The organism is Brevundimonas sp. NPDC092305, from assembly GCF_044755415.1.
Lineage (GTDB): Bacteria > Pseudomonadota > Alphaproteobacteria > Caulobacterales > Caulobacteraceae > Brevundimonas.
In genome coordinates this window covers 54,349-112,019 of sequence record NZ_JBIVQY010000001.1, presented here as the reverse complement: position 1 = coordinate 112,019, position 57,671 = coordinate 54,349, and the positions used below count along the sequence as shown (strand labels likewise).

Genomic DNA, 57,671 nt, shown 5'->3' with positions numbered 1-57,671 from the left:
GCGACGTTCGAGGAAGGGCGCGGCGTCCTTCACGATGCGGGCGTCCAGCGCATCGGGTACGGGATTGCGCGGCGCGTCGGCCGCCATGCGCTGGTCGCCTTCGCCGACGCGGACCAGCAGCGGGTTCAGATCGAGATCGTCGAGGTGGTCGCTCCCTCGCGAGACCTGATGCAGCAGATCGGTGCGGCCCACCGCCTCGTTCAGCGAGCGCAGGCCCATGGACGCCAGAACCTCGCGCGTCTCCTCGGCGATGAAGCTGAACAGGTTGACCACCTTGTCCGCCGTGCCGGTGAACATGGCGCGCAGGCGTTCGTCCTGCACGCAGACGCCGACGGGGCAGGTGTTGGAATGGCACTGGCGCACCATCAGGCAGCCGACGGCGATCAGGCTGGCGGTGCCGATGCCGAACTCCTCGGCGCCCAGCGCGGCGGCGACGACCACGTCGCGACCGGTCTTGATGCCGCCGTCGGTGCGCAACCGCACGTGACCGCGCAGGCCGTTAAGGCTCAGCACCTGATGCGCCTCGGACAGGCCCAGCTCCCAGGGCATGCCGGCGTGCTTGATCGAGCCCATGGCCGAGGCGCCGGTGCCGCCGTTGTGACCGGCGACCAGAATGGTGTCGGCCTTGGCCTTGGCGACGCCGGCCGCGACCGCGCCGATGCCGGACTGGGCCACCAGCTTGACCGTCACCCGCGCGTCCGGATTGATCTGCTTCAGGTCGTAGATGAGCTGGGCCAGATCCTCGATCGAATAGATGTCATGGTGCGGCGGGGGGCTGATCAGGCCCACGCCCGGCGTCGAGTGACGCATGCGGGCGATGAACTCGGTGACCTTGAAGCCGGGCAGCTGGCCGCCCTCGCCGGGCTTGGCGCCCTGGGCCACCTTGATCTCGATCTCGCGGCACTGGTTCAGATATTCGGCCGTGACGCCGAACCGGCCCGACGCGATCTGCTTGACCGCAGAATTCGGGTTGTCGCCGTTCGGACGCGGGTGATAGCGCTCGGGATCCTCGCCGCCCTCGCCAGAGACCGAACGCGCGCCGATGCGGTTCATGGCGATGTTCAGGGTCTCGTGCGCCTCGGGCGACAGCGCGCCCAGCGACATGCCGGGGGTGACGAACCGCTTGCGGATTTCGTTGACGCTCTCGACCTCCTCGATCGGGATCGGCGCGGCCTCGCGGAAGTCGAGCAGATCACGCAGCGCGATCGGCGGCAGCTCGCGGGCACGGCGGCTGTACGCCTTGAACCGCTTGTAGTCGCCGCGCGTGGTGGCGTCCTGCAGGCGGTGGATCATCTCGGCGTCCCAGGCGTGGGTCTCCTCGCCCGCACGGATCCGGTGCGCGCCGCCGATGCGCAACGCCGGCCGCGAGACGGCGAAGCCCCGCTCGGCCCGCCCCGCCGCCTGAATCTCCAGACCCGCCAGACCCACGCCGGAGATGCGTGACGTGACCCCGGGGAAGAACTCCGCGACCAGCGCGCGCGACAGGCCCAGCGCCTCGAATTCGCAGGCGCCGCGATAGGCCGAGATGACCGAGATGCCCTTCTTGGCCAGGATCTTCATCAACCCGGCCTCGACCGCCGCCTTGTGGTTCAGACAGGCGTCGCGAAGAGTCAGGCCCGGATAGCGGCCGCCGTCCAGCCGCTCGAGGAAGGTTTCCTGCGCCAGCCATGCGTTGACGGCCGTAGCGCCGACCCCGACCAGAACGGCGAAGGCATGGGCGTCTATGGCTTCGGCCGAGCGCACGACCAGCGACGAAAAGGTGCGCAGCCCCTCCTCCACCAGCCGGCCATGCACGGCGGCGGTGGCGAGGATCATCGGGATCAGCGGACGCCCCTCTCCCGCCCGCTCGTCGGTCAGGACGATCAGGCCAGCGCCGCCGCGCGCCGCCGCCACCGCCTCGTCCCGGATGCGGTCCAGCGCGGTCTGCAGGGCCTCGCCCCGGGTCGAGCCGACCTCGGGCGTCGGGAAGGTGCAGTCGATGACGGTGGTCGACCCGGCGCCGACGACGTCCAGCATCCGCTCGTACATGCCGGTGGTCAGGACCGGGCTGTCCAGCACGAAGACCCGCGTCTGGGTCTCGTCCTGCGCGAGGATGTTGCCGAGGTTCTTGAACCGTGTCCGCAGGCTCATCGAGCCGGCCTCGCGCAGGCTGTCGATCGGCGGATTGGTGACCTGTGCGAAGGCCTGACGGAAATAGTGGGCGAAGGGCCGCGACTGGGCCGACAGTACGGCAGGCGGCGCGTCGTCTCCCATGGAGCCGACGGCCTCCTTGCCCTCACCAGCCATGGGATCCAGCAGGGAGTCGATGTCTTCCTGTGTCCAGCCGACGGCGGCCTGGAAGCGGGTCAGGGGCTCGCCGGACAGCTTGCGCGGTTCGGCGCCGGGGCCGATCAGCGGCTCCAGCTCGACCATGTTGGACAGCCATTCGCGGTAGGGGTGCTCGCCCGCCAGCCGGTCGATGGTCTCGGCCTCGTCGAACAGCCGGCCGGCCTCGAGATCGATCGAGATCATCCGGCCGCCGTTGATGTGCAGGCGCCGCGCGATGCGGTCGTCGGGCACGCCGGTCATGCCGGCCTCGGAGCCGCAGATCAGCAGACCGTCGGTCGTTTCGGCGGCGCGCAGGGGACGCAGGCCGTTGCGGTCCTTGCCCGCCACAACCCAGCGGCCGTCGGTGGCGCAGATGGCGGCCGGACCATCCCATGGCTCCATCACCGCATTGCAGTAGGCGTAGAGGGCGCGATGGTCGTCAGAGATCACGCCCTCGATCGGCGCCTCGGGAATCAACAGCGCCTTCACCATCGGCGCGGGCCGGCCGGCGCGGACGAGCACCTCGAAGACATTGTCCAGCGCAGCGGAGTCCGAGCCCCCCGGCTGGATCACCGGCTTGACCACCCCGTCGTCCGACCCGAAGGCCTCGGCCGTCATGCGAATCTCGTGGCTGCGCATCCAGTTGGCGTTGCCGCGCAGGGTGTTGATCTCGCCGTTGTGAGCCAGCATCCGGAACGGCTGGGCCAGCCGCCATTCGGGGAAGGTGTTGGTCGAATAGCGCTGGTGGAACAGGGCGACGTTGGCCTCGACCCGCGGGTCGGCGAGGTCCGGATAGAAGTCGGCCAGCGCCTCGGCCAGCATCATCCCCTTATAGATCACCGACCGCGCGGACAGGGAGCAAACGTAGAAGTGGGCCAGCCCCGCCTTGGTCGCCCGCGCCTCGATCCGGCGGCGCAGCAGGTAGAGCGCCCGCTCCAGATCCTCGCCCTCCAGGCCCTCGGGCGCGGCCAGCATGATCTGCTCGATCTCGGGCCGCGTCGCCGAGGCGCGCTCGCCCAGCACCTCGACCCGGGTCGGCACCTGACGCCAGCCGTACAGCCAGAAGCCGGCGGCCAGCACCTCGCGCTCGACGATGGTTCGCGCGGCCTCCTGCGCGCCCAGATCGACGCGGGGCAGGAAGACCATGCCGACGGCAAGCGGGGTCGCGCGCGGCTCATGCCCCGCGTCGCGGACCTGCGCCTCGAAGAAGGCGCGCGGCAATCCGATCAGCAGTCCGGCGCCGTCGCCCGACTTCCCGTCGGCGTCGACCGCGCCCCGGTGCCAGATGGCGGACAGGGACTTGATGGCCAGATCGACCACCTCGCGGCGCGGCTTGCCGTCAATGGCGGCGACCAGACCGACGCCGCACGCGTCGCGTTCCGACGCCGGGTCGTAGGCGTTTCCCTCGATCAGCTTTCGCCGATCGGCCTCATACTTCAGGACATCGAAGGTCATGCCGCGACCTTCCGGCGCGAGGCCAGCCAGGCGTCGATCTCGGCCGCCGCATCCTGTCCATCCCGCACGGCCCAGACCACCAGCGAGGCGCCGCGCACGATGTCCCCGGCGGCGAAGACCCCCTCCAGCGTCGTCGCCTTGGTGTGGCCGGCGGTGCGGATCGTCCGCCAGTCGGTCAGGGCCAGATCGGGCTCGTCGAACAGGCCGGGCATGTCCTCGGGCTCGAAGCCCAGCGCCTCGATCACCAGATCGGCCGCCACATCGAACTCGCCGCCCGGAACCGCCTCGACCGACCAGCGGCCGTCGGCGCCTTGAGCGGCCAGCGCCATCCGCTGGGCGCGTACGCCCGCCGCCTGTCCGGCTTCCCCCAGCACAGCGCGAGGGGCGGCCAGCCATTCGAACACGACGCCCTCCTCCTCGGCGTTGGCGACTTCACGGGCGCTGCCCGGCATGTTCTCGCGGTCTCGCCGGTACAGGCAGGTGACCGAGGTCGCGCCCTGACGGACGGCGGTGCGGACGCAGTCCATCGCCGTATCGCCGCCGCCCACGACGACGACCCGCTTGCCCGCGGCGTTCAGCTGGCCCTCGTCATACGCGGGCACGGCGTCGCCAAACCCCTTGCGGTTGGAGGCGATCAGATAGTCCAGCGCCGCGACCACGCCGTCGGAGCCGCAGCCCGGCGCCGTCAGCCGGCGCGCCTGATAGACGCCCGTCGCCACCAGCACCGCATCGTGGGCGGCGCGCACCTCGGCGAACGGCAGATCGCCCCCGACATCAACGCCCAGCCGGAACTCGACCCCGCCCTCGGCCAGTCTGTCCGTCCGGCGCGCGACGACGTGCTTCTCCAGCTTGAAGCCGGGGATGCCGTAGGTCAGCAGGCCGCCGGGCCGGTCGTGACGGTCATAGATGGTCACCGCATGCCCCGCCGACCGCAGGCGATCCGCCGCCGCGATCCCGGCCGGTCCCGCGCCGACGATGCCGACGGACAACCCAGTCTCGACCCGCGGCCGGATCGGCGCGACCCAGCCGTTCTCGAACGCCATGTCCCCCAGCCAGCGCTCGACCGAACCGATGGTGACCGTCTCCCAGCCCGACTGTTCCAGCGTGCAGGAGCCTTCGCACAGCCGGTCCTGCGGACAGATGCGGCCGCAGATTTCGGGCAGGGTCGAGGTCGCCTCGGACTGACGCCAGGCCTCCTCGTGACGGCCCTCGGCGGCGAGGCGCAGCCAGTCGGGGATGTTGTTTTCGAGCGGACACCCCGACTGACAGAACGGCACCCCGCACTGGGCGCAGCGGCTGGACTGCTGATCGCCTGACGTGACCGTGAAGTCCGCATAGATCTCTCCGAAATCGCGCACGCGTTCGGCCGCCGGCGTCTTGGCCGGGCCGCTGCGTGCGGTGATGACGAAGGTTTGGTTCGCGGACGCCACTGAAGTTCCTTTCGGGGAGATCTATCGTCTAGGATCGCCAGCAGCGCTTGGCAACTTTTGTGCGCGAAATGCGCATAGTGCACGGCTAATCGAAAAAACAAACCGGCAGAGCAGTGCTTTTCAGCACGACTCTGCCGGTTCTGGGTTCGGCCGTCGTATCCTCAGAAGAGGAACTCCAGACCTCCGACGATACGATCGTCCGACAGGGGGCCGTCCACGTCGGTGTCGTGGTAGCGCACGTCGATCGCCACGTGATCGGTCAGGGCGTAGGCCACGCCGGCGTTCCAGGTCGTGTAGTCGTCATTGACGTCGAGCCACTGCTTGCCGACCGCGCCGGACACCGTCCACTTGTCGGCCGGTGTTAAGGCGACGTTCGCCTCCGCGTAGGTCGCCTCGTCGTCCACGCCGAAGAAGTCGTTTGAATAGTAGGCCACGACGCCGATGGTCGCCGGACCGACCGCGCGCGAGGCTGCGGCCTTGAACTCCACGTAGTTGTAGTCGACGCCCGTCGGCGGCCCGGCATACAGATAGCCCACCACGCCAAGGTCGATGGCGAAGCCCGCGGCCTCGGTGCGGAAGCCTCCGTAGACGTCGAACTCGGCATCAGTCTCATCACCGAAGTCGACGTTGGACGCCCAGGCGCCGGCGTAGAAGCTGCCGAACGTCCCGTCGACGCCGCCCTGCAGCGCCGGATCCTGGTTGGTCTGGCTGAAGCCGCGGAAAACGTAGTCGCTGACGACGCCTACATTGAAGGTCACATCGACGTCCGAATCCTGGGCGCTGGCGGCCCCGGCGGTAAACAGCGCGGCCATGGCGGCCGCCGCTGCGAAAGCGATCCTCATCTTCTTATCCCCTTGTTTTCGATGATGTTCACGCATGCATACTGAAGGGCCGGGACGGCGGAGAGAGGACACCGCCCCGGCGACCACCCGACGTCAGACGCTTTCCAGCGCCTCTCCGTGCAGGTGGGTGTCCAGACCTTCTTCCTCCTGCTCTGCGGTGACCCGCAGGCCGGTGGTGAACTTGCAGATCAGCAGGATCACGAAGGTGCCGATGGCGCTGTAGCCGATGGTCCAGAGCAGCCCGACCAGCTGGGTCCAGACGTTGGCGCCCTCCGACAGGCTGTTGATCGTGGTCGTGGCGAAGACGCCGGTCAGAAGCGCGCCGGCCAGACCACCCGCGCCGTGGATGCCGAAGGCGTCCAGGCTGTCGTCGTACTTGAGCAGCTTCTTGATCCAGACCGAGGCGGCGTAGCAGACCGGGCCGGCGATCAGACCGATGATCACGGCGCCTTTCGGATCGACGAAGCCGGCCGCCGGGGTGATGGCCACCAGACCGGCGACGACGCCCGACAGCATGCCGATCAGCGACACCTTCTTCTTCTCGATCACCTCGACCAGCTTCCACGACAGGGCGCCAGCGGCGGCGGCCAGAACGGTGTTGATCAGGGCGGCGCCGGCGAGCGCATTCGCGGCGCCCGCCGAACCGGCGTTGAACCCGATCCAGCCGACCAGCAGCAGCGAGGCGCCGATCATGGTCAGCACCGGATTGTGCGGGTTCATCGGCGAGAGGCCATAGCCGTTCCGCGCGCCAAGGAAGAGGGCGCAGACCAGACCCGCGACACCGGAGTTCACGTGCACGACGGCGCCGCCGGCGAAGTCCAGCACGCCGCTGGTGCCGAGGAAGCCTCCGCCCCAGACCCAGTGGGCGATCGGCGCATAGACGATCAGCGACCACAGGAAGGTGAACAGCAGCAGGCCGGAATACTTCAGCCGCTCGGCGAAGGCGCCGGTGACCAGCGCCGGGGTGATGATGGCGAAGGTCAGCTGGAAGCTGAGGAAGATGAACTCGGGAATGCCGGGCAGCAGTCTGTGCGCCGTCTCCAGCGTCACGCCGTTGAGGAAGACGGCGTCGAGGCTGCCGATCCAGGCGTTCGCGGCTTCACTGCCGTTGGTGCCGAAGGCGATGGTGTAGCCGGCGATGAACCAGGCGAGAGTGACCACCGAGAAGACGCCCACCGACTGGGTGATGGTGGCGATGACATTCTTGCGGCGCACCATGCCGCCGTAGAACAGGGCCAGTCCGGGCAGGGTCATCAGCATGACCAGCGCAGTCGACGTCCCCAGCCAGGCGGTCCCGGCGCCGTCCAGTTCCAGCGCCGCCTGATGCGGCAGCAGCGCCGGCGTGGACGCCGCGGCCGCGCCCGCAAGGCCGGTGGCGAGGAGGCTTATGGCGCCCCCGATACACATACGAAGTCGAGTCATTCCCGATCCCCCAAGGATGTCGTTACGCAAGTGCGAACTGTTTAACGCATTTGCGAAATGCGCAAGTGGGCGGAGGATGATTTGTGGACACGTCATGCTCAAAAGCGATATTTCACGACATGATGAGGCATGACACCGCAGGACATTACGCTCACAGCGCATGTTCATTGCATGTGCGTTCACGCTCGAGCAATTCGCGACCGCAGCAAGTTTCGGGGATTGACGGGGCGTGTCCCCTTCGTCACGGTAGGAGCACTCATCAAGACCGGCTGAGGGATTAGGCCCTTTGACGCCGGGGCAACCTTCCTTGGATCCACCCGATCCAAGGAGATGGTGCCAACTCCTGCGGGGCGTCTTCGGAAGCCGCGAGAGATGAGTGAAGCGATGGACCCCTCGGGTCCCTGCGACTTCACGGGTCTTTCACCGCACGACTTGGCCGCCCCGTCCGCGCTCTTCGATGATCGAGGAGCGGACCTGTGGCGTCCACGGAATGGCCCATCGACGAAGCGCCCGGCGAGGATGTGCGCGCGGCGATTCCGGCCGACTTCCGACTGGGCTCCGGCGAGCGTCTTGAAGCGACTGAGGTCGTCGGCCGCCTGCACGGCGCCGAACGCGGACCGCTGGTCGTCGTCGCCGGCGGCATCTCCAGCGGCCGCTTCGCCGCGCGCTGGTGGTCCTGGGCCGTCCGCGCCGGAGGCCCCGTCGATCTCAACCGCGTGCGGGTTCTGGCCTTCGACTTCCTGCCCGGACGGGACGAAGCCGGCGTGACCCTGACCACTCAGGATCAGGCCCGGCTGCTGGCTGTCCTGCTCGATGCGATCGGCGAGCCGACGATCGACGCCTTCGTCGGCGCCTCCTACGGCGGCTGCGTCGGCCTCGCCTTCGCCGAACTGTTTCCGGAGAGCATCGGTGAACTGGTCGCCGTCTCCGCCGCCCACCGCAGCCATCCGGCGGCCACCGCCTGGCGCGGCGTGCAACGCCGGCTGCTGGCCTTCGCCCGCGACTGCGGCCGCGAGGCCGAAGGGATTGCGCTGGCTCGCGAGCTGGCCATGACCACCTATCGCACCTCCGAAGAGTTCGCCCTGCGCTTCAACACGGCCGCCCCCGAAGCCGCCGGCGGGGCCTACCCGGTCTGTGACTATCTGATCGCGCGCGGCGGGGCCTATGCCGACGTCACCAGCGCCGACCGCTGGATCACCCTATCGGACTCGCTGGACCGCCACGCCGTCGCGCCCGAGGCCATCCGCTGCCCCCTGACCGTCATCGGCTTCACCTCCGACCGGCTGGTCCCGTTCGAGGACAGCCGCGAACTGGCCGACCGCGCGCCCAACCTGCGCCGTCTGATCGAGGCCCCCTCGATCTTCGGTCACGACGCCTTCCTGAAGGAGCGCGACCTTGTAGGCCGCGCCCTGCACGACGCCCTTTCTTCCCTGCCCGCCTTCAACGCCCGCGAGATCGCCGCATGAGCCGTTCGGAAACACCCCACCCCTGTACGACCGCCGCCCGTCACGGCGTGGACACCGATCCCGCCCACGGCGCGGTGATGCCGCCCCTGTACCTGTCGTCGAACTACAGCTTCGACGGCCTCGACGGTAAGCGGAAGTACGACTACTCGCGCTCAGGCAACCCAACTCGCGACGTGCTAGCCGAGACGCTGGCCCAGCTGGAGGGCGGTTGCGGCGCCGTGGTCACCGCCACCGGCATGGCCGCGGTCGATCTGGCCCTGTCATCGCTGGAGCCCGGCGACCTGCTGATCGCCCCGCACGACCTGTACGGCGGCACCCATCGCCTGCTGTGCGCCCGCGCGCGTCGCAATCACTTCGACGTCCAGTTCGTCGATCAGGGCGACGCCGCCGCGCTGGACGCCGCCTTCGCGCTGAACCCCAAACTGATCCTGATCGAGACGCCCTCGAACCCTCTGCTGCGCGTCGTCGACATCGCCGACATCTGCGCGCGCGCCCACGCCGTCGGCTGCAAGGCGGCGGTGGACAACACCTTCCTGTCGCCGGCCCTCCAGACCCCGATCGCGCTGGGAGCCGATCTTGTGATCCACTCGACCACCAAATACATCAACGGCCACTCCGACGTCGTCGGCGGCTGCGTGGTCGCGCGTGATCCCGCCGACCTCGAACAGCTGACCTGGTGGGCCAACTGCCTTGGCGTCACCGGCTCCCCATTCGACGCCTACCTGACCCTCCGCGGCGTCCGCACACTCTTCGCCCGCATCGAGCGCCAGCAGGCCACGGCGCAGACGATCGCCGAATGGCTCGAGGTGCATCCCGCCGTGAAGAGCGTCAACTATCCCGGCCTGAAGAGCCACCCGAACTATGCGTTGGCCGCGCGTCAGCAGAAGGGCTTCGGTGCCATGCTGAGCTTCGAGCTGGCCGACATCGACGCGGTGCGGGCGTTCGTCAGCGGGCTGGAGGTGTTCACGCTGGCGGAGTCGTTGGGCGGCGTCGAAAGCCTGGTGGCGCACCCGGCGCTGATGACGCACGCGGCCATGACGCCGGAGGCGCGCGCGACGGCTGGGATTTCGGACGGGCTGGTTCGGCTGTCGGTGGGGCTGGAGCACCCGGAGGATCTGGTACGGGATCTGGCTGGAGGACTGGCTAGTGCTATCACGCAAAGCACCCCGATTTATTCAGCCGCCTAGCTTCCGCTGGGCCCATCGTTTCTCAGTGGGTGGGCCCGCTGATGCCAACGCCACGCCGTAGAAATGATGTTTTCCAACGAGGAATGCTTGGTCACGAAGCCTAGGCGATCAATCGCTAACGTCGGGTCGGCAACCAGCCTTGCCGGGTCGCCAACGCGGCGTGCGCCGGTCGGAGTGCTGAGATCTCGTCCAGTCGCCCGTCGGATCTCTCGCAGAATCTCGCCAACTGAATAACCCTCGCCTGTTCCCAGGTTGAACTCGCCGCCCGCCTCCCCGCGAAGGAGCGCCTCGGCGGCGAGAACGTGCGCATGCGCGAGATCACAAACGTGGATGTAGTCTCGGATCGCGGTCCCGTCAGGAGTCGGGAAGTCGGCCCCGTAGATTTGGAAGTCGCCTACATAACCCTGCAGCGCCATCATCGCGCGCGGAATCAGATGGGTCTCGGCCTCCCTGAACTCGCCGATCTCAGAGTGAGGATCAGCGCCTGAAGCGTTGAAGTATCTGAGGCTTATCGCACGCAACAGGCCTGCGGCCGAGTGATCGCGCAGGATTTGCTCGCACATGAGCTTGGAGTGACCATAAACGTTCACTGGTCGAGTAGCCGCATCCTCGGAGATGGGAACCTGATCGGGTTCGCCGTAGACGGCAGCCGTGCTTGAAAAAACGATAGCCTCACACCCAGTTTCGACCATAGCGTCAAGCAAACTAATAAGCCCGCCAACGTTGTTACCGTAGTAGGCGGAGGGCTGCCTTCCTGAATCTCCAACCGACGATAGTGCGGCAAAGTGTATAACCGCTTGAACGTCGTGGTCACGAATAGCGGCCGCGACCTGCTCAGATTTGCGTGTATCTCCGACGACCAGAGGACCCCACTTAACGAACTCCGCTGAGCCGAGAGTCAGGTTATCGAACGCAACGGGTGTGAAGCCCGCCTGGGCGAGCGCCTTGCAGGTGTGGGAGCCGATATAGCCGGCACCGCCGGTAACGAGAACCGATCGATTCAAAACGGCTTCTCCAATGCAGGGCCAAGCCCGATCTACCTCTCCCCGGCCTGCCACTGCAAGTCGGCTGCTGTTGGTGGAGAAACCTCCGGAGACCTTCAGTCATGTCATCGACTGGCCATTGTTGAGGGGGACAAAACTTGAGAAATGAGACGTCATAGCCCTTGTAGTGAGCCGACGCGCGACGCGGGTCGCTGCTCGCCGCAGCCAACTCGCCGACGTATTATCAATGGGGCCACATCAGCGCTTTTCGCGATCCCCCTTCGCTTTTCAATAAGCGATCCCGCTGAGTTGTTCGTGAAAGAATCAGCGCCTGGGCCCATCCTCCCGAGATTCCGAACAAGAGGCGATCTGGCAAGCGCACGGATCGGGGCGGCGCATAACCTCGTGACGACCGCAGCTTACGCCGTCCCAAGGGACGGTGGCGGGGCGATCTGGCGGCGGGTTAGTTCAGCGCCAGAACATCTCGCAAGGATACAGACGTTAGACGGTTCTTGGTGGGAGATCGCTAGTCGTCCACTGACTCCGCAAATGTTCGGTGCAACCGGCGGATTAAACGATAGTCCAGCGTGCAAGCTCTGTTGCGAAGCTGCCATCGCGCTTAAGATTCCGGTGTTCGTTCCGAACCTATACCCTTTCTACAGCGTTCCTGACGGATTTTGCGAAGTCGCTCCCGCCGCGGGCGATGAGCTGGAGATTTTGTCCGATGGTGCTGAGTTGCGGGCTACCGCAGACCGGACCGTCGACATCCTAAGTTTCGCGGGCGATTTTATTTTTCCGACACCACCTAAAGTGGGGCGGAGGACGCGCCTCTCACTATCGGGCCTGGTTCTCGATGGGAGGGGCGTCCCCGAGCAGTGGAGCGAGACTGATTACGGCATCCTGCGCCGTGTCGGCGCTGTAAACTCTTCCGCCGAGCATTTCGAAATGCGGCACTGCAAGATCCGCAATTTCTACGGCCACGGCGTTCGAGCGATCGGGACGCAATCCTCTACCATTGAGCACTGCTCTGCCGAAAACGTGGGCGGGCACTGGTACGCCTACGACACTTATGACGCTTTTGGTGACGCGTTCTATCACGCCTACGCCCAAGACGGCGCGGAGATCCGTATCCAGCATTCACCAATGACCGGATACCCGGAAAAATATAGCCGCGCTGGATGCGTATTCGAGTTCTCGTCGGCTAGATATGAGGCGATTATCGAGGATAGCCCAATTGTAGGGTACGAGCGATCCGTGCATGTTGAGGAACAGGGTTCAAAGATAAGTTTGCGAATCCACCGGTCCCACATGAGCCGAACACGTGTAGGACTTTTTATTCTAGGCGATGAGATGAGTGATGCTCGGGTCGAGCTTGTAGACACTTATATTGACTACGCTGACGGCGACTATGGCGGACAAAGCCTTGTGTCGAATCAAAGCTCCGCTGCCTTGGCCATTGAACGGGTGGCGATGCGCGCCACAAAGCAGCCTTTCCTTGCACGCTTCGGTCCCAGAACGACGCTCCGGGACTGCATCATCGATTGGAATGGTCTGCCCGGAGCAATCGAGCTCTCATCCATTTCCGCAGTCCGCACGACCTTTCGAGGAATTAGAGCGAACGGAAGTGCGCATACTTCGCGCGTGGCGCTCCGGGCGATCGAGTGTCGTTTCGAAGGCGATCCAGGCGCGTTATTTCTAGATAGCGCTGACGGAGCAAATTGGGTCGCAGAAAATAGCTTTAGCTCTGGACCAGTCGTGAGGGCGAACATTGGCCCTGAGTGGCGGGGACAATACGGGACCCTGCCTATCCGCGCCCCGATAGATCCCCTTGCGCGCTCGGTCGCCGCAGAAAGTTAGGGTTGTCTGCCCACCGGAGGAGCTTTAGGAGCCGGGCGAGGCTGCAGCCTCAGTTGAGGCTTGATCGATGAAGATACTCGTCTGCGGCGGAAACCCAGCGATGCTGCCGCATTTCCGCGGTCCGGTTCTGACAGAACTTGCCGCCCAAGGCCATGAAATCGTTGCCGTAGGTGGTTGGGCTAACGATGCCGCTGAAGCTCAGTTAAACGAGATGGGCGTACGCTATCGTACCTGGCCAATCGTGCCGACGGGTCTAAACCCTTTGGCCGATGCGGTTGCAGTGCGACATCTGATTAAAATCTGCCGCGAAGAGCGGCCGGATGTCTTCTTCGGGTACGCCCTCAAGCCCGGAATGTACGGCGCCATCGCGGCTCGGGTCGCACATGTACCCCGGCGGGTCGTCTTGATCGAGGGTCTCGGCTACGCCTTCGGTCGAGGCAGGGAACTGAAGCGCCTGGTTGCGCGAGCTTTTGCTGAACTCGTCTTTAAGATTGGGCTGCGGGCCACGCACCATCTTGTGGTGCTAAACCGTGACGATGAACTGTTCTTCAGACGTCGAGCCCGGTCACTTCCAATAACACGTATGCCCGGGATAGGCGTCGACCTATCCAACTTTCGTCCCGCAAAGTGGCCCGCAGGCCCCATGACATTTGTCATGATTTCTCGACTGCTGCGGGATAAAGGCGTCGGAATATTTGTAGAGACTGCTCGCCGCGTTAGGAAAAGACATGACGGCGTACGTTTTCTGCTGGTTGGTCCTTGGGATCCTAGTCCCAACGGCTTTACTGAGAATGAGGTCAGCCAGTGGCGTAGGCAGGGCTGGGTGGACTATGTCGGAGCGCAGTCGGACGTCAGGCCTTTCCTTGCTCAGGCGCATGCATTGGTTCTCCCCTCCTCTTATCGCGAAGGTTTACCTGCAACTCTAATGGAAGCCGCCGCTAGCGGACGTGCAGTTATCACTACCGATGGCCCCGGTTGCAGGGACGGCGTTTTGCCGGGACAGACAGGATTGCTGCTCCAGCGGCCCACCGTTGAAAACTTGGAGGAAGCGATCGAGACATTGATCGACAATCCGCAGGCCGCTGAAAAGATGGCGCTCAATGCCCGATCTTTCGCCGAAGACAACTTTGATGTGGCCGATCATGCCCGCAATTTAGCCCATCTACTTACCGCGACGGGTGATGCTCCAGCCCAATCTGTCGGCTAAAGAATGTCTCCGGTTCATTCCGCCCCGAGGCAGTTAGACGCGCGTTAAAGCCGCTAGCTATTGCTGTCGAACGATCATTGCAATCTTGCGAAGTAGGCCGGGCTACGCCACTGAGTCGATCTGGAATCAGTCTATCTACCTCGACTTCTTACTAGAGCGCGCGGGTCGTGTAGGTAAGGGAGGTTGCCAAAGATGAGATGACAGCCGCCTTCGCCGGTCGCCTCGTCATTGGCGGCCGCCGCGTTTAGGCCGGTCTTGAGGCTGCGGGACGATGGTCGAAAATACTGCGCCAAGCCCGAAAGCCGTCAGGAGCGAGACCACGTATCCCAGCAGAGATGCGGCATGACCTGCGCACCGCGGACAAGGGCGGATCCTTTTAGCTGGATTGCCGCCAGAACGCGGGCGGGCTAATGACGCGACATGACAACAGAGCAGATCAACTCGCCGTCCTACTGGGAAAAGCGCTTCGCGACTGGGGACTGGCAAACCCATCGCGGCTCTTGGCAGACGACCGAGTTTGCTAAGGCTCAGGTCAAGCGGTTTGGCATCCCCGCCGATTTCGATGGCACTATCGTCGACTTCGGCTGCGCAACGGGAGACGCTTTCCCAGTGTACCGCGAGGCATATCCTAAGGCGAAGCTCGTCGGCGTAGACATATCCAACTCTGCTACCGATGAGGCTCGCCGCAAGTATGGGGAGTTCGCGACCTTCATTGCGGGTGGTGTGGAAGCTGTCCCGGCATCTGACGTGATTATCGCCTCAAACGTTCTCGAACACCTCGACGATGATCTGGCCATCGCGACTGAGCTGCGCCTGAAGTCCCAGAGACTTTTCATCGTCGTGCCGTATCGGGAAGCCCCACTCGACCTTGAGCATGTTCGCTCTTACGAGGCTGACCGTTTTGACAGCCTCGGCCCAAAGCGGCACGTCATCTACTATTGCGTTGGCTGGACGGAGTTTGGCCGCGGCCTCATCCGCAAGGCCGTTAAAAACGTTGGGCGGATTTTCAGGGCTCAACCAGTCTATCCGGTGAACCGGCAGATCATGTTCGAGTTCTAGGCGTCGATGGCCCCGAAGGGCTTCCACCTTCTCGGCGCACGGCCGGCACGCGAAGCCACCCCACGTTGCCGTGAACTGACCTACATCTACAATTGGGATTTCGGCTAGCCTCGCTGGGCCGTGGCCATTCCGACCTCACCACATGCACGCTAATCGGTGCGGACATGTTATTTGTCCGGGACTAACGCGTATTCTGCGACGATCGCTAGAAAAATCTAAGCTGACGCCGCAGTATTTAACCGAACTATGAAGGCGCTGACTTGCCGTGACCTCAGGTGGCTGAAATCTGTCTGCCATATCCGGGCTGCTTGATATCCTTTTGTTTGGCATGACCGCAGATCGAGCGTGGCCGCAAGACGCAGAAGCCCCTCTTTCGACCCATCAAAGATAAACCCGGTGCCATTTGCGGCGACAAAGTTCCCGGGCGGCCCGCCACTGTTCGTTATCAGAGGGAGCCCGAGTGCGAGGTGCTCAAACATCTTGTTAGGGGATGCGTAACGATGAGCAGGAGTCGTTAGAAGATAAGGGCCGTAGAGAACGTCGGCCGTTCGCATAAGCCGTACGGCTTCCGTGTAGCTGACGCGACCGTAGAACTTAAAGTTTTCGCGACCAGCGGCAGCGGCCTCAAACATCGACTCGAGCGGACCGTTACCCGCGACGCAGCATTCGATGCCGGGTTCAAGCTCGCTGAGTTCAGGGAGATACTCCAGCCCGCGATGGACGGCTTCAAGCGTTCCGACATAACACAGGCGAATGGGCTCTCCCTGGACTCTGCGCTTACGCGCCGGTCCTGCCAGCGCATCCGCGCTCGGGATGTTTGAAAGGATCATGTATTTCGGGTCTGGCTGAACGCCGTATTGTTCCAGTCGGCTTTCGTCGGGGAAGATTACGACATGAGCCTTGCGCAGAACAAACCGTTCAAGCGCGGAAAGAAATCCCCGCACGACCCCGACGCGCATCCCGGCGGCTAGTTGATCGTAGGCGTCATAAACGACTCGCTTGCCTAACAGACGTGCAAAGGGAACCGCTATCAAACCGCAGTCCAAATCTACGGAATGGACCACTGTCACCTCTTTCCGGCGCTCCCACAGTGTCCAAGCCATAAAGAGGTGCCAACGAAGAAGCGCGCCTAAGTTCGTCCAACGTCCGCCATATCGACCCAAACCCCGGTAAATGTGACTATTCGCATCAGCGGGCACATTCTCACCCCTAGACCAGAAAAGCTTGGTCACCTCATAGCCGTTTGCTATGTAATCAGAGATCATGCGCTCGGCACGTGAATCTCTCGATATTGGGATAGATCTTATTATTATTACTTTTTCGCCGCCGCTCATTTTAATTTCCCCGATTACTCAGGCTGCTTACCAGAGGCTGGAGCGACCCGGTTGGATATGCCGTGGCAAGATAGACAAGACCTGCCGCTAGCGCCGCGAAGATTTCTGAACGTGCGAAAACCCAGGCCGCAAAACCCGCTGTTAGGGAGAGCGCGACGCAAACAGCCGCCACGCTGGCTCTTTTGAAGTTCACTCTAAATAGCCTGCGACTCAGCACCCACGCAGCCGCGGCTGTCAGGCACAAAGCTTCCACGAATACCGCGAGGCCAAGCGCTTGCTCGGGCGGCACCAACCTTACAACGCAAGTCAAGCTGCCTACGACCACAGCACTCGTCCCTGCGACCAGAACGACAACATCACGCTTTCGCCCATCAGTCATTAGAATGCTCGCCAACGTATAGACCACGGCCAAGAGCCCAGCCTGTATGCAAGCAAGCTGACCCATAATCCCCAGCTGTGTACTTTTCGGACCCGGAAGAGCGAGGTCAACGGCTACCGGCGCAAATAGGCAACCAGCAATGATGAAGGGCGCGACGACGGCGCTGATGGCCGCGAAGTATCGACCTGAAGCGACCCGCCTCTCTTCTTCCTGTTCCCGCAATGAGTAAAGCACCGGAAGCCAAATTAGGGTAAGGGTAGTGGTTCCGAGAGCAAGCGGCCCCCAAAACAAGTCCGAGAGCATTGCCCACTGACCTGCGATCTCTGGGTCACCCCACTGCGCCAGTACGTTTCGCATGCCCGCATTGATTAAAATGTAGATCGAGAGCAGAAGCGTACCAGCAACCCCGAAACTAAGATAAGGTTGAACCCGGCCTAACGACAGCTTCCAAGGCAAAGCTGTTGTCCATAGACGCCGAGCTCCCGTTGTCAGAACTATGCTCGCTAGGAAGCCCATGATCTGCCCTGCGATTGCCCATTCGATAGTTCTTCCCAGCAAAAAGAACGCAGCGGGCAAAATAGCGACACCGACACCTCGAACGAGCGATGCAGCCGCGTAAGTCGTATGTGCCCGTACGGCGTTTGATGCTGACAAGCCGAGATCGCTGACGAGCAAGGAAAGTGCTAGACCAGCGGATAACATGGAAAGAAGCACGTTATTGCGAGTAAATGATGCGACTGCGCCACTGACGGTGAGAACGATGATCCCCGCGATCAGTATTAGAACAGCAAAGGTAGAGATGTCCGCAGCCTGTTCCGTGGCGCTCCGCACTGGAAATAACCTCGTGACGCCTGAGGTCATCCAAGCCCCCCCAATTGTCGCGGCCAACAACGCATTTGTGATGCAAACGGTGTAAATACTGAAGGAAGAAGGATCCAGCAGGCGCGCGAGGACCAAAAGACTTGCCAATGAAGCGAGCCTGCTTCCAAAAAGCGCGACAAAATATAGGAAGGCTGTCAAAGCCGGCTCTCAGATCCGGGCAAGACGATCAAGAATCTGCACGGAAGCTGTGCCGTCGCCAAAGGGATTTGCCGTCTTCGCCATGGCGTTGTACGTTTTAGGGTTGTCAAGCAAGGTCGCTGCCCACGACACGAGTGCGTCTGTCTCTCGACCGACCAATATTGCAGTGCCGGCCTCGATAGCCTCCGGCCGTTCGGTCGTATCCCGGGTCACCAGAACTGGTCTCCCCAAGGCCGGCGCCTCCTCTTGCACCCCGCCGCTGTCGCTGACGATAAAATAGCTGTCCATCATCGCCTGAATAAACTCGGTATAGGCGAGAGGTGAGATGAGTTGAATGTGCGGGATATCAGCGAGCTGCGCACGCACAATCGTTTGGACGTTCGGGTTCATGTGGACCGGATAGACGATCTCCACATCACCACGCCCCGCTAGAATTTTGAGCGCTTCGCACATATTGCCCAAGCCCTCCGAGAAATTCTCTCGACGATGCCCTGTAACGAGGATCAGCCGGGAGCCGGGCGTCGGTGCAGTGTACGGTCTTACGACGCTCAGTGCTCCGTCCGACAAGCCTGTCGACACATGGCGCAACGCATCAACGACGGTGTTTCCTGTTACAGTAACCGTTTCAGGGTCATGCCCTTCGCGGACGAGGTTGGCGGCCGACCGCTCTGTCGGCGCGAAGTGGTGACTCGCCAAGCCGGAAATCAGTCGACGATTCATCTCCTCGGGCCACGGCGACATCATATCGCCGGTGCGAAGGCCTGCCTCAACATGGGCCACTCTTACCTTCCGATAAAACGCAGCAAGGGCACCGCAGAAGGCAGTAGTAGTGTCACCCTGAACGAGAACCCACTGAGGGTCGGTTTCACCAATGATACTGTCGAGCCCACGCACCACGTCCGCAGTCAGATCTGGAAGTGATTGTCCGGGCGTCATGAGCGAGAGCTCCCGATCAACGCTTATGCCGAAAACATCAAGAACCTGCTTCAGCATTTCCCGATGCTGACCGGTCGAGCAAACAGTTGCTGAAAACCTTGGGTCGAGTCTCAAGGCCCGAATTACCGGGGCCATTTTTATGGCCTCAGGTCGAGTTCCGACGATTACCAAGACATTGATCATTTTAGCGAAGCCAAATCTGAAGATAGTTGTAGTAGGGCACCCAAGCATACGTATAGGCACCTACAGAGAACCATGCGAACTGTATGCCAGCACAATAGGCTAGGCAGGCAAAAAGAGCGGTCTTCGATGACGCCTCGCTCCCGCCGAGAAGATCTGGAATGCGCGAGATCGTGATAAGCTGAACCGGTATAAGATAGAGCCCCAAGCGGTCTATAGCGGTCGTTGATGGCGAAAGCAAAACGGCCGGAACCATAGCCAACGAAAACAGTGATAGGCTCAACCAAATCTCACGTTCTACGACAGGCATGCGCATTCTTGATGAAGCAGCAACGAATATGGCAGCCGGAACTGCCGTGAGACCTACCCGGATAAGCGCACCTGCTGAATCGTACTCAGAAGCGATATATAGATCGAATAGGGCAGAAAGCTCATCCCGCAACAGAAGGAAGTAACCTGCGGCGCCGACAGCGAGGCCGAGCGGGATAGCCCACCATTTCCGCCAGACTAGAGGCGCGAGGGCGATCGGAACGATCATAAGTGCGCTCTTGTGCATCGTAGCGGCAAGAACGGAAAACACGAGGAACGTCACGACTCCCTGACGCCGTAGCAAGAAATGCAGGCCGACCAGAACCAGACCGATAGCGGCGCTTTGTCTGGTGTATCCCATCGCCACAGCGATAATGAGGTATGGGATCGATGCGGTGAGCGTAAGCCAAGGCCGCGTCTGTCCGGATGCAAAGACGTAAAGCCCGGCGCAGAAAATAATCGCGCAGGCTAGGTTGACGAACCAGATGTGGAAATCAAGCCTGGACGATAGCCAGTTTAGCAATGTGTACGCCGGATCCCCGTATTCGACAGCGCCTCGGATATCCAGTCGAGATACATCAACGTAATAGACAAGATATGTGTACCAGTCAGTGCCGATCTGATATCGCAAGCCAACAAATAACGCTATGATTACCATAGCAAAGATCATGACAGGCAGAACCGGGACGCGAGTGCTGAGCACACGCGGTCGCTCGAATAAGCTGCCTATAATCCCAATCCCCAAGATGAGCCAATACGGGGTCATGCTCTAGTTCCAGTTCCCGTGATCTTAGCTGCTTTCGATATTGCTGAGCCGGACGAATTTACCTGAACGACGGTTAACTTTCAGACAGTTCGGGGTCAGTGTCTTGCTGTCCGGAGAAAACGCTTAGCGAGCACCGCCGCCGCCGATCAACGTCCAGATTGTTCGGACCAGAATTTGCATGTCCAGCGCAAAGGATATGTTCTTAACGTAGAAGAGGTCGTGGGTGAGCTTGATCCGAGTTTCCTCAATGTTGCTCGCATAGCCGGCACGCACTTGGGCCCAACCAGTAATTCCGGGACGGACGAGGCTTCGATACGCGTATGCTGGTACAGCTTCGGTGTACTCGCGGCTCAGCACGTCCCATTCGGGCCGTGGGCCAATGATGCTCATGTCGCCCTTCAGAACATTCAGAAGCTGGGGAAGCTCATCGATTCTGAACCGCCTCAAGATTTGCCCGATGCGCGTTATTCTGCTGTCACCCTTAAGTGTCGCTTGGCCGCTAGTCGTCGCCGCGACGCGCATAGTTCTCAACTTGTACATCCGAAAGCTATGCCCACCCAGCCCGACCCTCGTTTGATTGAAGAGCAACGGCCGCCCCATCGTCAGCCACACCGCAAGCGCTCCAATCGCCACCAGTATGACTGCGAAGGGCGCGGCGACCGTAACAAGTGCGAGATCGATAAGGCGCTTGCGAAGCCGGTAGCTATTCAGCCGTGACGCCGACAGGTGCTCTAGATCGAAGTGGTCGATCGAGACAATGCCTTGGCTTTCTTCGACGAACTCTGCGAGATGCCGGACTTGCCGGCCCCGCAGCATCGCTTGGGCGACGGGACCAGACCACTCTGGCGACAGGTCCAACATGTCCGACGAGAGGAGGATGTCGTAGTCGTTCAGGGATATGGACGGATCCTCAACGTGATCTACATTGGTCTTGAGTTCCAGTGCGAGGGGGTGCCATCGACCCAAGAGGGCAATGCGCGGCTTGGCACTCACATGGCGCGCAAGCATTACGAGCGAGCCCAAGACGGCGGACGTCGCCGCCGCCGTGAGCATCACCTTGTTCGAATACCACTGCCTTGTAACAAGGATCGTGAAAGCAAGCACTCCATGGACCAGCAAGACGTGAGCGAGAACAGCCGCGAGCTTCCGGTCAAGTCGCCCATTCAGCCCGAGCGACAAGAACATAATGAGGGCGCTGCAACCAGCGTTCAGCACCACGTGCGGAGCGCGCTCATCAGTTAGGACTTCGCTGAAGCGAGCCCCCTCGGCGGCCAACGCGTAAGCCAGTGGCAGGCCGACCACGGAGACAAGCAGGATGATAGCGGTCAAAAGCCAAGTTGACCCCTTGGCTTCACCACCACTCTGCTCGTCGGGTGCAACGCGGATTATCAAAATGCCCTCAAGATGCACCGAACGCGGCGGTAGCGTAACTGCGGAGTCGCCTCGACTTCCTACCCGCGGATGCGGGGCTCTAACGGCTGAATGGGGGGAGGGCAACAGATATGGAAGAGTTCCGACCGCGAAAGACCAGACTGCTCGCAGGGCTTTGATCGCCATCGACGGACCGGGTTTCTGTCGCTATGAGCTTCGAGCCCGTGCCACTTGAGTGACGGGGCCTCATCGATTGCCGCGACCGGAACTACCCCTGACCATGTACAAAATCTCGATCCTGGCTTTCGGCTTGCTTCTCGCCGGCTGTGCGAGCGCTCCGCACAGAGAGGGCCTGTCGACGCAGTTCGCTCCGCAAAGATTCAGCCAGCCCCTTCCTCTAGATCAATCTTCTTACCGGATCGGGCCAGCCGACCTTCTCAAGGTGACCGTCTTCCAAGTTGAGGATCTTTCCTTTGATGAGATCCGTGTGGATGCGTCGGGGACGCTGAACATGCCGCTGATCGGAAATGTCCAGGCCGCGGGCCTTACCCCAACCGAACTCTCCAGCGAATTGGAACAACGCCTCGGCGCCCGTTATCTGCGTAACCCGAGCGTAAGCGTCACCGTTGCTGAAGCGGCGAGCCAGAAGGTTACGATCGATGGTGCAGTCGCCAAGCCCGGCGTCTATGAAATGCGCGGTCGAACGACCTTGATGCAAGCCATAGCGATGGCAGAGGGGCCAACCCGCATCGCCGATCTGCGAAAGGTCGCGGTCTTCAGAAACGTCAGTGAAGGATCAATGGTCGCTCTGTTCGACGTTCAGGCGATCCGGGCTGGAGATGCGGAAGACCCGATACTGTCCGGGGACGACGTGGTGGTCGTAGATACGTCGCGTCTTGGAGCGCGCATGCAAGACATCCTTCAAGCGCTACCAGCGCTCGCTTCGTTTGTCTTCTACGCTTCAAGCTAAGATGGCGGGCGCGTCCAGCGCTCCATCGCAACTTACGGAGCGGCCAGACCTGTGGCCGCCGGAACCAAGATCGCCTGCGGGCTAGAGCATCGGAAGTACATAATGTTCGGAGATGGCGGAAGCTTTCGCAGGACTGATTTTAACTCTGCATCAACGCTCGCGAACGATTCAGGAGAGCCCGCGAAAGCGGCCTTCGACATCGCAGAGTATTGGCGGATCGCTGTAAAGCATCGCCTCCTCATCGCCGGCGCGTTTTTGGCCTCGCTGGTGGGGGGAGTGGCGCTGACGCTGCTTATGACACCGATCTTCACCGCGACGACGACCCTGCAGATTGATCGCGAAGCGGCCCGCGTCATCGACGGCGGGGATGTAAATCCAAGGGAGTCGATGGTTCAGGGGGAAGAATTTTTTCAGACGCAATATGGCCTGCTGCGCAGCCGGTCGCTTGCAGAGCGGGTAATCGATGACTTGGGCCTAGCTTCGTCTGACGCGTTCCTCGATCAGATGGGGGTTTCGCCACCCCGCCGAGGGGATCGCTCTGCCGCTGCTCAGGCCGCACAGCGCCGTGAGACCGTCATCCGAACGATGCAGAAAAACTTAGGCGTGGCTCCTGTACGTGGGTCGCGCTTAGTTCTCGTATCTTTCGACAGCCCTGACCCAGTTCTCTCGGCACGCATCGCGAACGCTGTGGCGGAGAACTTCATCCAATCGAACCTCGACCGCCGGTACGAGTCGTCTTCCTATGCGCGTGAGTTCCTTGAGGACCGGATTGAGCAGACTAAAGCACGCCTCGCCGACGCCGAGCGACAGTTGGTTGTCTACGCCACCAACGAGCAAATTATAAACGTCCGTGAAGCCGGAGCGCAGACCGACGGAACTCAATCGCTCGTCAGTACCAATCTATCTGCCCTCAACGCCTCACTAGCCGAAGCTCGCGCGGATCGCATCGGTAAGGAAGAGAAATGGCGTCAATCGAGCGGAGCGTCACTGTTCACACTGCCTGAAGTGCTGGACAATCCAGCTCTGCAACGGCTTGTAGAGGAGCGCGTTCGAGTAACTGCCGAGTATGAGCAAAAGAGCAGACTGTATCAGCCGGACTATCCGGAGATGGTGCAACTTAAGTCAAGATCGGACGAACTGACCAGACAGATTAACCTTCTCGCCGGGAGCGTGCGTTCATCTATACGAGGCGAGTATGATGTGGCTCTGAATCGCGAGCGATCGTTAGCTCGTCAAGTTGAAGGGCTGAAAGGCGATGTGCTCGATCTCAGAGGTCGTAGCGTTCAATACGGCATTCTCCAGCGCGAAGTAGACACCAGCCGATCGCTGTATGCGGCGCTTCTTCAGCGCTACAACGAAGTCGGCGTGACCGGCGGCGTCACTACGAACAACATTTCGATCGTCGATCCGGCTGACCCTCCCAGTCGTCCGTCGAAACCACGCTTGTTGGTTAACCTGATTTTGGCCGCGCTGGCTGGTCTCGGGCTCGGAGTGGGGCTCGCCTTCGTTCTGGAAGCCCTCGATGAAACCTTGGCTTCGCCCGATGATGTGGAGAGCAAGCTTGGCCTTTCGGTCCTTGGCATAATCCCTCTCCTTCAGAAGGGAGAGTCGCCGAAGGATGCCTTAATGGACGTGCGGTCTGGTTTCGCGGAGGCTTATTATTCCCTCCGCACAGCTCTGCAGTTCTCAACGCCGGAAGGAGCGCCGAAGACGCTGCTGGTTACGAGCTCGCGACCAGCCGAAGGTAAGTCAACAACCGCCTACGCGACAGCCCTTAATCTGGCTCGCTTGGGGCGACGCGTGTTGCTCGCTGACGGGGACCTCCGCAACCCCTCCATGCACCGTGTAGTGGGAAGCGAAAACAACGCTGGAATGAGCAATCTATTGTCCGGAAGTGGCGATCTCCGCGCGCTGGTTCAGACCACCGATCAACCCGGGCTGGATTTCATTCCTTGCGGACCGATCCCACCAAACCCAGCGGAGCTTTGGGGCGGAGATCGAGCAGCAAAAGTGCTCGAAGATGCGATGCAGACTTACGATCATATCGTGATTGACGGACCGCCTGTCCTGGGCTTCGCTGACGCCCCTCTTCTTGCTTCAGCGGTGCGCGGCACGGTTTTCGTCCTTGAATCCAAGGGGACTCGTCGGGCCCAAGCGAGAGGTGCCCTTCGTCGGTTGGGAGTAGGCAACAGCCGTATTCTTGGGGTGGTTTTGACCAAGTTCAACACCAAGGCAGTTCAATACGGGTCCTACGACTATTCGTACGACTACAACTACGGCGCATCGGGCGCCGGCAAAGCTGGGCGCTCGAAACCACGGTGACCCCACGCCGCCGCTCTGGTTCGATCGCCGTTTATGGCCTGATAGCTGGAGCTGTCTGGTTGGGATGGGAGATAGTAAAGGCCCCCGTTTCAGATCGGGCGCCGCCGGCAGTGGCTGTACGGGCCGCGCCGACCTCCCCCGAGGTGCTGAGGCGTGCGGCGGAGGCGGAGCTCGTCGCCAACCGCGTCGATAACGCCCGCTCCTTGGCCGAAATGTCTTTGACCAGATCCCCGTTCAACGCGCGGGCCCTACGCGTGCTTGGTCTCGCCGAGGCGCGTGCGGGCCGTCTCGATGCGGCCGACAATATTCTTACTCTCGCAGGAAATTGGAGCCTGCGAGACGACCCATCTCACGCTTGGCTGATTGAGAGACGCCTGCGCCAAGGAGACTATGGTTCTGCCTTCGCACATGCCGACACCCTCGCCCGTAGATGGGCTGACGGCAACGATCGTATCTACAATCTTTTCACATCCGCCGTACTTGCGGATCAACGCGCTTTGCCAGCGCTGACGACCGTCGTCGGCCGCAAGCCGTCATGGCGCGGAGCCTACATTGATTACCTGATCAAGCGAGAGGATGGCGATGCCGTCCTACTTGCACTCGGGATCGCTCTGTCAAACAGCTCGCACGGCTACAGCACGTATGAGCTGAGCAGGGTCTACCAACACTGGTATGGTGAGAATCGGTTCGAGGCAATCCGCACCTTGCGACAGGCAGTTGGTCGGCCTGGCCGGCTTGACGACCTCCAGAATGGCGACTTCACTATTTCAGCGGAACAAACCTTGTTCCCGTTCGGCTGGAGCCTGCCGCCCGCATCCGGCATTTCAAGCGCCGCCATTGAGGACGATATCCGCCCTGACGAAATGGCTCTACGGGTTGAATACGACGGGTACGCCAATGTCATCGCGGCGGAACAGATACTTATGCTGCGGCCAGGGTCACATCGCATCATCGGCGACGTGCGGGTTGAAACAAGCCCGGACACTTCCCGCCTCCGCTGGAGTGTGAGCTGCGTCGAAACCAATCAGCCGGTTGTGATCAGCCCCGTCAGCGGGGCAAGCGCCGACACGAGATCATGGAAGCGTTTCAGCTTCGGTTTCACGATCCCGGCCGAAAACTGCCAAGTGCAGCGCTTGCGACTGGTATCCGACCCCGGAGACAGACGAGCTACCACGGTCGCGTGGTTCGACAAGTTGCGAGTAGTCGCAGGACAGATCGGGGAGTCCGAAATTGGGTAGTCGCCCCACGAGTTTCGCTAGAATATCTTGGAACGCGCTGACTGCAGCTATGATTGGCTTGCTGATCATGGCTCTGTTCGCTGGTGGGGCGAGTCGTCTGCACGAACTTCGCTTAGCTCTCGTGGAACTTGCTGCTCTGCCTGTGCTGGTCTTGGCTATATCGAAGCTGCTTGGCGGATGTCCCCGGCCTACTCCACTTGCAATGCTTCTGATTTTCGGCACGGCCGCCTTGCCGCTGGTTCAGCTTATTCCCCTGCCACCTAGCGTGTGGACGGCGTTGCCGGGCCGCGACCAAGCTGCTCTTGCTCTTGAGCTGTCCGGACTCCAGCCAAGTTGGTCAGCTCTCTCGTTTGCGCCAGATAAGACTTGGCGGTCGTTCCTCGCTCTTCTGCCTCCTATCGCTATGTTCATTGGCGTCGGCCTCTCTGGATCAGCCGATCGTGGACGACTGGTTCACATCATCTTGGGATTTGCTGTCCTTTCCATCGTCTTGGCCACCGCGCAGGTAGCTAGCGGCGGCGACCAACTCTACCTCTGGCCGACGACGAGTCCGGGAACTGTGGTGGGATTCTTCGCTAACAGAAATCATTTGGCCACCCTGTGTCTTTTGACCATGCCGTTGGCGGCTGTAATGGGAGCAAGAGTGCTTCGACGGCAGGATCGCTCGGACAAGTTGACCCTATGGTTGTCGATACTCTTCATCTGCATGATGGTCCTGTCTTTGGGCGTAATTCGCTCACGAATGGGCGTGGTATTGCTGGTGCCGACCCTGGCCGGCAGCATTCTCGCCGCTTGGATTGCATCGGGCGGCGGGCGACCCAAACCTCTATTGCTTGGCTTGGTCGGCGGTGCGACCGTAGCAGTAGGCGCGATCGTCATCTTTGCACTGACACCCCTTTTGGCTCGTTTCGACACTGCTGGCGTCCGCGAAGGCCGCTTTGAGAATTGGCCGATCGTTGCGGAGGCTGCGAACACCTATCTACCGCTCGGCTCCGGACTGGGTTCATTCGACGCAGTTTATCGGTCGGTCGAACCTCTGGAGCTCTTGGACTCCACCTTCTTCAATCAGGCCCACAACGAGTACCTTGAGATATGGCTTGAGACCGGCTGGTTGGGCGCGGCATTGATTTGCGTGTTCTTGGTCTGGTTCATCCGCAGATCATGGACAGCTTGGCGTGCTCGCCCTGGACGAGAGCGAGATATCCAGAGGGCAGCGAGCATCGGGATCGGTGTCGTGTTGCTACACTCGGCGGTCGACTATCCTCTGCGCACCGAGACCATAGCTGTCATCGTTGCAATGATGTGCGCACTTCTGGACATGGCGGCGCGCAGCGATGAGGAACTGACCGTAGACATGAAGTCGGCACGCCGTCGTCAGAGGGCCGACTAGGTGTCAGGCGGCTGCGCTGGCGGCTTGGGTCGGAACAGGATGTCGCCTGATCGACACGCCGCTCGTTGTTGCATCTTCTGTCTGGAAGCAATCAAACTGGTGGCCAGCAATCCTGATGGCCGTCAGGTGCCCAGATGAGTAGGCCTTTGTGTCAATTCCAACGCGACGGTGATCCCGATGCACCTCCCGGGTAGGAGTGTGTCCATGGACTACAACGCGATCGAACTCGTGCTCGCTATCAAGGAAAGTTCGACGTATCCATAGAAGGTCCTCCTCGGCCTGCTCTTCCAGCTTCACGCCCGGTCGGGCGCCCGCATGGCAGAAGTAGAAATCTCCCAGCGTGACTGAAGTCTCCAGCTTGGTCAGGAACTGACGCTCCGAGGCACTGAGCTTATGATTTAGGTCAGCTGAAAGATGGGCCCACATTTCCTGTCGGTGCCGGAGGGTCGGTATGCTCAAACCGTAAGATCGAAGCGTCGCATCACCACCATACTCACACCACTGGGCGCCCACCGAAGAATCCTCGAGGAAATTCAGCATGGTCTCCTCATGGTTCCCCTTCAGGAATCGCCACTCAACCCCCGCATCCCTCGGCAGCGCCGCCAGATACTCGATGACGCCCCGCGAATCCGGTCCTCGGTCGATGTAATCACCGAGGAAAATTACGACCTTCCGCTCCGCCGTACTCGCCGCCGCGTCCGCCATGATCGCCTCAACCAGCGGGACGAGCAAATCCAGCCGGCCGTGGATGTCGCCGATCGCCCACACAATAGTGCCGTCCGGCACGGAGGGGTTCTCGGGCGCGCGGACCTGAGGTTTGCGTTTCAGGAGTTTGGAGAACATGCGTCGCGGGCTGTGGCGCGGGACGGCGCCGGGCTTGGGATCGGGCGGTCACTGGATACACCGGTGAGCGCAGGCGTCTAGCCGCAATACGGGACGGAAAAGAGGCCGGATGTCGCGGACGGCGAGGCGGAGATTGCGCCACGACGCCTATCCTGTTGTGTAGGAGCGATGATCTCTCGTCTGTCCTGTATTCCCGCGCTCATGGTCTCTGCCGCCCTTTTGTCGGGATGCGGAGGTGGAGGGGTTTCGTCCGCGTCGATGTCGAGCGGTGATGCTCCGGCGCGGCTGGCGGCCCTGACCGCACTGGATGAGCGGGTGGCGCGGGTGGCGTTCCAGCTGTCCAAAGCGAATGCGTCCCTGTGCCCTGAGCAACGCCAGTCGGCCGGGTGGTCGCTGCATGCCGCCAATCTGTACAGCCGGGAGCTCCGGCCGTTGGCTGAAAGCCGGTTCGGCCTGGACGGCGATCTGCCGGGCGTGCTTGCCGCGCCTCCAGCGTCGGCCGCGGCGCGGGCGGGGCTTAGGCCTGGTGATCTGATCGTTGAAGCGGCGGGACAAGCCCTGACGCGCGGATCGACCGTCCGGGAGCCGGCCTATGACGGGTTCGCGGCCAACGTCGCGCGGCTGGACGCCGCGCTGGCGAGTGGACCTGTCGAGATTACAATCCGGCGGGGTGACCGAGTGTCGTCGTTCGTTGTCGGGCCCGAGCTCGCCTGTGGCTATGACGTCCAGCTCAATCCGTCGGACGAACTGAACGCGAGGGCGGACGGGCGTCGGCTGTTCATCAGCACGGCCTTGGCCGGGTTTGCACAGAGCGACGACGAACTGGCGGTGATCCTCGGCCACGAACTGGCGCACCACGTGCTGGGGCATCGGGAGTGGGACGACGTCGGCGGGGTCGGGCGGACGCAGAACACAGGCCGCGAAGACGTCTCGGGCGGGGCCGGCGGCAAGGAGCAGCAGGCGGATCGGGTCGGCCTCTATCTGCTGGCGCGCGCCGGCTACGATCCGGGCGTGGCGGCGCCGTTCTGGCGGCGGTTCGGGGAGTCGAACTGGCGGGTGCGGTATCCGCAACTGGAGCATGCCTCGGCGGGGACGCGGGCCCGGCGGCTGGACGAGGTGCGGGTTGAGATCGAGGCTAAACGTGCGGCGGGCGAGGCGCTGCTCCCCTAGGCGAAGGCATCCGGGAGCGCCTTGGCGGTGTCGCGCATCTGCTCCCACGCAACGGCGATATGATAGAGCGAACTGGCCGGAGCCGGCTCGATCGTAAGGCTTCCGTCGGGCTCCATCCGGTCCCGCCACAGGCCGTTGGGCTGGAGATAGCGGGTAAGGCCGGAGAGCGCTTTCGCCGCATCGGCGAGACAGGCCGATCGCGCCTCCCCCTCCCCCTGTTCGGCGAGAATGAGCGCCGCCTTCAGCCACTCGGTCTGGGGCCACAGACGGGCGCGGGCGGAGCGGACCGAACCGTCGTCGTTCAGGGCGTCGACCGCCACCGAGCGTGCGGCGTCGGTTCCGGACAGACCGGTCCGGTACAGGTCCTCAGCGGCGGACCGGGCCCAGCCCTCTCCCCTCGCCCGCCCCCATCGGGTCAGAAGCCAGGCCCACTCGAACTGATGCCCCGGCTCGACAAGATGGCCATCGTCGCCGGTCGCGGGGGCCCAGTCGGGCGTGAAGAACTCGCGCAGGGCCCCGGTGTCCTCATCGATGAAGTGCCTGCGCGCGAGGGCGACAATCTCATCCGCGCGGTCCGTCCATGGACCAGCGGGCTCGAGCGCCTCCCAGGCCATACAGGCCTCGAGCAGGTGCATATGGGCGTTGGCCTGATGCGGATGATCGCCCGCCTCGCGCCAGCCGCCCTCCGGATGCTGCAGGATGTCGATCGCCGACAGCAGACGCCGCGCCCGGCCCTGCATGTCGTCAGCCGCCACGCCCGCCGAAGCGGCTCCGGCGAAGGCGAACAGGGCGAAAGCCTGATCGTAGAGCCAGGGCGTGTCGTCGATCACGACGCCCTTACGCGAGACCCGTGTCCGGTACAGGCCGTCGTCACGCAGGTTGGTGGTCTCGAACCGGTCCAGCGACCGCTCGACCAGCCCTCGCCAAGGCCCGGTCCAGCCCGAACGACCGGCGGCGGCATAGACCCAGGCCTGACGCGCCTGTACCCGGGCGCGTCGGAAAGCGGCAGGCGCTTGCCCCTCGTCATCCAGCGTCTCGACAAAGCCGCCGTCGGGGTCGACGCCAAGGGTGGCCCAGAGCGGCAGGGCCGACAGGCGCAGCCAGCTGTCGAACTTAGCCGCGGCCGCGGGCAGCGCCTCGGGGGACGCGCCTCTCGCCAGATGCGACGGCGACATCTCGCGCAGCCGTTCGACCAGTCCCTTCACCTCCTGCGAGCGGCTGAGGTGGCAGACGAGGACGGCGTCGGGTTCAGCGATGATGGCGAGGTCGGAGACGCCGGCGGTGGCGACCACCATGCCTTCGGCCGCGCGAACCAAATTGGCGCCGTCGCCCTCGCCGCCAACCCAAAGGCCGCGATTGCCGAAACCCGTCGCGGCGACAGCGTCCCACGCGCCAAGGTCGGACCAGCGGAAGTCGACGGGCAGGACCGAGACCCGGCGGCTCTTCTCCATCACGGCGTAGTCGATCGAGATGCGCGGCGCGGCCAGGAAGGCGTCGGTCAGGGCGACGACCTGGTCCTGCGAACCGTCAGGAAGGCCGGCGCGGGCTGCGGTGGCGACCTCGGGCGAGAAGGCGTCGAGCTCGTCCAGCAGGGTCCGGGCGGCGACGATGAAGTTGCCGCTGTTCCACAGATAGCCGTCGGCGACGTAGCGTTCCGCGGTCTTGCGATCAGGCTTTTCGACGAAGGCGGCGACGGCGGACAGGCCCGGCCCCTCAGGCTGGATATAGCCATAGGCCGATGACGGTTCGGTCGGCCGCACGCCGAAGGTGACGATCCGCCCCTGCTGCGCGGCCTCTGCGCCGATGCGAGCGGCGCGGCGGAAGGCGTCATGGTCGGGGATGTGGTGGTCGGATGCGACGAACAGGGCGACGCCGTCCGGGTCGCGTCGGGCGATCCACGCCGCGGCGGCGGCCATTGCAGGAGCCGAATCTCGGCCCTCCGGCTCGATCACGATCGTGGCGGGCCGTCCGACGCGGGCGAGCTGGGCCTCGATATGGGCGCGGTGATCACGGCCGGCGACGACCACGAGCTCGCCGCCGTCTTCCGCAAGGGGGGCGACGCGGGCGACGGTGTCTTCGAACAGCGAGGCGTCGCTGGCAAGATCGATGAACTGCTTGGGTCGGTCAGGACGGGATGCGGGCCAGAGGCGCGTACCGGCCCCGCCGCACAGAATGACCGGAAAGATCGCCATGCCTCGCTCCCTGCCCGAGGCTTATCGGGCGGCAGGGCGCGAGGCAACCGAGGCGTTCAGAACTGCGTCCGCCAGGCGCCGGTCAGGGTGAAGCTGGCCGGGGCGGCGGCGATGTGCTGGTCGTCGCGGGTGACGATGGCGCGCAGGTTCAGATAGCTGCCGTCCTTCAGCCGGTGCAGGCTGCCGAGGGCGATATCGATCTGGCGCCCCGTCGGCGAGGCGGAGAAGCGTCGTTCCGAGAAGGTCAGCGGGTCGAAATAAGCGAGCGGCGCATCGGCCAGCTGGGCGGCGAAGGCGCCGGACTCGGTGCGCAAGGGCTGGGACACCGACCATGTCAGCGCCTGGCAACCCAGACCGAACTCGGCACAGGCGCTGGTCAGGCCCAGACGCCAGCTGGAGCTGAAGGCCGGCTCGACCAGCCGCAGGAACTGACCCGAGATATCGGTGCGGGACCAGCCCATCTCGGCGTCGAGGCGCAGACCGCGGCCGAGATCGAACTCGCCGGCGAACGAGCCGAAGCCGGTCTGGCTGGGTAGCTCGAACCCGGAGCCGAGGGGAACGTACGAACCGAGGGGGCCCATGCGCTCATCCAGACTGCCGCCGGCCAGCTTGAACCGGGCCTCGGGCGTCGCCTGCCAGCCGGCGGCGAAGCGGGCGTAGCGCGACACGTCCTCGGATTCTGTCTGGAACGGCATCTGGCGATCACCGACCCCGGCATCGGCCGTGAAGGTCAGGGCGCCGAGGTGGACAGCGCCCAGCCAGGCGCGGTCGACCTGGGCCAAGGATGCGAAATCGTCTGCCGCGCCGAGCTCGAACGGCGACCGGGCGCCGTTGCGGCCCTGCCAGACCGCGACCGTGCCTGCGCCGGCGGAGAACTGAACCATCACGTCCTCGCGGCGGCGATCATCCAGCCATGGCGTGATGGCGCTGGAGGCGGAGGCGAGATCGTATCCCGTATCGTCGATGGAGGCGCCGCTGGTCAGGGCGAGGGTCCCGCCGAAGGGGGCGTCGACCTTCAGTGTCGCCTGCTGACGCGGCGCCTCGGCGGCGCGCGGCAGGCTGGTGCGAGGAGCGAGACCATAGGCGTCGGCCAGATCGACGCGGAAGAGGCGGTCGTAGGCGTCGTGGCCGACCGTCTGCATGCCCTGCCCCACCCGCAGCGCGTCGCCGAAGGGGCGACCGGTGTAGGCGAAGCGCTCGGTGGTCACCTCGACGGTCGAGCCGGAAGCGGTCTTCACGCTGGTGGAGCCGACGGGCTGGAAGGCGCGGGCGATGTCCAGCAGGCCCCGGCCGTAGACAGCGTCCTGCCCAGCGTCGCCGGCGTCGCGAGCGGTGTTCAGCAGGATGTCGACCGCCTGACGGCCGGTCAGGTTCGGGAAAGCCTGAAGCAGCAGGGCCATGGCTCCGGCGACGGCAGGCGCGGAGAAGGAGGTGCCGTTGATGACGTAGCACTGGGTGCCGTCGCAGTTGGTCACAACCCTGACCCCGGGCGCGCTGATGTAGCGACTGGCGGATACGCCTGCCCGGTTGGAGAAGGCGGCAATGGTGTTGTTCACATCGTGGGCGCCGACCACGATGATGGAGCCCGCGAAGCGCGGATCGGTGGCGTAGCGGCCCGGGTAGCCCGGGTTGACCGCGGCCGCGGGGTCGTCGTCGAACTCATTGCCCGCCGAGATGGCGAACACGATGCCGGCGTTCACCGCCCGCAGCATGGCGGCCTCGAAGGTCGAGCCCAACGCGCCCTCGCCGCCCAAAGACATGTTGATGACGCGAACATTGTTGGCGATGGCGTAGTCGATGGCCCGGGCGAGGTTGGTCGAGGTGAAGCAGACCTTGTCGTCAGGATCGTCGCAGTCGGCCGTGTCCGCGCGGATGGAGACAATCGTCGACTGATAGGCGTAACCGATGGTGCCGAAATCATTGAAGTTCGACGCGATGACCCCGGACACCCAGGTGCCGTGCTGATCCGTGTCGTACGGCATGCCGCGCCCGGGTACGATGTCCGTGGAGAGCGGGGAGATCCTGCCCTGCAAATCGGCCTCAGCCGTATCGATGCCGCTGTCGACCACCGCGATGGAAATACCTGCGCCCGTCGCGCCCGCGTTCCATGCCGTGATCGCGCCGGCGTTCACGACCGCATAGTTGCGCAGGTACTCGGTTGAGGTCGCGCTCGGCCCGGGAGGTGGTGGGGGCGGCGGAGGAGGAGGAGGAGGCGGGGGTGGAGGCGGCGGGGGCGGCGGCGGTGGAGGTGGCGGCGTGACGACGCCCCCCCCGGTTCCGCCCCCTCCCCCGCCACCGCATGCGGCCAGAGGGACGAGCGCGGCCGCCAGAAGCAGCCCCCTGGACAGGACGCCAACCACGTGACGATTACGCATTGCTGTGACCCCGACGAAATCTTCCCGGAAACGTAGACACGAGCTTTCGCCGTGTGCAACGCCAATATCTCCGGTTGTTGAAAATTTGCTTTATCGAGCAATAGCTTGACAGTTAACGAGAGGTTTCTGTCGAGAGCGTTCGCAACCTCTTCCCGAATCCGTCGGTGGATTGAAACGATTACGGTTTCAGCGGCTCGGCGCCGGCCGGCGCCTGTACCGGCGCGGTCGTGGTCGCGGGCGCGGACGGAATTGTCACAGTGATCGGCGTTGTCGGGTCGGCAGCGGGATTCAGGGCGGCGGTCGCCTCAAGGAACGTGCCGGGCTTCATCGATGGTTCTGGCGCTGTCGTGAGGCCGGCCAGACGGGCAAGGTCCGCGACGAAGCTGATGCAGTTGCGACGACGCAGGTCATAGACCGAGCCCTCCGGCCCGTTCCACCAGTCGGCGCGTTCGCGGATCCCGCGATAGACGGCGTCGGTGACGGTGACCCTCAGATGCGCCTGTCCCTCATCAACGTAGCGCGGGTTTGGATGCTGCACCTCGCCGACGCCGCGTGCGAACAGGAGCTGGGGGCCCGGGTTCTTCGCGGTGAAGCCGGCGGACCAGTCCACCGCCTCGCCTGTGTCGTCCAGCTGCCCGACAGCGTGAACATAGGCATGGGGGAAGAGCAGATTGCCGTCGCGGACCCGTGCGCCCGGGTGGGCGTAGAAGGTGATCGTAACCTCGGCCCAGGCCTGGCTCGCGGTGAGGGCGAGGACCAGCCCGGGCAGCCAGGCGCGAAGGAAGGCTCGGATCATGTCGCCACCCTAGGCTGGCGCGCAGCAGACATGCAAAGGGCCGCCGGACGAATCCGGCGGCCCTTCACGACAGTGAGCCGGCCTAGTGGCCGCCGGGCGTTCCGCTGGCGGTGATGTTGTGGACCTTGGCCCGCGACGCCGCGAAGGCGAAGCCGATCAGGATCAGGTAGCCGATCATCGGCACGAAGAAGACCGGGTTCAGCGTCGCCGAGCTGTCGGCGATGTGGCCGGCGATCGGCGGCAGGATCGCGCCGCCGATGATGCCGAAGACCAGCAGACCCGACGTGGCCGGCACCGGGGCCGTCGACCGCTCCAGCGTCAGGGTGAAGATGGTCGGGAACATGATCGAGTTGAACAGGCCGATGGCGATGGCCGCATAGGCCGCCGTCGGTCCATTGGTCTGGGTGACGACAAGGCAAAGGATCGCGGCCACCGCCGTGTTCACGATCAGCAGGGTGCTGGCCTTGATCTTTGTCAGCATCAGACCGCTGCCGATCAGACGACCGACCATGGCGCCGCCCCAGTACCAGGACAGCATGCTGCCGGCGGTGGCCAGCGAGACGCCAAGGATGTTCGGGCTGTGCAGGAAGTTGGTCAGCAGGTCCCCGATGGCGACCTCGGAGCCGACGTAGAAGAAGATGGCGATGGCGCCGAAGACCGCCCACTTCGACTTCAGGGCCTCGAACGGAGAGGCGCGGTCCCCGGCGGTGGTCTCCGGGGCCGAGGCGTTGATCGCCTTGCGCGCCGAGAAGATGAAGCCCGCGACGATGGCGAAGAAGATGGCCACCGCGAGGAAGGCGAAGTCGATGCTGCGCAGCGATTCGGCGCGCAGGGCCGGATCGGTGATCAGGGCGTCAGCGGTGAACACCCCTCCCGTCAGCAGGATGGGCGCGGCGATCGCCGGGCCCAGCGTCGTGCCCAGCGAGTTGAAGAACTGCGAGAAGTTCAGGCGGGCGTGGGAATGCTTCGGCGTGCCGAGAGCGGCCACCAACGGGTTGGCCGCGACTTGCAGGATGGTCACGCCCGAGGCGATCACGAACAGGGCGATCAGAACGCCCGGATACCAGTCGACGATCGTGGCCGCCGGAACGATCAGGCAGCCAATGACCATGGTCACGAGAGCGGCGATGATCGACCGGCTGTAGCCCAGCCGTCCGACAATGGCGGCGGCGGGGATCGAGGCGATCCCGTAGGCGATGAACCAGGCGAAGGTGGTGAGGGTCGCCTCCGTATAGCTAAGGTCGAAAACGCGACGGACGGCGGCGATCAGCGGCCCGATCAGCGAGGTGACGAAGCCCCAGGCGAAGAAGAGGGTCGTCACATAGGCGAACGCGAGGCCTGTGCCCTTGCGCGCCGCGGGTTGGATGTCGGTCATTCCTGCTCCCAGTGGGCCTCTGCTCCCAAGTGTGGGCCCGTTATCCTCTTGGTTCCATTGGGGACGGCCCGCGTCCAGTCGAATCGCGGGGTGTAACCAAATGTGGGTTTTGTTCCGCCCTGCGGCAGCCTGTCGCAGGGGAAGGTTAACACACGCAAAGATGTCACACTGTTCGACCGGAAGTGGTCGAAACATCGCCAAAATCAGCCACCTTTCGCTTGACCCGCGAGTTTGGACCGACCTATATGGCTCCAACCGCCCATAAGGGTGGTCTGTCTCTAGAACCTATTTGAGGGGATAAGCATGCGTAAGACTATCGCCGCCGTTACGGCGGGTCTGCTGCTGGTGGCCGGTCAAGCCGCCGCCGCTGGCTCCAATAGCGCCGTGGCTCGCGTTGGCGACCGCGTCGGCGCTGCCCAAGGTGATTCCAGCGAATTCGCTGGCATCCCGCTCCCGGTGCTGCTGATCGGCGCCGCCGTTGTGGTCGCCACCGTTGTGGTCGCCACCGACGACGACTCGGAAAGCGACTGATTTATCCGAGGCGTCCTTCGGGCCGCTGAACGATAAGAGCTTTGAGGCCGGAGGAACTCACGTTCCTCCGGCTTTTTGCTATGCGCTCATCGTTGAGCGGTGGAGTTTCGAGAAGGGCGCGTTGGCTGCACCGACGCCCGAAGCGGACGACCCGAAGGTCCGCAACGGGTGGAAAGTGGACATTGCCTCCGGCGCATGACTAGAGGCTCATTTGCCTCTTGAACAAACCATCCCGGCACCAAACCGGAGGGCCTGAACACTGGCGACAATGAAGATGGCGGCGAAGACCAGATTCATCCAATCGGTGCTCTGCCCCGTCGGATGACTTTGGACCAGAAGGTCGGTTCCAAAACGCCAGAGAGCCCATACCCCTAGCAACCCCATAGCCGAGCCTAGAGCCATGACCATGACCGCGTTCAGCATGTTCGCGGCCTCTTCGAAGGCGTGAATCCCTAGAACCTTGTTATCGGCCGTTCCAGAATGCGATGCTGGCGCGGACGCGATCTCCTTCCGCCGGGCCGTCTGCGGGCATCTCTATTCGGGCTCCTCGTTGCATGGAGACGATCGCGGCGCGGCCAAATCCATTGCCCCCCGGCGTCTCGCTCTCGATACTGCAGTTCCGGAAGGTGCCGCGCGCAGTGACCGTGCAGACCAGCAAGACTTGGCCGCGATTTGAGCGTGCTTCCATAGGAAAATCTGGGGCGGGGCGCGTGGCGAATGTTATATCCTTACCGTCCCATAGTCGCGGTGCTGCGGTTTGCTCAAGTGGAACACTCGCGAGAGCGAGCAAAAGCATCTGTTTCCCGATCATGGCGGACCTCCATTTTGGAGCATCAACGATCCGTCCAAGGTCCGCAACGGGTCGAAAGCAGTCTCACGCATCAGGCCCGATCCGAGTCAGCAGCACGACCTCACACACGCCAGACAAAAAGGCCGCCCGTCGCCGGGCGGCCTGAGTTGACGCTTCTTCGGGGGAAGTCAGTAGCGGTAGTTCACGCCGAACAGGAAGGTCCGGCCGTACTGCTGGTAGTCGATGACGCGGCGGTCATCATTGTTCTCGAAGGTCTTGAACTGCTCGTCAGTCAGGTTGTTGACCTGGAACAGGACGGACAGGCCCTCGGCCGGTCCCGACTGGAACTCGTAACCGATCTGGGCGTCGACGACGGACTCTGCGTCCACCATCCGCTGGATGCGATCGGTGCCGACGCCGGACAGTTCGCCGAGGAACTCGGACCGGTAGCGATTCGAGATCCGCGCCTGCAGGCCGTTCCGCTCGTAATAGACGGTCAGGTTGCCGACCTTTTCGGACAGGCCCGGCATCGGGGTGGAGGGGCTGCCCGGGTTCGAGATGATGTCGCTGTCGGTGTAGGAGGCGCTGAAGGTCGCGCCGAAGCCTTCCAGCGGCGCCCAGAACATGTCGAACGGCACCGACACGGCGAACTCGGCGCCCTGCAGCACCCCGCCCTCGCCGTTCTGCGGTTTGGACAGGAAGCCCTGACGCAGGGCCGGCGCTACCGGCCCTTCATAGGGATAGCCGGTGAAATCGGTCAGCGTCTGCTGATCGTAGATGTAGCTCTCCAGATCCTTGTAGAAGAGCGCCAGCGAAACGTAGCCGCGACGACCGAAATACTTCTCGATCGAGATGTCGGCCGCATTGGCGATCCACGGCTTCAGCTCCGGGTTGCCGCCGCTGCCGCCCCAGGGCGACTGGTTGACGTCGGTGCTGTTCACGCGACCCTGGTTGAAGTCGATATTCACCGACGCGCGCATCTGATCCATGCGCGGGCGGGCCATCTCGCGGGCCAGGCCGAGGCGAACGTAGAAGTCGTCGGCCACCTGGAAGTTCAGGTTCAGGCTGGGCAGGACCTCATTGTAGCTGGCGCCGCCGGAGACGGGGACCGGCGCGGCCGGGTTGCCGGCTGCGGCGCGACCGTCCGAGCTCTGCTCGGTGTGAACAAGCTGGATGCCCGCATTGCCGGTGGTGGGAATGCCGAACAGCACGGTGTCCAGATCGCCCTTCACATAGGTCGTCGTGACCGTCTCCTCGACGCCCCAGCCGAAGGCGAGCAGGTTGTCGTCCTGCGGGGCCAGCAGCTCGTAGATGCCGCTGGCGACGAGGGCGAACGGGTCGTAGCTGATCACCGGACCGATGCCGAGGTAGTCGAGCTGGGTCGGGGCCAGCAGGAACTGGCTGGGCACCGGCACGCTGGTGTTGTGCAGCGGGTCGGCGCGGTTGGCCGCCAGCGACAGGTAGTAGCGCTCAAGCGTGAGGTTCTTTTCACGGTCGGTGACGTTCATGCCGAACCGGATCCGGTTGAACGGCCCGAAGTCGACATCGCCGCCGACTTCGCCGCGGATCGACGTCAGTTCGTCCACGGTCGACGGGCTGTTCAGGAAGCCGTCCTGACCCCCTTCGATGCCGGACGGATAGACGCCGCCGCCCCAGCCCTGGGCGCTGGTCAGGAGAATCAGCGCCGGGTTTGAATAGTCGAGCAGGGAGTCGAAGGTGGTGCCTTCCGGCGTGGTGCGGAAGGTCAGACTGTCCAGCGCGCCCGTGACGTTACGACCGGTGCCGGCGTTTGTTTCCAGCACGGTGTCGGTACGGTCTGCCTTGGAATAGCTGAGGTCGAGGGTGGCCGACCAGTTGTCGTCCAGCATGAACTCGTTGTTCCAGCCCAGCGACGTCAGCTCGGCGGTACGGCGGTTGCCGTCATTGCGGACGACGCCCTTCACATTGTCGAAGGTGCCGGCGACGACGATACCGTCCTCGACCGTGGCGCCGGCCCGGAGGGACGGAGCCGGACGGCAGGTGGCGGTCTGGGTGTTGCCGCTGGCCGTACAGGCGCCAGCCACCGATTCAGATGAACCGCCCCAGGCCAGCGGGAACTCGACGCCGCGCAGGATCTGGGTGTTGTCGAACTCGGAGTAGAAGGCGTCGAACGTCGAGTGCCAGCGCTCATTCGGGCGGAACTCGACGGTGGCGATATAGCCGTCGCGAACCAGTTCGCTGGACTGGACGTAGGGCTTGGCCCCGCCGATCACCAACGCGCCGCCCGGGCCCGAGTTGGGGTAACCCCACGCATTGAAGCGCTCGGCCTGGTAGGGCGTCGACAGGTGGGCGTAGCCGAGAACGACGCCGAGGCGGCCGTCCATGAACTGATCGATATAGCTGACGCTGTAGCGCTGGCCGGTGTCCTCGGTGCCCGAGTTCAGCGCGCCGTAATCGTTCCACTCATAGCGGGCGTTCAGGGCGATGGCCTGACGGCCGTACTCCAGCGGACGGATAGTGCGCAGGTCGGCGGTGCCGGCCAGACCCTGGCCGATCAGGGCGCCGTCCGGCGTCTTGTAGACCAGAACGCTGCCCAACAGTTCTGAGGGGTACTGGTCGAACTCGACGCCACGGTTGTCGCCGGCCGAGACCTGTTCGCGGCCGTTCAGCAGGGCGGTGGTGAAGTCGGGCGAGAGGCCGCGGATCGAGATGACCTGCCCCCGTCCGTCCAGACGCTGGGCGGTCAGGCCCGGCAGACGGGCGAGGGATTCGGCGATGGACACGTCCGGCAGCTTGCCGATGTCCTCGGCGGTGACGACCTCGACAATCGAGTCGTTGGTGCGCTTCGAGGCGATCGAGCTTTCGATCGAGGAGCGGATGCCGGTGACGACGATGTCGTCGACCTGGGTCGCATCCGGGTCCTGCGCATCCTGTGCGCTGGCGACGCCGGCGAAACTCAGAATGGCGACGACGCCGAGGGCGGCTCCGCCAAGCAGACGCGCACGACGGTTGGCTGGGGTTCTCATCTCAATATCGCTCCCTAGACCGGCGCATTTCTGATGAAGCGTCCGGGTTCATCGCAAACTTATGCAAACTTGCAGCGATCTTGCAAGCCCATGCGCGTTGGCCGACCTCGCACGTGGCGTAAATGTGACGGCGAGCCGCAGCCATGCTGCAACGCAACAGGCCAGAATCAGGCATGAGGCCCTGTTTTTGGCGTTGAACCTGACAGCGTTGACAGGTTACGGTTTCACTGCAAAAACTTGCAAATGACCTGTCGGCCACGATGTCGACAGGCGCTTATGGGAGGCGGAGATGCACCAGCGCGGTCGCGCCCGGATCAGGACGAGCCTTGCCTGCCTGGTGGCTACAGCCGCTCTTGCAGGCCCTGCCGCCGCGCATTCGGACGCCCTGTCCAGCCTGCGTCAGCGACCGGCCGGCGACGAGGTCATCTACTTCCTGCTGCCTGATCGTTTCGCCAACGGCGACCCGTCGAACGATCAAGGCGGCCTCAGCGGCGACCGGCTGGCCACCGGTTACGACCCGACCGACGCCGGCTTCTATCACGGAGGCGATCTGAAGGGCCTGACCGGGCGGCTGGACTATCTGCAGGGGCTCGGCGTGACGGCGATCTGGATCGCACCGATCTTCCAGAACAAGCCGGTGCAGGGACCGCCGGGTCACGAGAGCGCGGCCTATCACGGCTACTGGATCACCGACTTCACTCGGGTCGACCCGCACCTCGGGACCAACGACGACTTCCGCGAACTGATCGACGCAGCCCATGCCCGGGGAATGAAGGTCTATCTGGACATCGTCATCAATCACACGGCTGACGTCATCCGGTATCGCGAGTGCGGGGCCAACGACTGCGGCTATCGCTGGAAAGGCGACTACCCCTACAGCCGGCGCGGCGGCCTGAGCGGCGAGGCGATCAATGAGGGTTTCAGCGGCGCGCCGGGCAGCGACTTTTCGCGCCTGACCAGCGCGGACTACGCATACACACCGTACGTGCCCGCCGGCGAGGAAACAGTGAAGCGGCCGGAATGGCTGAACGACCCGGCCTTCTATCACAACCGGGGCAACAGCGCCTGGTACAGCGAGGCGCGGATGGACGGCGACTTCGCCGGGCTGGACGACCTGTTCACCGAGCATCCCCGCGTGGTGCAGGGCTTCATCGACATCTACAGCCAGTGGATCGACGACTACGGCATCGACGGCTACCGCATCGACACGGCGCGGCATGTTAACCCGGAGTTCTGGCAGGCCTTCGTCCCCGCCATCCTTGAGCGAGCGCGGGCCAAGGGGATTCCAAACTTTCACATCTTCGGCGAGACCTACGACTTCCAGTCCGGCACGGCCGCCATGCACACGGTCGTCGACGGCCTGCCGACGGTGCTGGACTTCGCCTATCAGCGGGTCGTGCAGAACATGGTCACGGGCTCCGGCCATCCGGACGCCATGGGTTATCTGCTGATGGAGGACGCCATCTACGCCGGAGGCGTGGAGACGGCGCTGAAGCTGCCGACTTTCACCGGCAATCACGACATGGGCCGGATCGGACATCTGATCCTGAAGGAGAAGCCGGACATTTCCGACGCCGAACTGTTGGACCGGTCGGCGCTGGCGCATGCGCTTGTGCTGCTGGGGCGCGGCGTGCCGGTGATCTACTACGGTGACGAGCAGGGCTTCACCGGCGACGGCGACGACCGGCGCGCCCGGCAGGACATGTTCGAGACCCGCACCGCCGCCTATGCCGACGACCGCCGGATCGGCGCGGCGGCGGGGCCGTTCGACCAGAATGCAGACCTGTATCGCCGCATCGCCGAAATGACCCGCGTCCGCGCCCGGGATGCGCGGTTGCGCGGCGGCCGGGTCGTTGTACGCACCGCCGACCAGACGCCGGGAATCCTCGCCCTGTCGCGTCTTGATGATGACGGCGAGACGCTGGTGGTGTTCAACACCTCGACAGGGGCGAAGACCGTCAATGTCGCCGTCGAGCCCGGCTCCGCCTCTTGGCGCGCGCTGCTGGGTCAATGCCCGTCTTCCGCCGCCGCGCCCGGCGCCGTGACCGTTTCCGTGCCCGCCTTGGGCTATCTCGTTTGCGTATCCGAAAGTCCCGCGTGACCGCCCAACCGATCGATCTCCCGAACGCATCGACCGACGCCGCCGAATGGTGGCGGGGGGCCGTCATCTATCAGGTCTATCCGCGCAGTTTCGCGGACACGAACGGCGACGGCGTCGGCGATCTGAAGGGCGTGACAGAGCATCTGGCGCATATCGCCTCGCTGGGAGTGGATGCGGTCTGGCTCAGTCCCTTCTTCACCTCGCCGATGAAGGACTTCGGCTATGACGTCGCCGACTACTGCGACGTCGATCCGATCTTCGGCACGCTGGCGGACTTCGACGCCCTGATCGCCGAGGCGCATCGACTGGATCTGCGGATCATCATCGATCTGGTCTTCTCGCATACCTCGGACGAACATCCGTGGTTCGAGGCGAGCCGCAGCGCGCGCAACGGCGACAAGGCCGACTGGTATGTCTGGGCGGACGCCAAACCCGACGGTTCGCCGCCGTCGAACTGGCAGTCGGTGTTCGGGGGGCCGGCGTGGACATGGGACGCGCGCCGCGGCCAGTACTACATGCACAACTTCCTGCCGTCGCAGCCACAGCTGAACGTGCACAGCCCGGCGGTGCAGGACGCCTTGCTGGACGCCGCGCGCTTCTGGCTGGACCGGGGCGTGGACGGCTTCCGTTTCGACGCCATCAACTTCTCGATGCACGACCCCCGGCTGACCGACAATCCGCCCCTGCCGCCCGGCGGCAAGCGGACCCGGCCCTTTGACTTTCAGGACAAGGTCAACAACCAGAGCCAGCCCGAGATCGTCGGCTTCCTGCAGCGCATACGCAGTCTGACAGACAGCTACGGCGGCCGGTTCAGTGTGGCAGAGGTCGGAGGCGACCACGCCGAGCGCGAGATGCAGGCCTTCACCGCGGGCGACGACCGGCTGAACAGCGCCTACGGCTTCCTCTACCTCTACGCGCCCGCCCTGAAGGACGTCATGGTCCGGCAGGCGACGGAGACGTGGGACGGGCGGCAGGGGCAGGGCTGGCCCTCATGGACCTTTTCGAACCACGACGCGCCGCGCGCCATCTCGCGCTGGGCCGAGGGCCGCGATCCCGAAGCGGTCGCCCGCATGGCGATGCTGTTGCTGATGTGTTTGCGCGGAAACGTCTTCGTCTACTACGGCGAGGAACTGGGCCTGCCGCAGGGCGAGGTGCCGTTCGATCGGCTGGTCGATCCCGAGGCCATCGCCAACTGGCCCCAGACGCTGGGCCGCGACGGCGCCCGGACCCCCATGCCGTGGCGGGCCGACCAGCCGAACGCCGGCTTCTCGACCGGCGAGCCCTGGCTGCCGATCGATCCCCGCCACCTCCCGCTGGCCGTCGACCGGCAGGAGGCGGAGCCTGCCTCGATGCTGCAGGTGACGCGGCGGCTGATCGCCCTGCGTAAGGCGCATGCCGCGCTGGGCCGGGGCGCCATGACCATGATCGAGACCGGCCATGCCGACCTGCTGGCGTTCGAGCGAACGCTGGGCGCCGAGCGGCTGGTGTGCGTGTTCAACCTCGGTCACGCGCCGGTGGACTGGGCGCCGCCGCAAGGCCTGACCCTGCTCGACGCCGTCAACATGGAAGCCCCGACGACGCGCTGGCCGGCGCTGGCCGGAGCGGTCTTCGCGGGATGAGATCAGCCGCCGCAGCTCTCGCGCACGATCAGGTCTGTCGGGATACGCTCCGACCGACCGACGGCGCCGGTGTTGTCGAGCAATTTGGAGACCATCAGCCGACCGGCCTTCATCGTATCCTGCGCGATGGTCGACAGGGCGGGGCGCGCGTAGCGGCTGAAGGGCACGTTATCGAAGCCGATGACCGAGACGTCGTCCGGCACCCTCAGTCCCGCATGCATCAGGGCGCGCACGGCGCCGAGCGCGATCAGGTCCGAGGCGCAGACGACGCCGTCGAACTTCACGCCGCGCCGGATCAGGCTGTCCACCGACGCCTCGGCCGACTCGACCTCGAAATGGGCTTCCATGATCATGTCCGGATCGACGCCCAGACCGACCTGTTCCAGCGCCTCCAGATAGCCCCGGTGACGCTGCATCGCCTCCGGCGGGTCGAGGTCGCCGAGGAACAGGATGCGCTTGCGGCCCAGCCGGGCCAGATGCAGCGTCGCGCGCCGGCCGCCCGCCAGATTGTCCGACCCGACCGAACAGTAGGCCTGATCCGGCAGCTCGGCGCCCCAGACCACGAAGCGCGCATCCGACTGGGCCAGACGGTTCAGGCTGGGATGCAGGGTGCTCTGGCCAAGGAAGATCACGCCGTCAGCGCGCGTGTTCATGGCCGCTGTCAGGTCGTCATAGGAGGTGGGCGAGAAGTGGCTCATCACCACGTCGCAGTCGCGCTCTCGCGCCGCCTCGCCGACACCGGCCAGCAGTTCGAGGAAGAACGGATCGCTCAGACGACCCTCGCGCCCCTGCGGCCGCGGCGTCACCAGCGCGATCACGCCCTCCGCCCCCACAGGACCCGCAGGCATGTAGCGGCGGAACGGATAGTCGTGCTCGCGCGCCAGCTTCCAGATCAGCTGCTTGGTACGGTCGTTGACGGCCGGACTGTCGTTGAGCGCCCGCGAGGCGGTGGAGATGGAGACACCCGCAAGTTTGGCGAGGTCCTCCAGACGGGTATTACGACGGCTCACGCGGCGGCTCCGGCAGCTGCAAATTTTGCTGCAAATCTTGTTTCATGTGCGCCGATACGGTCGCGCTTGGCAAGCCAGTAACGAGGAACGCCCATGCTGACCCGCCGCTTTCTGATCTCGACCACCGCCCTGATCGCCGCCACCCCGGCGGTCGCCGCCGCCCAGTCGCAGGCGACGGCGCCGGTCACGGCGTCATCGCCAGATGGCGTGTTGAGCCTCAGCGTATCGGCCGACAACGACGGGCGGGCGTCGTATTCGATCAGCCGCCGCGGCACGCCGGTGATCCTGCCCTCGCGGCTGGGCTTCATCCTGACCGACGCGCAGAAGCTGGAGCGCAACTTCGCCGTCACCGCCGAGCCGGCGACGCAGCACGACGACACCTGGGAGCAGCCTTGGGGCGAGCGCCGCTTGATGCGCAACCGGTACACCGAGCTGCGCGTGCATCTGGCCGAGAAGTGGGGACTGGAGCGCAAGGTCGATGTGGTCTTCCGCCTGTACGACGACGGCGTCGGCTTCCGCTACGAGTTCCCGGAACAGCCGAACATCAAGACCCTGAACATCGGCGAGGAGCTGACCGAGTTCACCATCGCCGAGCCGGGCACCGCCTGGTGGATCCCGGCCTATGAGTGGAACCGCGAGGAGTATCTGTATCACCGCACCCCGATCGAGGGCGCGGGCGTGGTGCAGACGCCGGTGACCTTCCGCACCGACAGCGGTCTGCACGTCTCGCTGCACGAGGCCGCGCTGGTCGACTATTCGGCGATGAACCTGCGCCGCGCCGAGGGCCGCCGCTTCACGGCCTCGCTGACACCCGGCCTGACCAATGCATCGGTGGTTCGCGAAGCGCCGTTCACGACGCCATGGCGGACGATCCAGATCAGCGACACGGCCGGCGGACTGGTCACCTCACAGCTGATCCTGAACCTGAACGAGCCGAACAGGCTGGGCGATGTCAGCTGGTTCAAGCCGATGAAATACATCGGCATCTGGTGGGACATGCACCTTGATACCAAGAGCTGGAATTCGGGTCCCAAGCACGGCGCCACCACCGAATACACGATGAAGCACATCGACTTCGCGGCCGAGCACGGCTTCGGCGGCGTGCTGGTCGAGGGCTGGAATATCGGCTGGGACGGCGAGTGGTTCGGCTCAGGCTGGAACTACAGCTTCACCCAGCCCTACCCCGACTTCGACATCGAACGGATCGCCGCCTACGCCCGCGAGAAGGGCGTCGAGATCATCGGCCACCACGAGACCGGCGGGAACGCCTTCCACTACGAGCAGCAGCTGGAGCCCGCCTTCGCCCAGATGGAGCGGTTCGGCTGGCATTCGGTGAAGACCGGCTATGTCGCCGACGCAGGCGGGGCGCGGGTCAAGGGACTGGACGGTCAGGCGACCATGAGCTGGCACGAGAGCCAGGCCATGGTTCAGCACCACCAGCGCGTGGTCGACGTCGCCGCCCGGCACCACGTGGCGGTCAATGCGCACGAGCCCCTGAAAGACACCGGTCTGCGCCGGACCTACCCGAACATCATCACCCGCGAGGGCGCGCGGGGCATGGAGTATAATGCCTGGGGCCAGCCGGGGAATCCGCCGGAGCATGAGGCCAATCTGGTGTTCACCCGGCTGCTGGCCGGGCCGATGGACTTCACGCCGGGCATCTTCGGCATGGTCACGCGTTCGCCCGACGGTGTGGCCACGACCTGGGCCAAACAGCTGGCGCTGTATGTCGTCATCTACAGCCCGATCCAGATGGCCGCCGATCTGCTGCAAAACTACGAGGCCAATCCGGGCCCGTTCCAGTTCATCAAGGATGTGGCCGTCGACTGGGACGACACCCGGGTGCTGAACGGCGAGATCGGCGACTTCGTCACCATCGCCCGCAAGGCGCGCGGAAAGGACGAGTGGTTCCTTGGCGCGATCACCGATGAAGAACCGCGCAGCCTCCAGGCCACGCTGTCCTTCCTCGATGAGGGCCGTCGCTATCGCGCCGAGATCTATCGCGACGCCGCCGACGCCCACTGGAAGACCAACCGCGAGGCCATTGTCATCGAGACAAAGGAGGTCACCTCGACCGACGTCATGCCCGTCGAGCTGGCGCCGGGCGGCGGTCTGGCCGTGCGCTTCGTTCCGCTGGGCCGGCCGCGGAGGACGCGGCGTTGACGACGAGCGGACCTGATGCGGTCAACGCGCTGACGGGGCTTCGCCCCCGTCTGACGCGGCTGGCCATCTGGAACATGTGCGTCGGCTTTTTCGGCATCCAGATCGGCTTCGGCCTGCAGAACGCCAACACCAGCCGAATCTTCCAGACGCTGGGCGCCGAGGTCGACTCGCTGGCCATCCTGTGGATCGCCGCGCCGCTGACGGGGCTGATCGTGCAGCCGATCATCGGTCATTTCAGCGACCGGACATGGGGACCGCTGGGCCGACGGCGGCCCTATTTCCTCGTGGGCGCGATCCTCACCACGGCGGCCCTGCTGTTCATGCCCAATGCGCCGGTGCTCTGGATGGCGGCGGCGACGCTGTGGATCATGGACGCCTCGATCAACATCACCATGGAGCCGTTTCGCGCCTTCGTCGGCGACAACCTGCCCGAGGAACAGCGCACCACCGGCTATGCGATGCAGAGCTTCTTCATCGGCGCGGGGGCGGTGTTCGCCTCCTGCCTGCCGTGGATGCTGTCGAACTGGTTCAACGTCGCCTCGACGGCGCCCGAGGGCATTATTCCGGACAGCGTGCGCATCAGCTTCTACGTCGGCGCCGTCGGCATGCTGACGGCGGTGCTCTGGACCGTTTTCTCGACCAAGGAGTACAGCCCGGCCGAAATCGATGCCTTCGAGGCCGCCCGCGCGTCGCAGGTCACGCAGGCATCGGTCGCGCCACGCTCACAGGGGGCTTGGTACCGCGGCGGTCTGCTTTGGGGCTTTGGCGGAGCGATCCTGATTGGGGCCGTGGCTGCGTTCGGTCTCGAGAAGGAGCTCTACGTGCTGGCCGGCTTCATCGCCGGGTTCGGACTGCTGCAGATGATCGTCGGCGGCTATCGGGCGGCGGGCCGATCGAACGGCCTGACCGAAATCCTCGGCGACGTCTTCTCCATGCCGACGACCATGCGGGGGCTGGCCGTGGTCCAATTCTTCAGCTGGTTCGCCCTGTTCGCCATGTGGATTTACACCACCGCCGCGGTCACCGCCGTGCACTATGGATCCAGCGACACGGCCTCTGTCGCCTATAACGCCGGCGCCGACTGGGTCGGCGTTCTGTTCGGGGTCTATAACGGCGTGGCGGCCCTGTCGGCCTTCGCCCTGCCGGTGCTGGCCCGCAAGGTTGGCAAGCGGGGCGCGCATGCGGTCGCGCTGGTGCTGGGCGGATTGGGCCTGATCGGCGTCTTCGCGATCCGCGACCCACAGCTGCTGTGGCTGCCCATGATCGGGGTCGGGATCGCCTGGGCGTCTATCGTCTCGATGCCCTACGCCATACTCGCCGGCGCCGTGCCGGGGCGGAAGATGGGCGTCTACATGGGGGTGTTCAACATCTTCATCGTCGTCCCGCAGCTGGTCGCCGCGACCCTGCTGGGCCTGCTGCTGAACGCCCTGTTCGGCGGGCAGGCGATCTGGGCGCTGGTGCTGGGCGGAATCAGCTTCTTCATCGCCGCCGGATGCAGCCTGCTGGTCAAGGAACACGCGGCCTGATGCCGGATCGCCGCGCGCTGCTGGTCGCGATGGCCGCCCTGCCCTTCGCGGGTACGGCCCGCGCCGAGGCGCCCGTCAGCGGCCGACTGGTCGAGCACCCCGGCATGCCATCCGCCTTCGTTCAGCCGCGCGACGTCACCGTCTGGCTGCCGCCCGGATATGATGCATCCGATGCACGGTGGCCGGTGCTCTACATGCACGATGGCCAAAACCTGTTCGACGCCAGCCGCGCGCCCTACGGCGCCGAATGGGGCGTGGACGAGCATGTCAGCCGCCTCGCCGCCACCGGCCAGATCCGCACGCCTATCGTGGTCGGGATCGGTAACACGCCGCTGCGTCTGCGCGAGTATGTGCCCGCCGAACTGATCGCCGCCCTCCCCGCCGACATGCGCGACGCGGTGCAGGCCATCTATGGCGGGGAGCCGCTGTCGGACGGCTATCTGCGCTTCCTCGTCGAGGAGCTGAAGCCCTTCATCGACCGGACCTATCGCACCCGTGCGGGCCGCGAAGACAACGTCGTCATGGGCTCGAGCATGGGTGGGCTGATCTCGCTGTCGGCGATGATGGAGCATCCCGAGGTCTTCGGCGGCGCGGGCTGCGTCTCGACTCACTGGCCGCTGCGCATCGAGGCGTTGACCGACCCGGGAGCCCTGACCGCGTGGCGCGAGCGGCTGGTCGCGGCATGGACCGGGGTGATCCGCGCCGGCCTGCCGGACCCGGCGACGCACCGGCTCTATTTCGACCGGGGCGATGAAACGCTGGATCAATTCTACGCCGACTTCCAGACCCGCATCGACGAGACCGTCCGCGCCGCCGGTTGGGGTCCCGACCGCTTCCGTTCGCTCGTCTTTCCCGGTGCGGAGCACAACGAGAAGAGCTGGAACCAGCGTCTCGACGTCCCCCTGACCTTCCTGCTTCCGCCTGCCTGAGGTTTACCCATGCGTATCCTGTCCCGCCTCGCCGCCGGCGTCGCCCTCGCCGCCATCGCCACCGCTGCGTCCGCCCAGACCGCGCCCGGCGCGCCAGGCGACATTCCGACATGGGTCAATGCCGCCAAGACCGGCGCCGGAGCCTCCTACGAGGCCTATGTGGACGGCCGGTACCAGGATGGCGGGCCCACCGGCGCGGTGTCGCGCGTCTGGTTCTCCGTCGCTGACGGCGTGTTGACCGAGACCATGTGGGGCCTGATCCACGAGGCCCAGATCAAGCAACTGCGCTTCGCGATCGTCACGCCTGAAGGCCTGTCAGTCGAAGGAACTGACACCGATAGCCGCACTGAGTATTTGCATGTGGACGCGCAGGGCCGGCCGCTGGCGCCGGCCTATCGGGTCGTCATTGCCGACAAGGCCGGGCGCTACGAGATCGAGAAGCGCCTGTTCACCGATCCGGACGGTCAGGCCATGATCGTGCGCACCACGATCCGGGCGCTGAAGGGCTCCGTGACGCCCTACTTGCTGCTGGAGCCGCACATCGCCAACACCGGCGTCGGCGACCGGGGCGAGGCCGTCGCCGGGGGCGTGGTTCAGGACGGAGCGAACAACTGGATCCGCAACGGCGCCCTGTACGCGTCCGAGGGCGACGTCCATCTGGCGCTCCTGACCGATCGTCCCTTCACCAGGGCCAGCGTCGGTTTCGTCGGCGCCTCCGACGGTCTTGAGGACCTCGTCGACGGATCGCTGGATCAGACCTACCGGACCACTGGCGAGACGGGCGGCAACATCATGCTGACCGGTGCCCTGACGCCGCTCGCCGAGGGCGAGACGCTGGTGCAGGACTTCGTCATTGGCTTCGGGGACACCCGTGCGCGGGCGGAGGCGTCTGCGGAAGCCAGCCTGCGGACCGGCCTCGACGAGGTGCTGTCCCGCTTCAACGGCGAGGGTGAGCGCATCGGCTGGGAGGACTACGTCGCCTCCCTGACCGACCTTCCCCGGATCGCCGAGCAGTCCACCGACGGCGGCAAGCTGGCCTGGGCCTCGGCCCTGATGCTGAAGACGCAGGAGGACCGCACCCACGCCGGCGCCCTGATCGCCTCGCTCAGCAACCCGTGGGGCGACACGGTCGACGCGACGAACAGCTCGACCGGCTACAAGGCCGTCTGGCCGCGCGATTTCTATCAGGTGGCGATGGCCCTGCTGGCGCTGGGCGACACGGAGACGCCTCTGGCCGCTTTTCGCTATCTGCCGCAGGTGCAGGTCGACGCGGAGACGCCGGGGAACAGCGGTGCGACCGGCTGGTTCCTGCAGAAGACGCACGTCGATGGCGAAATCGAATGGGTCGGGGTCCAGCTGGATCAAACCGCCATGCCGATCATGTTGGGCTGGAAGCTGTGGAAGGCCGGTCTGGTCTCCGACGCCGAGATAACCCGCATGTTTGGCCAGATGATCAAGCCGGCGGCCGACTTCCTCGTCGACGGCGGCAAGGTCGGCCTGCTGTGGAACGACCGCCAGATCACGCCGCCCTGGACGCAGCAGGAGCGGTGGGAGGAGCAGGAGGGCTATTCCCCTTCGACGACCGCCGCCGTGATCGCCGGTCTGGTCACCGCCGCAGACATCGCACGCGCCTCCGGCGACGCGGCCTCGGCAAGCCGCTATCAGGCCGCCGCTGACGACTATGAGTCGAAGGTCGAGGCGCGGATGTTCACGACCGCGGGCGAGTGGGGCGACGGTCGCTACTTCATGCGCATCAGCCGCAACGAGGACCCGAACGACAAGGCCCCGATCGGCGAGAACAACGGCCAGCCGGCCATGCCCGAGGATCGCATTATCGACGGCGGCTTCCTCGAACTGGTCCGCTACGGCGTCCGCCCCGCTGACGCCGCCTCGATCACGGCCACCATGCCCGAGTACGACGACCAGACGCGGGAGGACCGCTTCCGCGTCCGCTATGACGTGAACGGCGTTCCGGCTTACCGGCGCTATGGCAACGACGGCTATGGCGAGCAGGCCGACACGGGCGGCAACTACGGCGTGGGCGGTCAGATGCACGCCGGCCAGCGCGGCCGGCTGTGGCCTTTCTTCACCGGCGAGCGCGGGCACTATGAGCTGGCGTCCCTGCTGGCCTTGCCGTCCGCGGACACAGGCTGGATGGATGCGCAGCTGAACGGCATCCGCCAGACCTGGGTGCACGGCATGGAGTCCTTCGCCAACGACGGCCTGCTTTTGCCGGAACAGGCGTGGGACGGCGTGGGCGACCCGACCCCGCACCAGTACCGCGCCGGTCAGGGCACCAACTCGGCGACCCCGCTCGCATGGACCCATGCGGAGTATGTGAAGCTTCTGCGCTCGATGGCCGACCGCAAGGTTTGGGACCGCTACGACATTGTCGCCGAGCGGTACGGGCGCTAGCGCGTCGTGACGGCGCGGTCTAACGAGGACGGATGACCGATCAGGGTCCCGTTCTCGTCACCGGCGCCGCCGGCTTCATCGGCTTCCACACCGCCATGCGCCTGCTGGCGCGCGGCGAAACGGTGGTCGGCGTCGATAACCTGAACAGCTATTACGATCCGGCGCTGAAGCAGGCGCGGCTGGATCAGCTGACGCCCAATCCGGCCTATACCCATCACACGCTGGACCTCGCGGATCGCGACGGCATGGCCGCGCTGTTCGCGCGTCACAGGCCCAGACGGGTCGTCCACCTCGGCGCGCAGGCGGGCATTCGCTACAGCGTCGAGAATCCCGAAAGCTACGTCGACTCCAACGTCGTCGGCTTCCTGACCGTGCTGGAAGGCTGCCGCGCCGTCGAGGCCCGGCATCTTGTATTCGCCTCGACCAGCTCGGTCTTCGGCGCCTCGGCCGCCCTGCCGTTCTCCGTTCAGCAGGGGGTGGCCCATCCGCTCAACGTTTATGCGGCGACCAAGATCGCGAATGAGGCGATGGCCCACAGCTACGCCTACATCTTCGGCATCCCGACGACGGGCCTGCGGTTCTTTACAGTTTACGGGCCGTGGGGCCGGCCGGACATGGCCCTGTTCAAGTTCACCCGCGCCATCCTCGAAGGCCGCCCGATCGACGTCTATGGCGACGGTCTGATGGAGCGGGACTTCACCTTCGTGGATGACATCGTCGACGGAGTCATCGCGGCGCTCGATGATGTCCCGACCGCCGACCCCGACTGGCGCGCGGATGCCCCCGGTCAGGCGACCAGCGGCGTTGCGCCATGGCGCATTCTGAACCTGGGCGCCGGTCGCCGGGAAAAGCTGTCGCGCTACATCTCGGTTCTGGAAGACGCGCTGGACCGCAAGGCCATCCTGAACGTCATGCCGACCCAGGAAGGCGAGATGACCCGCACCGAAGCCGATGTGACCGAAACCCGCGACGCCCTCGGCTATGATCCGAAGACGCCGATCGACGTGGGCGTGCGTAATTTCGTCGACTGGTACCGCCAGTTCTACGGCGTCTGAGCGCGCCGCCCACCAACCTGTGACAGGCGCCCGGCTTGGCTTCGCGCCTCGCCGTCACTAGGTTCCGCCGCAAAGGCCACAGGGCCGGACAAATCTCAGGAGACGCCGCCATGCATGACGCGCCCCAATCGGAAGCCGCCGCCCGCCTCGACGCCGAGAACCCGCTGGGCGTGGACGGCTTCGAGTTCGTCGAGTTCACCGGCCCGGAGCCCGAGGCGATGATCGCCCGTCTGGAGCTGATGGGCTTCACCCGGACGCACGTGAACCCGACCACCGATGCGGTCCGGCTGAAGCAGGGCGACATCACCATGCTGGTGAACCGCTCGCCCAAGGGACAGGCGGCGGCGTTCGCCGCGGATCACGGCCCTTCGGCCAACGGCATGGCCTTCCGCGTCTCGGATGCGAAGGCGGCCTATGACGGCGCGGTGTCGCGCGGCGCCCGCCCGGCTGAAGGCCATGACGGCGGAGCCCTGGGCGGCGGCTATCCCTACATCCTGCAGGGCATCGGCGGCTCGCTGCTGTACATCGTCGACCAGTATGGCGACGGCGGTTCGCTGTATGACGGCTGGAACGAGATCGAGGGCTGGGAGGAGGCCGAGCGCAAGAACTCCGTCGGGCTGTATCTGCTGGATCACCTGACCCACAATGTGCGCCGCGGCGAGATGAGGACGTGGTCGGGCTTCTACGGCGACGTCTTCAACTTCGAAGAGCAGAAGTATTTCAACATCAAGGGCAAGGCGACCGGCCTGCTGTCGCAGGCGATGATCGCGCCCGACCGCGCCATCCGCATCCCGCTGAACGAGAGCCAGGACGAGAACTCCCAGATCGAGGAATTCCTGCGCCGTTATAACGGCGAAGGCATCCAGCACATCGCCCTGGCCACCGACGACATCTTCGAGACCGTCGAGGAAATGAAGCGTCGCGGCATTCCCTTCCAGGACACCATCGACACCTATTTCGACCTGATCGACAAACGCCTGCCCGGTCACGGCCACGACGTCGCCCGCATGCGGCTGAACCGCATCCTGATCGACGGATCGGACGAGGACGGCCTGCTGCTGCAGATCTTCACCCAGGACACCTTCGGTCCGATCTTCTTCGAGATCATCCAGCGCAAGGGCAACCAGGCGTTCGGCGAGGGCAACTTCCAGGCCCTGTTCGACTCGATCGAGCTGGACCAGATCCGGCGCGGCGTCATCAAGGTGGACGCCTGATCGGTGGCGGCGTTCCGTTTCGGACCGCCGTCGTGGCTGCCCTGGCTTGGGCCGGTCGTGGCGGCGGTGGTCGGCGCGCTGGTCGGTCGCTTCGGTCTGGGCGGCGGCTTCTGGACCGTGCTGATCGCGGCGCTGGTCTGCGGCTTCATTCCCATAATCGCCACGCGCGTGTGGCGCTGGCGGCGCGGGCGTCAGGATCAGTGAAAGTCGCGTGAGCCGGGCAGAACGCGCACGTCGCGCGGATGCTTGCCTCGCGATGGCGAATGGCCGGAACCCCGCGTCTGGTCCTGACTGAGGTAGCCCAGCATGGGCGTCCAGTCCTCCAGATGCTCGACCACAAGGTGGGTCACGCCCTCGGCGGTCTGCACCCGCCCGGTCGCCAGCACCATCCGCGCGCCCATGGCCGTCGGGCGGAAGCGTTCGAACACGTCGGGCCACAGCACCAGATTGGCCACCCCGGTTTCGTCCTCCAGCGTGATGAAGCAGACGCCCTTGGCCGTGCCGGGCCTCTGCCGCACGAGAATGACACCGCCGACCTTGACCCGCCGGTTGTTGGCCACCCCCGTATAGTCCGTCGCCGTCAGCGCCCCCACGCCCGCCAGTCTCTCGCGCAGGAAGCTGACCGGATGGCCCTTAAGCGACAGGCGGATGGTCTGGTAGTCGCTGACCACCTCCTCTGACGGCGCCAGTTTCGGCAGGGCCTCGGGCGGCCGGCCGTCGGCCTCGACCAGCCCCATGGCCTCGAACAACGGCGCCGGCGCATCGGCGGCCACACCGCGTGCGGCCCACATGCCCTGCCGGCGGGTGAGGTCGAGCGAGCCATAGGCGTCGGCTTCCGCCAGCCGGTCGAGCGCGCGGGAAGGCAGGCCGGCGCGCAGGCGAAGGTCGTCGAGGTCGCGGAAGGGTGCGTGGGTACGGGCCGCCATGATCTTCAGGGCCCACTCCTCGCGGAAGCCGTCGATCGCGCGCAGACCGAGGCGAAGGGCGTGCCGACGTCGCTTCGGCCGTGCCTCCAGCGTCGCATCCCAGTCGCTGTGGCCCACGTCAGGAGGCCGGACCTCGACCTTGTGCTCGCGGGCGTCGCGAACGATCTGGGCCGGAGCGTAGAACCCCATGGGCTGGCTGTTCAGAAGGCAGGCCGCAAACACGTCCGGATACAGCCACTTCACCCATGCCGAGACATAGACGAGATGGGCGAACGAGCAGGCATGGCTTTCAGGGAAGCCGTATTCGCCAAAGCCCTTGATCTGATCAAAGCAGCGCTGGGCGAACTCCGGATCGTAGCCGCGCCTGATCATGCGCCCGACCATCAGGGTCTCGTAGTTTCCGATCGTGCCATTGTGCCGAAAGGTCGCCATGGCGCGGCGCAGGCCGTTGGCCTCCGCCCCGGTGAACTCGGCCGCGGTCATGGCGATCTTCATCGCCTGCTCCTGAAACAAGGGCACGCCCAGTGTCTTGTGCAGGACCTTGGTCAGTTCATCCGGGTCGTCGCGCGACCCGGGCATGGAAAAACGATAGCTGCCCGGACCGTGCAGCTTTTCATGTTCCCGTCTGTCCGCCCGCCGTTGCAGATAGGGGTGCACCATCTTGCCCTGGATCGGACCGGGGCGGACGATGGCGACCTGAACCACCAGATCGTAGAACTCGACCGGCTGGAGCCGGGGCAGCATGCTCATCTGGGCCCGGCTCTCGACCTGAAAGACCCCGAGGGAATCCGCCTTGCGCAGCATGCTGTAGACCCCGCGTCGCTCGGGAGGCACGGCGGCGGTGTCCGGGAGCTGTCGCCCGTAGGTCTCGCCGATCATGCGGAAGGCCCGCTTCATGGCGGTCAGCATGCCCAGCGCCAGCACATCGACCTTCATCAGCTTGAGGAAGTCGATGTCGTCCTTGTCCCATTCGATGAAGGTCCGGTCGGCCATGGCGGCGTTGCCGATCGGCACGATCTCCATCAGCGGCGTCTGGCTCAGAACAAAGCCGCCGACATGCTGGCTCAGGTGGCGGGGAAAGCGGATCAGCTCGGCGGTCAGATCAAGCGCCAGCTTCATCCGCACGTCGTCCCGGCTGAGCCCGGTTCGATCCACGTGCGTGTCCTCAACCCGTGACCCCCACGACCCCCAGACCGTGTCCGCCATCCGGGCCGTTACATCCTCCGTCAGCCCCAGCGCCTTGCCGACATCCCGTATGGCGGACCGGGGCCGGTAATGGATGATTGTCGCCACGATCCCCGCCCGGTCACGGCCGTAGCGGTCGTAGACATACTGCATGACCTGCTCGCGCCGCTCGTGTTCGAAGTCGACGTCGATGTCGGGCGGCTCGGATCGCTCCGAGGAGATGAACCGTTCGATCAGGACTTCCTGCCGTGTCGGATCCACGTTGGTGATCCCGAGGCAGAAGCAGACCACCGAGTTCGCAGCCGAACCGCGCCCCTGGCACAGGATTGGATCCGGCCGCGATCGCGCCCAGCGGACCACATCGTGGACGGTCAGGAAGTAGGGCGCGTAGTTCAGCTCCTGCACCAGCCGGAGCTCCTTGAGGATCGTCTGGCGTATGCCCGCCGGTACGCCATCCGGCCATCGCATCCGGGCGCCCTTCAGGGTCAGGCGCGCCAGCCATCCCTGGGGCGAGTATCCCGGGGGAACGGGCTCGTCGGGGTACTGGTAGCTGAGCTCACGCAGGGAGAAGCGACACGCCTCGGCCACCTGAAGGGTCCGCTCCAGCGCCCCTTCATGCCCCTTGAACAGCCGCGCCATCTGGCTCACCGGCTTCAGATAGCGTTCGGCGTTGGCCTGCAGCCGGCGGCCCGCCTTGTCGATGGTCACGCCCTCGCGGATGCAGGTCAGGACGTCCTGCAAGGTGCGCCGGTCGGGGTGGTGATACAGGACCGCATTGGTGGCGATCATCGGCGCACCGGTGCGCCTCGCCATGGCGGCCAGTCGCGTCAGCCGCCGCCGGTCGTCGCCGCGCCACAGTGGCGAGGCGGCCAGGTAGAGGTCGTCGGGCCACGCCTGCCTCCACGCCGCCAGCCGCTCCTCGAACGCCGCGTCGGGCCGCTCGGGCGAAGGGACCAGCGCGATCATCCCCTCGCCCAGACCGGTCGCCTGTTCGAAGGTCAGACGCGTCTCTGCCTTCTCG

39 protein-coding genes and 1 riboswitch (2 of these 40 only partly in view) are annotated in these 57,671 nt (G+C 64.6%); of the genes, 20 read left to right on the top strand and 19 right to left on the bottom strand.

Annotated elements, in window-relative coordinates:
* From gltB to ACIQC9_RS00485, 4 genes are all read right to left on the bottom strand, one after another.
* A protein-coding gene (gltB, locus tag ACIQC9_RS00500; protein ID WP_400611578.1) for a glutamate synthase large subunit crosses the window boundary here: on the bottom strand, nucleotides 1–3,762 show its 5' portion. The gene continues 720 nt to the left of window position 1, outside the view; only the first 3,762 of its 4,482 coding nucleotides appear in the window; it begins with the start codon at nucleotides 3,760–3,762; its stop codon lies off the left edge, out of view.
* A complete protein-coding gene (locus ACIQC9_RS00495; protein WP_400611576.1) occupies nucleotides 3,759–5,192 on the bottom strand; it encodes an NAD(P)-dependent oxidoreductase in 1,434 nt (477 codons plus the stop codon). Before ACIQC9_RS00495 ends, gltB begins: the two co-directional genes overlap by 4 nt.
* Nucleotides 5,193–5,353: 161 nt before the next feature.
* The gene (locus tag ACIQC9_RS00490) at nucleotides 5,354–6,034 is read right to left on the bottom strand and encodes a TorF family putative porin (protein WP_400611574.1); all 681 of its coding nucleotides are present in this window, start codon (nucleotides 6,032–6,034) and stop codon (nucleotides 5,354–5,356) included.
* A gap of 93 nt (nucleotides 6,035–6,127) precedes the next feature.
* Entirely contained in the window at nucleotides 6,128–7,456 is a 1,329-nt protein-coding gene (locus ACIQC9_RS00485; RefSeq protein ID WP_400611572.1) for an ammonium transporter, read from the bottom strand.
* Between the two features lie 253 nt (nucleotides 7,457–7,709).
* Nucleotides 7,710–7,835, top strand: a riboswitch (SAM riboswitch).
* Between the two features lie 97 nt (nucleotides 7,836–7,932).
* Between ACIQC9_RS00485 and ACIQC9_RS00480 the strand changes: the two genes are divergently transcribed.
* Both ACIQC9_RS00480 and metB read left to right on the top strand, forming a co-directional pair.
* Nucleotides 7,933–8,922: a homoserine O-succinyltransferase gene (locus tag ACIQC9_RS00480; RefSeq protein ID WP_400611570.1), complete on the top strand. Its 990-nt coding sequence runs from the start codon at nucleotides 7,933–7,935 to the stop codon at nucleotides 8,920–8,922.
* Nucleotides 8,919–10,109, top strand: coding sequence for a cystathionine gamma-synthase (metB, locus tag ACIQC9_RS00475; RefSeq protein WP_400611568.1), 1,191 nt, complete (start codon nucleotides 8,919–8,921; stop codon nucleotides 10,107–10,109). Before ACIQC9_RS00480 ends, metB begins: the two co-directional genes overlap by 4 nt.
* On the opposite strand, the gene galE is transcribed toward metB, so the two are convergent.
* Nucleotides 10,106–11,113, bottom strand: a complete 1,008-nt coding sequence (gene galE, locus ACIQC9_RS00470) for a UDP-glucose 4-epimerase GalE (protein WP_400611566.1) — start codon at nucleotides 11,111–11,113, stop codon at nucleotides 10,106–10,108. The two genes, metB and galE, sit on opposite strands and share 4 nt — an antisense overlap.
* A 528-nt stretch (nucleotides 11,114–11,641) precedes the next feature.
* Between galE and ACIQC9_RS00465 the strand changes: the two genes are divergently transcribed.
* The 3 genes from ACIQC9_RS00465 (at nucleotide 11,642) to ACIQC9_RS00455 (ending at nucleotide 15,215) form a co-directional block, all read left to right on the top strand.
* Nucleotides 11,642–12,949, top strand: a complete 1,308-nt coding sequence (locus tag ACIQC9_RS00465; protein ID WP_400611564.1) for a hypothetical protein — start codon at nucleotides 11,642–11,644, stop codon at nucleotides 12,947–12,949.
* A 67-nt stretch (nucleotides 12,950–13,016) separates the two neighbouring features.
* Nucleotides 13,017–14,156, top strand: coding sequence for a glycosyltransferase family 4 protein (locus ACIQC9_RS00460; RefSeq protein WP_400611562.1), 1,140 nt, complete (start codon nucleotides 13,017–13,019; stop codon nucleotides 14,154–14,156).
* A 420-nt stretch (nucleotides 14,157–14,576) separates the two neighbouring features.
* Complete coding sequence (locus ACIQC9_RS00455) at nucleotides 14,577–15,215, top strand: class I SAM-dependent methyltransferase (RefSeq protein ID WP_400611560.1); 639 nt, start codon at nucleotides 14,577–14,579, stop codon at nucleotides 15,213–15,215.
* A 215-nt stretch (nucleotides 15,216–15,430) separates the two neighbouring features.
* Here the strand turns inward: ACIQC9_RS00455 and ACIQC9_RS00450 are convergent, their stop codons facing one another.
* The 5 genes from ACIQC9_RS00450 to ACIQC9_RS00430 form a co-directional block, all read right to left on the bottom strand.
* Entirely contained in the window at nucleotides 15,431–16,549 is a 1,119-nt protein-coding gene (locus ACIQC9_RS00450) for a glycosyltransferase (protein WP_400611558.1), read from the bottom strand.
* Nucleotide 16,550: 1 nt separating this feature from the next.
* Nucleotides 16,551–17,948 (bottom strand): oligosaccharide flippase family protein, encoded by a 1,398-nt coding sequence (locus tag ACIQC9_RS00445; protein WP_400611556.1) that lies wholly within the window; start codon nucleotides 17,946–17,948, stop codon nucleotides 16,551–16,553.
* Nucleotides 17,949–17,957: 9 nt separating this feature from the next.
* The gene (wecB, locus tag ACIQC9_RS00440; RefSeq protein WP_400611554.1) at nucleotides 17,958–19,067 is read right to left on the bottom strand and encodes a non-hydrolyzing UDP-N-acetylglucosamine 2-epimerase; all 1,110 of its coding nucleotides are present in this window, start codon (nucleotides 19,065–19,067) and stop codon (nucleotides 17,958–17,960) included.
* 1 nt (nucleotide 19,068) lies between these two features.
* Nucleotides 19,069–20,139: an EpsG family protein gene (locus ACIQC9_RS00435; protein ID WP_400611553.1), complete on the bottom strand. Its 1,071-nt coding sequence runs from the start codon at nucleotides 20,137–20,139 to the stop codon at nucleotides 19,069–19,071.
* Nucleotides 20,140–20,262: 123 nt separating this feature from the next.
* Nucleotides 20,263–21,468: a sugar transferase gene (locus ACIQC9_RS00430; protein ID WP_400611551.1), complete on the bottom strand. Its 1,206-nt coding sequence runs from the start codon at nucleotides 21,466–21,468 to the stop codon at nucleotides 20,263–20,265.
* Between the two features lie 322 nt (nucleotides 21,469–21,790).
* Here ACIQC9_RS00430 and ACIQC9_RS00425 point away from each other — a divergent pair, with 322 nt between their 5' ends.
* The 4 genes from ACIQC9_RS00425 to ACIQC9_RS00410 all read left to right on the top strand — a co-directional run bounded on the left by ACIQC9_RS00425 (nucleotide 21,791) and on the right by ACIQC9_RS00410 (nucleotide 27,430).
* Nucleotides 21,791–22,480 (top strand): polysaccharide biosynthesis/export family protein, encoded by a 690-nt coding sequence (locus tag ACIQC9_RS00425; RefSeq protein ID WP_400611549.1) that lies wholly within the window; start codon nucleotides 21,791–21,793, stop codon nucleotides 22,478–22,480.
* 51 nt (nucleotides 22,481–22,531) lie between these two features.
* Nucleotides 22,532–24,802: a GumC family protein gene (locus ACIQC9_RS00420; RefSeq protein WP_400611547.1), complete on the top strand. Its 2,271-nt coding sequence runs from the start codon at nucleotides 22,532–22,534 to the stop codon at nucleotides 24,800–24,802.
* 254 nt (nucleotides 24,803–25,056) lie between these two features.
* Nucleotides 25,057–26,040: a hypothetical protein gene (locus ACIQC9_RS00415; RefSeq protein ID WP_400611545.1), complete on the top strand. Its 984-nt coding sequence runs from the start codon at nucleotides 25,057–25,059 to the stop codon at nucleotides 26,038–26,040.
* Nucleotides 26,041–26,107: 67 nt separating this feature from the next.
* Nucleotides 26,108–27,430, top strand: coding sequence for an O-antigen ligase family protein (locus tag ACIQC9_RS00410; protein ID WP_400615314.1), 1,323 nt, complete (start codon nucleotides 26,108–26,110; stop codon nucleotides 27,428–27,430).
* Between the two features lie 3 nt (nucleotides 27,431–27,433).
* On the opposite strand, the gene ACIQC9_RS00405 is transcribed toward ACIQC9_RS00410, so the two are convergent.
* Nucleotides 27,434–28,273 carry a metallophosphoesterase family protein gene (locus ACIQC9_RS00405; protein WP_400611543.1) on the bottom strand — a complete coding sequence of 280 codons (840 nt, stop codon included), beginning with the start codon at nucleotides 28,271–28,273 and terminating at the stop codon, nucleotides 27,434–27,436.
* Nucleotides 28,274–28,531: 258 nt separating this feature from the next.
* On the opposite strand from ACIQC9_RS00405, the gene ACIQC9_RS00400 reads away from it, so the two are divergent.
* Nucleotides 28,532–29,443 (top strand): M48 family metalloprotease, encoded by a 912-nt coding sequence (locus ACIQC9_RS00400; protein WP_400611541.1) that lies wholly within the window; start codon nucleotides 28,532–28,534, stop codon nucleotides 29,441–29,443.
* Here ACIQC9_RS00400 and ACIQC9_RS00395 read toward each other — a convergent pair.
* The 4 genes from ACIQC9_RS00395 to ACIQC9_RS00380 form a co-directional block, all read right to left on the bottom strand.
* Complete coding sequence (locus ACIQC9_RS00395; RefSeq protein WP_400611539.1) at nucleotides 29,440–31,635, bottom strand: AGE family epimerase/isomerase; 2,196 nt, start codon at nucleotides 31,633–31,635, stop codon at nucleotides 29,440–29,442. The two genes, ACIQC9_RS00400 and ACIQC9_RS00395, sit on opposite strands and share 4 nt — an antisense overlap.
* A gap of 56 nt (nucleotides 31,636–31,691) precedes the next feature.
* A complete protein-coding gene (locus ACIQC9_RS00390) occupies nucleotides 31,692–33,767 on the bottom strand; it encodes a S8 family peptidase (protein WP_400611537.1) in 2,076 nt (691 codons plus the stop codon).
* A gap of 421 nt (nucleotides 33,768–34,188) precedes the next feature.
* Nucleotides 34,189–34,806: a hypothetical protein gene (locus ACIQC9_RS00385; RefSeq protein ID WP_400611535.1), complete on the bottom strand. Its 618-nt coding sequence runs from the start codon at nucleotides 34,804–34,806 to the stop codon at nucleotides 34,189–34,191.
* An 82-nt stretch (nucleotides 34,807–34,888) separates the two neighbouring features.
* Nucleotides 34,889–36,181, bottom strand: a complete 1,293-nt coding sequence (locus tag ACIQC9_RS00380; RefSeq protein WP_400611533.1) for a sugar MFS transporter — start codon at nucleotides 36,179–36,181, stop codon at nucleotides 34,889–34,891.
* Nucleotides 36,182–36,484: 303 nt separating this feature from the next.
* On the opposite strand from ACIQC9_RS00380, the gene ACIQC9_RS00375 reads away from it, so the two are divergent.
* Entirely contained in the window at nucleotides 36,485–36,712 is a 228-nt protein-coding gene (locus ACIQC9_RS00375; RefSeq protein WP_400611531.1) for a hypothetical protein, read from the top strand.
* Between the two features lie 207 nt (nucleotides 36,713–36,919).
* Here the strand turns inward: ACIQC9_RS00375 and ACIQC9_RS00370 are convergent, their stop codons facing one another.
* Nucleotides 36,920–37,135, bottom strand: coding sequence for a hypothetical protein (locus ACIQC9_RS00370; RefSeq protein ID WP_400611529.1), 216 nt, complete (start codon nucleotides 37,133–37,135; stop codon nucleotides 36,920–36,922).
* 555 nt (nucleotides 37,136–37,690) lie between these two features.
* A complete protein-coding gene (locus ACIQC9_RS00365; RefSeq protein ID WP_400611527.1) occupies nucleotides 37,691–40,507 on the bottom strand; it encodes a TonB-dependent receptor in 2,817 nt (938 codons plus the stop codon).
* Between the two features lie 337 nt (nucleotides 40,508–40,844).
* Here ACIQC9_RS00365 and ACIQC9_RS00360 point away from each other — a divergent pair, with 337 nt between their 5' ends.
* Together ACIQC9_RS00360 and ACIQC9_RS00355 are read left to right on the top strand one after the other, a co-directional pair.
* Nucleotides 40,845–42,608, top strand: a complete 1,764-nt coding sequence (locus tag ACIQC9_RS00360; RefSeq protein ID WP_400611525.1) for an alpha-amylase family glycosyl hydrolase — start codon at nucleotides 40,845–40,847, stop codon at nucleotides 42,606–42,608.
* The gene (locus ACIQC9_RS00355) at nucleotides 42,605–44,227 is read left to right on the top strand and encodes an alpha-amylase family glycosyl hydrolase (protein ID WP_400611523.1); all 1,623 of its coding nucleotides are present in this window, start codon (nucleotides 42,605–42,607) and stop codon (nucleotides 44,225–44,227) included. Before ACIQC9_RS00360 ends, ACIQC9_RS00355 begins: the two co-directional genes overlap by 4 nt.
* Nucleotides 44,228–44,229: 2 nt before the next feature.
* Here the strand turns inward: ACIQC9_RS00355 and ACIQC9_RS00350 are convergent, their stop codons facing one another.
* On the bottom strand, nucleotides 44,230–45,273 hold the full coding sequence (locus ACIQC9_RS00350; protein ID WP_400615312.1) for a LacI family DNA-binding transcriptional regulator: 1,044 nt from the start codon (nucleotides 45,271–45,273) through the stop codon (nucleotides 44,230–44,232).
* Between the two features lie 57 nt (nucleotides 45,274–45,330).
* Here ACIQC9_RS00350 and ACIQC9_RS00345 point away from each other — a divergent pair, with 57 nt between their 5' ends.
* The 7 genes from ACIQC9_RS00345 to ACIQC9_RS00315 all read left to right on the top strand — a co-directional run bounded on the left by ACIQC9_RS00345 (nucleotide 45,331) and on the right by ACIQC9_RS00315 (nucleotide 54,743).
* Nucleotides 45,331–47,400, top strand: coding sequence for a glycoside hydrolase family 97 protein (locus ACIQC9_RS00345; protein WP_400611521.1), 2,070 nt, complete (start codon nucleotides 45,331–45,333; stop codon nucleotides 47,398–47,400).
* Nucleotides 47,401–47,474: 74 nt separating this feature from the next.
* Nucleotides 47,475–48,926: an MFS transporter gene (locus tag ACIQC9_RS00340; RefSeq protein WP_400615310.1), complete on the top strand. Its 1,452-nt coding sequence runs from the start codon at nucleotides 47,475–47,477 to the stop codon at nucleotides 48,924–48,926.
* Entirely contained in the window at nucleotides 48,926–49,855 is a 930-nt protein-coding gene (locus ACIQC9_RS00335; protein WP_400611519.1) for an alpha/beta hydrolase, read from the top strand. The genes ACIQC9_RS00340 and ACIQC9_RS00335 overlap by 1 nt, the downstream gene beginning before the upstream one ends.
* Before the next feature lie 9 nt (nucleotides 49,856–49,864).
* Nucleotides 49,865–52,270, top strand: coding sequence for a glucan 1,4-alpha-glucosidase (locus tag ACIQC9_RS00330; RefSeq protein WP_400611517.1), 2,406 nt, complete (start codon nucleotides 49,865–49,867; stop codon nucleotides 52,268–52,270).
* A 32-nt stretch (nucleotides 52,271–52,302) separates the two neighbouring features.
* Nucleotides 52,303–53,325, top strand: a complete 1,023-nt coding sequence (locus ACIQC9_RS00325) for an NAD-dependent epimerase/dehydratase family protein (protein ID WP_400611515.1) — start codon at nucleotides 52,303–52,305, stop codon at nucleotides 53,323–53,325.
* Nucleotides 53,326–53,435: 110 nt separating this feature from the next.
* A complete protein-coding gene (hppD, locus tag ACIQC9_RS00320; RefSeq protein WP_400611513.1) occupies nucleotides 53,436–54,539 on the top strand; it encodes a 4-hydroxyphenylpyruvate dioxygenase in 1,104 nt (367 codons plus the stop codon).
* 3 nt (nucleotides 54,540–54,542) lie between these two features.
* Entirely contained in the window at nucleotides 54,543–54,743 is a 201-nt protein-coding gene (locus ACIQC9_RS00315; RefSeq protein ID WP_400611511.1) for a hypothetical protein, read from the top strand.
* On the opposite strand, the gene ACIQC9_RS00310 is transcribed toward ACIQC9_RS00315, so the two are convergent.
* Nucleotides 54,737–57,671 carry the 3' portion of an error-prone DNA polymerase gene (locus ACIQC9_RS00310; protein WP_400615308.1) on the bottom strand. The gene runs 311 nt beyond the window's last position, so only the last 2,935 of its 3,246 coding nucleotides appear in the window; its start codon lies beyond the right edge, outside the window — the gene reads right to left on this strand; the stop codon is at nucleotides 54,737–54,739. The two genes, ACIQC9_RS00315 and ACIQC9_RS00310, sit on opposite strands and share 7 nt — an antisense overlap.

Excerpts from the sequence above, each read along its gene's own strand:
- ACIQC9_RS00490 (WP_400611574.1), bottom strand. The coding sequence starts at position 6,034 with ATGAGGATCGCTTTCGCAGCGGCGGCCGCCATGGCCGCGCTGTTTACC.
- ACIQC9_RS00485 (WP_400611572.1), bottom strand. The coding sequence starts at position 7,456 with ATGACTCGACTTCGTATGTGTATCGGGGGCGCCATAAGCCTCCTCGCC.
- metB (WP_400611568.1), top strand. The coding sequence starts at position 8,919 with ATGAGCCGTTCGGAAACACCCCACCCCTGTACGACCGCCGCCCGTCAC.
- ACIQC9_RS00465 (WP_400611564.1), top strand. The coding sequence starts at position 11,642 with ATGTTCGGTGCAACCGGCGGATTAAACGATAGTCCAGCGTGCAAGCTC.
- ACIQC9_RS00460 (WP_400611562.1), top strand. The coding sequence starts at position 13,017 with ATGAAGATACTCGTCTGCGGCGGAAACCCAGCGATGCTGCCGCATTTC.
- ACIQC9_RS00455 (WP_400611560.1), top strand. The coding sequence starts at position 14,577 with ATGACAACAGAGCAGATCAACTCGCCGTCCTACTGGGAAAAGCGCTTC.
- ACIQC9_RS00450 (WP_400611558.1), bottom strand. The coding sequence starts at position 16,549 with ATGAGCGGCGGCGAAAAAGTAATAATAATAAGATCTATCCCAATATCG.
- wecB (WP_400611554.1), bottom strand. The coding sequence starts at position 19,067 with ATGATCAATGTCTTGGTAATCGTCGGAACTCGACCTGAGGCCATAAAA.
- ACIQC9_RS00435 (WP_400611553.1), bottom strand. The coding sequence starts at position 20,139 with ATGACCCCGTATTGGCTCATCTTGGGGATTGGGATTATAGGCAGCTTA.
- ACIQC9_RS00425 (WP_400611549.1), top strand. The coding sequence starts at position 21,791 with ATGTACAAAATCTCGATCCTGGCTTTCGGCTTGCTTCTCGCCGGCTGT.
- ACIQC9_RS00410 (WP_400615314.1), top strand. The coding sequence starts at position 26,108 with ATGGCTCTGTTCGCTGGTGGGGCGAGTCGTCTGCACGAACTTCGCTTA.
- ACIQC9_RS00405 (WP_400611543.1), bottom strand. The coding sequence starts at position 28,273 with ATGTTCTCCAAACTCCTGAAACGCAAACCTCAGGTCCGCGCGCCCGAG.
- ACIQC9_RS00400 (WP_400611541.1), top strand. The coding sequence starts at position 28,532 with ATGTCGAGCGGTGATGCTCCGGCGCGGCTGGCGGCCCTGACCGCACTG.
- ACIQC9_RS00395 (WP_400611539.1), bottom strand. The coding sequence starts at position 31,635 with ATGGCGATCTTTCCGGTCATTCTGTGCGGCGGGGCCGGTACGCGCCTC.
- ACIQC9_RS00385 (WP_400611535.1), bottom strand. The coding sequence starts at position 34,806 with ATGATCCGAGCCTTCCTTCGCGCCTGGCTGCCCGGGCTGGTCCTCGCC.
- ACIQC9_RS00380 (WP_400611533.1), bottom strand. The coding sequence starts at position 36,181 with ATGACCGACATCCAACCCGCGGCGCGCAAGGGCACAGGCCTCGCGTTC.
- ACIQC9_RS00375 (WP_400611531.1), top strand. The coding sequence starts at position 36,485 with ATGCGTAAGACTATCGCCGCCGTTACGGCGGGTCTGCTGCTGGTGGCC.
- ACIQC9_RS00370 (WP_400611529.1), bottom strand. The coding sequence starts at position 37,135 with ATGCTGAACGCGGTCATGGTCATGGCTCTAGGCTCGGCTATGGGGTTG.
- ACIQC9_RS00365 (WP_400611527.1), bottom strand. The coding sequence starts at position 40,507 with ATGAGAACCCCAGCCAACCGTCGTGCGCGTCTGCTTGGCGGAGCCGCC.
- ACIQC9_RS00345 (WP_400611521.1), top strand. The coding sequence starts at position 45,331 with ATGCTGACCCGCCGCTTTCTGATCTCGACCACCGCCCTGATCGCCGCC.
- ACIQC9_RS00340 (WP_400615310.1), top strand. The coding sequence starts at position 47,475 with ATGTGCGTCGGCTTTTTCGGCATCCAGATCGGCTTCGGCCTGCAGAAC.
- ACIQC9_RS00335 (WP_400611519.1), top strand. The coding sequence starts at position 48,926 with ATGCCGGATCGCCGCGCGCTGCTGGTCGCGATGGCCGCCCTGCCCTTC.
- ACIQC9_RS00330 (WP_400611517.1), top strand. The coding sequence starts at position 49,865 with ATGCGTATCCTGTCCCGCCTCGCCGCCGGCGTCGCCCTCGCCGCCATC.
- ACIQC9_RS00325 (WP_400611515.1), top strand. The coding sequence starts at position 52,303 with ATGACCGATCAGGGTCCCGTTCTCGTCACCGGCGCCGCCGGCTTCATC.
- hppD (WP_400611513.1), top strand. The coding sequence starts at position 53,436 with ATGCATGACGCGCCCCAATCGGAAGCCGCCGCCCGCCTCGACGCCGAG.